Origin of the sequence: Streptomyces sp. ALB3 (assembly GCF_044385685.1) — a bacterium.
Lineage (GTDB): Bacteria > Actinomycetota > Actinomycetes > Streptomycetales > Streptomycetaceae > Streptomyces.
Genome location: NZ_JBISCE010000003.1, coordinates 512352 through 569456, shown reverse-complemented (window position 1 = coordinate 569456; position 57105 = coordinate 512352). Strand labels below are relative to the sequence as shown.

The window sequence follows — 57105 nt, the reverse complement described above, 5'->3', positions numbered from 1 at the left end:
GTCGCCGCGGGGCTGGCCGAGGACACCTCGGAGCGCGCCCTGGAGGAAGTGGCAGCGCTGTACGGCCTGATGAACCGGCTCGACTACCTGCCCTCCTCCCCCACCCTGTTCAACTCCGGCACCCGCCACCCGCAGATGTCGTCCTGTTACCTGCTGGACTCACCGCTGGACGAGCTCGACTCGATCTACGACCGGTACCACCAGGTGGCACGCCTCTCCAAGCACGCGGGCGGCATCGGGCTCTCCTACTCCCGTATTCGCGCCCGGGGGTCACTCATCCGTGGCACCAACGGCCATTCCAACGGCATCGTGCCGTTCCTGAAGACGCTCGACGCCTCCGTCGCCGCGGTCAACCAGGGGGGCCGCCGCAAGGGTGCCGCGGCCGTCTACCTGGAGACCTGGCACGCGGACATCGAGGAGTTCCTGGAGCTGCGCGACAACACCGGTGAGGACCAGCGGCGTACGCACAACCTCAACCTGGCGCACTGGATCCCGGACGAGTTCATGCGCCGCGTGGAGGCGGACACGCAGTGGTCGCTGTTCTCCCCGGCGGACGCTCCCGAGCTGGTGGACCTGTGGGGCGACGCGTTCGACACCGCGTACCGGGCCGCCGAGGCCAGGGGGCTCGCCCGCAGGACACTCCCGGCCCGTGAGCTGTACGGGCGGATGATGCGGACGCTCGCCCAGACCGGCCAGGGCTGGATGACGTTCAAGGACGCCTCCAACCGCACCGCGAACCAGACCGCCGAGCCGGGCCGCGTGGTGCACTCCTCGAACCTGTGCACCGAGATCCTGGAGGTCACCGACGACGGCGAGACGGCCGTCTGCAACCTCGGGTCGGTCAACCTCGGCGCGTTCGTCACCGACGGCACCATCGACTGGGAACGGCTCGACGCCACCGTCCGCACGGCGGTGACCTTCCTCGACCGCGTGGTGGACATCAACTTCTACCCGACCGAGCAGGCCGGCCGCTCCAACGCCCGCTGGCGCCCCGTCGGCCTGGGCGCGATGGGTCTGCAGGACGTCTTCTTCCAGCTGCGCCTGCCGTTCGACTCCCCCGAGGCCCGCGCCCTCTCCGCACGGATCTCCGAGCGGATCATGCTGGCCGCCTACGAGGCTTCCTGCGACCTCGCCGAGCGGTCGGGCCCGCTGCCCGCCTGGTCCGAGACCCGCGCCGCCCGGGGGGTGCTGCATCCGGACCACTACGACACCGAGCTGAACTGGCCGGAGCGCTGGGACGCGCTGCGCGCCCGTATCGCGACGACCGGCATGCGCAACTCGCTTCTGCTGGCCATCGCGCCGACGGCGACGATCGCCTCCATCGCCGGGGTGTACGAGTGCATCGAGCCGCAGGTCTCCAACCTCTTCAAACGCGAGACGCTCAGCGGGGAGTTCCTCCAGGTCAACGCCTACCTGGTCGAGGAGCTGAAGCGGCTCGGCGTCTGGGATGCCCGGACCCGTGAGGCGCTGCGCGAGGCGAGCGGCTCCGTCCAGGGCTTCGCCTGGATCCCCGAGGACGTGCGCGCGCTGTACCGCACGGCGTGGGAGATCCCGCAGCGCGGACTGATCGACATGGCGGCGGACCGTACGCCGTTCCTCGACCAGAGCCAGTCACTGAACCTGTTCCTGGAGACGCCGACGATCGGCAAGCTCTCCTCGATGTACGCGTACGCCTGGAAGAAGGGGCTGAAGACGACGTACTACCTGCGCTCGCGCCCGGCGACCCGGATCGCCCGCGCCGCGTCCGGGACGGCCGCCGCCGCTGCCCCGATCCCCGTACAGCAGGCTTCCGCTCCCGACGCGGACGCGATCGCCTGCTCCCTCGAAAACCCCGAGTCCTGCGAGGCCTGCCAGTGATGACCACGTCCGAGAACAAGAACCTGCTCGACCCGGGCTTCGAACTGACTCTGCGTCCCATGCGCTACCCGGACTTCTACGAGCGCTACCGGGACGCGATCAAGAACACCTGGACGGTGGAGGAGGTGGACCTGCACTCCGACGTCGCCGACCTCGCGAAACTGTCCCCCGGCGAGCAGCACATGATCGGCCGGCTGGTCGCGTTCTTCGCGACGGGTGACTCGATCGTCTCCAACAACCTGGTGCTGACGCTCTACAAGCACATCAACTCCCCCGAGGCGCGGCTTTACCTGTCGCGCCAGTTGTTCGAGGAGGCCGTGCACGTCCAGTTCTACCTGACGCTGCTGGACACCTATCTGCCCGACCCGGACGACCGCGCTGCGGCGTTCGACGCGGTGGAGGAGATCCCGTCGATCCGTGAGAAGGCGCAGTTCTGCTTCCGGTGGATGGACTCCGTCGAGAAGATCGAGCGGCTGGAGACGAAGGCGGACCGCCGGCGCTTCCTGCTCAACCTGATCTGTTTCGCCGCGTGCATCGAGGGCCTGTTCTTCTACGGCGCCTTCGCGTACGTCTACTGGTTCCGCTCGCGCGGTCTGCTGCACGGTCTCGCCACGGGCACCAACTGGGTTTTCCGCGACGAGACGATGCACATGAACTTCGCCTTCGAGGTCGTCGACACCGTCCGCAAGGAGGAGCCCGACCTCTTCGACGACGAGCTCCGGCAGCAGGTCACCGACATGCTGAAGGAGGCCGTGGAGGCGGAGCTGCAGTTCGGCCGCGACCTGTGCGGCGAGGGCCTGCCGGGGATGAACACCGAGTCGATGCGCCAGTACCTGGAGTGCGTCGCCGACCAGCGGCTCACCCGGCTCGGCTTCCCCGCGCTCTACGGTTCGCAGAACCCGTTCTCGTTCATGGAGCTCCAGGGGGTCCAGGAGCTGACCAACTTCTTCGAGCGCCGCCCCTCCGCGTACCAGGTGGCGGTGGAGGGGTCCGTCGGCTTCGACGACGACTTCTAGACCCTCGCCCAGGACCTGACGTACGGGCGCCGCGTGGCCGTGACCGGCGACGCGGCGCCCGTCGCACTCCGGGGCGCCGCCTCACGCCGCCGTCGCGCCTCCCGGAGCTCACGGTCGATCCGGCGCTCCCGTGCGAGGCCCAGGAGCGCGGGCAGCAGGACGAGGGCGAAAAGTACGGCTACGGCCAGGTAGTTCATGAATGTGTTCATGGCTCCACTGTCGTCCCCGCGGCCGGATTCCGGCAGTGGCAGGACTGTCACACACCCTCGATTTACTGCCACACTGGCGTCATGCTGAAGAATGTCGCCGCCTTGCTGCTCGACGATGTCCATCCCTTCGAACTCGGCGTGCTGTGCGAGGTGTTCGGGCTCGACCGCTCCGAGGACGGCTTGCCGGTCCACGACTTCGCGGTCGTCTCGGCGGAGGGCCCGGTGCTGCGGACGCACGCCGGCTTCTCCATCAGCACCCCGTACGGCCTCGACCGTCTGGAGGAGGCCGATCTCATCGCCGTACCCGCCGGGAGTCACTTCGTGGCGCGGACGTACCCCGAGGAGGCCCTCGACGCCCTGCGCCGGGCGGTCGAACGCGGCGCGCGGGTGCTGAGCGTCTGCTCCGGCGCCTTCGTCCTCGGTGAGGCGGGCCTGCTGGACGGCCGCCGCTGCACCACCCACTGGCGGCACTCCGAGGAGCTGGCGCGCCGCTTCCCGCGGGCCGTCGTGGAGCCGGACGTGCTCTACGTCGACGAGGGGCCGGTCATCACGTCGGCGGGCACGGCCGCGGGGATCGACGCCGCACTGCATCTGGTACGCCAGGCGCACGGGCCCGCCGTCGCGAACGCCATCGCGCGCCGCATGGTGGTCCCCCCGCACCGGGACGGAGGCCAGGCGCAGTACATCAAGCGTCCGCTGCCGCGCACCAGGTGCGACACCGTCGGAGACACCCTCGCCTGGATGGAGCGCCATCTCGACGAGGAGATGACCGTCGAGCAGCTGGCCGACCGGACCCACATGTCGCCCCGGACGTTCGCCCGTCGTTTCCAGCAGGAGACCGGCACCACCCCGTACCGCTGGCTGCTCCGGCAGCGGGTCCTGCTGGCGCAGCACCTGCTGGAGACCTCGGACGCGACCGTGGACACGATCGCGGGTCAGACCGGCTTCGGGAACGCGGCCGCGCTGCGCCATCAGTTCGTACGTTCACTGGGTACGACCCCGAACGCCTACCGCCGCACCTTCCGGGGACCGGCCGACATCACCGAGGCCGCCTGACGCAAGGGTCCCGCCGGGGTGATCGCGGATCACCCCGGCGGGACCGGTCACTGCGGGCGTGCGCTCAGATACCGCACTGCGAGGCGGACCAGAAGTGGCTCGGCCCCTGGTTCACATGGATGTGGTCACCGTGGCCGGCGTAGCCAGGACCGAGGATCCCGTTGAACCCGTGGTTGCGGGCCTGCTTCGCGATGGTGCACAGCGAGTGCGGTCCGGAGCCGAGGTCGACGGCGTCGCCGTACAGGTGGCGGCTGTTCGTGGCTCCGCCGACCGCCGAGTTGCAGGAGGTGGACCTGAAGCCGCTGGTGACACGGAGGGGCTGGTCGCCCAGCGCGTGCCGCAGCGCCTCCAGCTTCCACATGCTGCTCAGCGCGTTGGCCCTGGCCGTACCCGCGGCGACCGCTCCGCCCGCCCAGGTGCTGTTGCACGTGTTGAGCTCGGGATAGGTGAAGTGGATGGGGGTGCAGTCGTCGTCCTGGAGCGCGTAGAGCTTGGACTGCGTGGCCGGTCCGGCGATGCCGTCCGCGGCGAGACCGTACGCGGACTGGAAGCGCTTGACCGCGGCCGTGGTGGCGGGGCCGTAGGAGCCGTCGATGGCCAGCACGGAGTTGTACCCCGGATAGCCGGCCACCCGGATCTGGAGCTGGGTGACGTCGGCGCCGGTGGCACCGGGCGAGAGGGTGCGGCTCCATGTGTAGCAGCCGTCGGCCTGCGCGGTTCCGGCCGTGACGACGGCACCACCGATGGCGAAAGCCATGGTCATGACAAGGCCGAGCAGCAGATGTGCGGTACGTCTGAGCATGGGGATCTCCCTGCACGGTGAGGCGTAGAGGTGAGGCGTGAGGATGAGCCTGGCGGACGGGTCGACGCGCGTCAACTACGCACCGGAGAACTCTGCTTGACGAAACCCTCTGCTCGCCCGCCCCACCCGTCACGAAAGAGGGCCCCGCTCGCGGCGGGGCCCTTCCTCTCCGCGGGGCACTCAGTCGTTCGGGACGACCTCGTAGCGCGGGGTGCCCTCCGCCATCTGCTTCAGCGCGTCCTTGCGGTCGCGCTTGGAGAGCCGGTCGATGTATAGGTAGCCGTACAGGTGGTCCGTCTCGTGCTGCAGGCAGCGCGCGAAGTAGCCGCTGCCCCGCACCTTCACCGCGTTGCCCCGGGCGTCCTGGCCGCGCACCACCGCGTAGTCGGGGCGCGCGAGCGAGGCGTAGGCGGTGGGCACGGAGAGGCAGCCCTCGTTGGAGTCGTCGAGGATGCGCTGCTCCGGTGCGAGGTCCTCCAGCACCGGGTTGCAGATCGCGCCGACGTGCCGCACCCCGTCGTCGTCCATGCAGTCGTAGACGAAGACCTTGCGGTCCACGCCGATCTGGTTGGCGGCCAGGCCGACGCCCTCCGCCGTCCGCTGACTGGCGAACATGTCGTCGATCAGCTGCGCGAGCTCGTCGTCGAACTCCGTGACGTCCCTGCACTCCTTGTGCAGGACCGGGTTGCCGACCACCGTGATCGGGCGGGAGGTGCCGCGCTCCCGGTGCGCCGCCTCACGCGCCTCGCAGTCCTCGGTGTCCACGAGGAATCCCTCGTCGTCCACACCGGTCTGCTCGTCCGTCTCCTGCTGCGACATGTCCGCCGTACGCCTTCCTGCAACCTGAACCCGTGAGTACCCGCACCGATATCGGTGCCCGTACAGCCTACGGGCACCGGTCAGCAGACTTCTTCCAGATCCCGCCACTCACGGCTGTCCGGACTGTCCGCCACCCAGCCGTCCAGCAGCCCGCGCACCAGCCCGGCGGGGGCCGCTATGCCGCACTCACGCTCCGGCACCCAGAGGTCACCGGCGGTGCGGTGGCCGAGGGGTCCGGGGTGGCCCGGCTCACTGTGGTCGTGCGGATCCAGGTGCTCGCCGTCACCCTCGTCGCTCTCCATCCTGCTCTCCGAACAGGCTCGGCAGAGCAGTCGCACGGAGGACGACCAGTCCTCGGCGGCGAATCCGGCGTCGGAGGCGAGCTGCTCCAGCGCGTCCCGGTCCACCTCGGTCGCGGCCTCCAGGAGGACCACCCAGGTGGGTACGGGAGAGGGGGCCCACAGCTCGATCTCGTCGAAGACGGGGTAGGACGGTCCGGCCGCCGTGACCCGCTCACCGTTCGGCACCCCGTCGTGCAGGACGACCTCGCCCCAGCGCCGCCCCGAGGACGGCAGCGGGATCGACAGCACCTCCATCCGCGCGGGGTCGAGCCTGCGGCCCCAGACGACCTCGGCCTCACCCTCGGGCGAGAGCCGTACGGCCGCGCTGCCCAGCTCCATGCCCGTCGGCTCGCTGTTGGCCGCCGCGTTGTGCTGGCCGCTGCCCGGCACCCTCAGCCCGTAGGCCTGCCAGGCCCGGCGCGCCAGTGGCCAGTCCTGGAGCGCGGTGGCGGCGATGCCGACGTTCCACCAGTCCGGAGCGCCGGACTCCCGGTCGAGCAGGGCGACGGCGCGCAGGCCGGCGGCCCTCGCCTGTTCCCAGTCGTGCCGGAACTTGTGGAGCAGCGCCAGGTTGAACCAGGACTCGGAGAGCCAGGGTTCCAGGTCCGCCGCGCGCGTCAGCAGCGCCCCCGCGTCCTCGTACCGGCCGTCGCCGATCAGCGTGAACGCGCGGTCCGTGGCCTGCCGCCAAGAGGCGGACGGCCGATGCCGTACCTTCCCGAAGATCCTCACGATTCCCGCCTGTCCCGACTGGACACCCACGTTTTCCGCTCTCCTTCGCATCCAACCATGCCTGGCCGGACGCTCGCTCATTACCCATGGGTTACCCAGCCTCGGCCGGGGTCAGACCGCCCCGCGCCAGGACTCTGGCCAGCGCTTCCACCACCTGCGGCTGGTAGTCACGGCCGGTGCCGAGCCTGAGCTGCTCCAGGGCCCCCAGGGACCCTTTGACGCCTTCCCCGCACAGGTCGTCGTACGCGTTGGCCGCACGGATGATCCTGGCGGCGGTCTGCTGGTCCCGGTACGGGTCCGCCTGCTGTTCCACCACCGCGGCGACCGCCGGATCCACACCGGTCCGGCGCACCACGGCCCCTCCGAGCAGCGCGATCCGGCGCTGCTCCTCGGCCGGGAGGACGGCGGTCGCCCCGTCGGCCACCGGATCGACGAGGGAGAGCTGGCCGATGTCGTGCATCAGCGCCGCGTACTCCAGGACGGTCAGCTCGGGGCCGGCCAGTCCCAGCTCCCGCCCGACGGCCGTCGAGAGTTCGGCCACCCTGCGGGCGTGCCCGTGCGGTGTGTAGCCGGCGATCTCGGTGGCCCTGGCCAGTGACGCGATGGTCTGCCGGTATGTGGTGCGGACGGCGGCGTACCGGCGGAAGGACACCTGCGTCAGCAGCAGCGGCACGCACAGCACAGGCAGGGCCCACAGCCCGGCGACGGCCACGCCGAGCGCCATCACGGCGCCGGTCGCGCACACCGCCGGGCCGATGCCGCTCAGCGCGCGGAGTTCGTCACGCAGCTGCGGCCCGTACGGGCGGGCCGTTCCCGCGGTGAGGGCCGCGAGGACGGCGTCGCAGAGTGCGGTGAGCACCAGGAGCAGGAGCAGGAAACAAGCGAAGTACGGGCCCTCGCCGAACCAGTGTTCCGTCCGGCCCGAATGGTGGAACGGCTGGAAGCACACGGCGGCGAAGGCCACCGCCAGGACGCGGCGGGCCGCCTGGTCCGGGCCGGGGGCGCTGCCGCGCGCCATGTGGGGGACTGAGGCGAGCAGCTGCGCCGCGACGACGACGGTGACCACCTGGAGCACGCCGTGCGCCGTGTCCTGCCCGCCACTGCGCCCCAGGAGGGCGTACGCGAGTGCTCCGGCCGCTCCCAGCGGCGCGGGCTCGCGCTCACCGGGCGGAGCGCCCCAGCGGGCGAGCTCACCGACGGTGACCAGGGCCCCGAAGGCGAGGGCGTGGCCGGGCTCGACGACGCCGTTCCACACGGTGTGCCCGAAGGCGGCGACCGCGAGGAACAGGGCGGCGCCGCGGACCGCGAGGACGGCCGGCGGTGGGTGGGCCGGGGTCACCGGGCCCGCCCCGGCCTCTCCGGGGTGCCGTCGGCGGGCGGGCGTGCCTCCGCCCGCGGCCGGGGCAGCCCTGTCGCCTCCTCGCCCGAGGTGACCGTGCCGGCCGAGGCGGACCAGCCGTGACGGTCCAGGGCGTTCGCCAGCGCTCGCACCATGCGCGGGTCGAAGTGGCTCCCGGCACAGCGCTTCAGTTCCTCCACCGCCGCGGGGACGGGCCGTCCGCGCCGGTAGGACCGGGTCGAGGTCATCGCGTCGAAGGCGTCGGCGACGGCGACGACCCGGGCGAACTCGGGGATCCGGTCACCACTGAGGCCGTACGGATAGCCGCTGCCGTCGAGCCGCTCGTGGTGGTGCAGGATCGCGGCACGCGCCTCGTCCAGGAAGCCGATGCCCCGGACGATCTCGTGGCCGTACTCCGGATGCAGCTCGATGACACGGCGCTCGTCGGGGGTGAGCGGCCCGTCCTTGCGCAGGACCCGCGTCGGGACACCGAGTTTGCCGACGTCGTGCAGGATTCCGGCGAAACGGAGGGCTTCCATCCGGCTCTCCTCCATGCCCAGCTCGCGGGCGATGAGCTCGGAGGCGCGGCCCACCCGCTCGCTGTGGCCGCGGGTGTACCCGTCCTTGATGTCGACGGCCTGGACGAGTGCCCTGATCGTGGCGCGGTGGGCGGCGTGCCCCCGGTGGTACTGCGCGAAGACCCAGCAGGAGATGTACATCGGCAGGAGGACGACCAGCGCGGACAGCGGCCCGTAGGAGCTGCGCCACAGGACAGCCATCATCAGCCCGGCGAGCGCGTGCACCAGGTGCGGCCCCACGGAGCGGGCGGGCAGTCCGCGCCAGGCGTGCTCGACGGCCACGCGCTCGGCCGTGGCCAGGATGCCGCCGTCCAGGGCTGCCAGCACGAGGCTGAACACGAGCGCGGTGGCGCAGACCGGGAGGAGGGCGTAGGGGAGATCGGGTACGGCACCTACCGAGGCGCCGCCGAGCGTGGTGGGACCGCCGAGGAGCGTGTACGTCCAGGAGGCCGCCCCCACGGTCAGCGCGAGCTGGGCGGCCCTCCAGACACGGCGCGCCGCGGCCGGCGGCCGGTCCACACGGCCTGCGAGCGCGCCGGGCACGGCGACGAGCACGGCGGCGGACGGCGGCAGCAGGAACGCCGCGGCGAGCAGCAGGGGGAAGAACGATCCGGCGGTGACCGGCACGGAACCGCCGAACGCACGGCAGCGGCCGACGAGTTCACAGGCGGTGTAGAGCGCGGCCAGGAGGCCCAGCGTGCCCCAGGGGGTCCCTGCCCCCGGGGACAGCGCGGGCAGGGCGCAGAACGCGGCGCCCACCACCGCGCACAGGATGTAGGCGCGCGCCGCCCCCGGTGTGCCCCTCACCCTTACCACCCGCCCCCAGCCTGGTCGATGGAGGCGCCAGGCTAGCGAGACGGGGTGCGGCCAGGGACCGAACGGGCCGTATTACCTCGTTCGGGTGACACGAACGGAACGCGACAGGCGACGCCCGGGCCGGCGGGTGTCAGCCGGCGGCGGCGACCGTCATTCGGCGGCCGCGGCCGGACGGTCGGCGCCGCTCACGGCCACGTCCTGCTCGGGCACCGCCTGGCCCGAACGGATCAGGTCGATCCGTCCCATCACCTTCGAACGCAGGTCGGCGGGGACGTCGTCCTGCCCGCAGCAGCGCTTGACCAGCTTCTTCACCGCCTGCTCCAGGCCGTACTTCTCGAGGCACGGCGAGCACTCCTCGAAGTGCACCTCGAACTTGGTGCAGTCGCCCTCGGGCATCTCACGGTCGAGGAACTCGTAGAGATGATCGAGAACCTCTGAGCAGTCCGTCTCGTGCGGCTCTCCGCAGCTCATGAGGCCGAGCCTTTCCTGTCGTCCGACTCACCGGCTCCGGCCGGGACGAGCCCGCGCTCACGCGCGTAGTCCTCCAGCATGCCGCGCAGCTGGCGGCGCCCCCGGTGCAGGCGGGACATCACCGTACCGATGGGTGTCCCCATGATGTCTGCGATCTCCTTGTAGGCAAAGCCCTCCACATCGGCGAGATACACGGCGATGCGGAACTCCTCGGGGATCGACTGGAGCGCGGACTTCACATCGGAGTCCGGCAGGTGGTCGAGTGCCTGGGACTCCGCCGAGCGCAGCCCGGTCGACATGTGCGACTCGGCGCGCGCGAGCTGCCAGTCCTCGATCTCCTCGGCGGCGCTCCGCTGGGGTTCCCGCTGCTTCTTGCGGTACGAGTTGATGAAGGTGTTGGTGAGGATGCGGTACATCCACGCCTTGAGGTTCGTGCCCTCACGGAACTGGTGGAAGGAGCCGTACGCCTTGGCGTACGTCTCCTGGACCAGGTCCTCCGCGTCCGCGGGATTACGCGTCATGCGCAGCGCGGCCGAGTACATCTGGTCCAGATATCCGAGGGCGTCCCGCTCGAAGCGCGCGTTGCGCTCGGCGGTCGTCTCCTGCGCACGGCCGTCGTCGGTCCCTGTGTCGGTCCCAGTGACCGGACCCACCTCCTCCAACGATGTGGCGGACCCGATACCGGACCCGCTCGCCTCGGAGAATAGTCGACCTTGCTTCCGCGCGTGCTGTCGATCGGCTCCGCCCTGGGCGCGCGCCGGAGTGCTCTTGGCCGCGTGAAGCACCGTCCACTCCAGTCCGGCGGCGTTCGAGCGGCTCGGGCAGATGGTCGAACCCATGCGACGGACTCCCTCTCCACGTACGACGTTGTTGTACCGACATCCCCCACAACAGCCGCCCCGCACGGCGCATTCCCGGGGCCCGTGCGGGTGGGGGCGGTCACGTGTCAGGAGAGCCCGTCCAGCCAGTCGGCCACCGCTCCGGCGAGGAGGTCCACCGCCTGATCCCGGGTCAGGGGCGCCTTCGCGGGAACGGCGAAACCGTGGTCCGCGTACGGCACCTCGACGAGCCTGTGCTCCCCCGGGGGAAACTCCTCCGGCCGCCCGAACGGGTCGCGTGCGCCCTGCACCACGAGGGTGGGGACACCCGCGCCGAGCAGCTCGCCCGCGCGGGACTTCTCGGGCTTGCCCGGCGGATGCAGGGGGAAGCTCAGGGCGAGCACCGCGCGGGCTCCGAGTTCCGCCGCCGTACGGCAGGCCACCCGGGCCCCCGCGCTCCGTCCCCCGGCGACGACGGGCAGCCCCGGGGCGGTCAGCGCGGGCCACAGCCCCCGCCAGCCGGTGTCCAGGGTCCGGGGCGCCGGCGCCAGCTTCTTCCCGGCCACCCGCCACGGCTGCTCCACCAGGGCCACGGTCACCCGGCGGTCCGGCAGCGCCGCGGCCAGCGCCTGGAGGTCGCGGGCCTCGATGCCGCCGCCCGCGCCGTGGCTGACGGCGAGCACCAGACGCGCCCTCTCCGCGGGGAGCCAGGTGATCCTGGCCTCTCCGGCGTCCGTGCCGACGCCTTCTGTCCTACGCGCAGTCCCTGCAGTACGGCTCACAGGCCCATACTGCCGGGTCAGAAGAGCGTGCTCACCTCAGGCGCGGCCAGCTCCTCCAGGAGCTCCGGGCCGTTGTTGCGCACGTTGCTGACCGCGGTGGCCACCGGATAGGCCCGCATCAGTCCGCCCGGCGGCGGCTCCAGCAGCGCCCTGAGTTCCTCGACGCCGGTGCGCGACGGGTCGAGCCAGTCGTCCCAGCGGTCCGGGGTCAGCATGAGCGGCATCCGCGGGTGGATCTCGGAGAGGGAGGCCGGTCCCCCGGCGGGGGCCACGGCGAGCGGGGACGTCTCCGCCTCGGTCGTGATGACCGAGCAGGTCACCCACCAGGCCCCCGGGTGGTCGTCCGGGAGGGTCCGGTCACGCCAGAAGTCGTACAGGCCCGCCATGGCGAAGACGGAGCCGTCCGCCGGTGTCACGAAGTAGGGCTGCTTGCGGGGCCGCTTCCTCTTCCCCTTCTCCTCCAGCTGCCGCTCGTCGGCCCCGGTGACCCACTCGTAGTAGCCGTCGGCCGGCAGGATGCAGCGCCTCGACACGAAGGGGCGGCGGAAGGACGGCTTCTCGTGGACGGTCTCCGCGCGTGCGTTGATCATGCGCGCGCCGCCCTCCGGCGACTTCGACCAGGAGGGCACGAGTCCCCATTTCAGGGCCCGCAGCTGGCGAACCGGACGCTGATCGTGTGCGTCCTTCACAGGACGGTCCAGGACCGCGTAGACCTCCTTGGTCGGCGCGACGTTCCAGTCGGGCTCCAAGGTCTCCGTGGGTTCCCACTTCTCCACACCGAAGAGCCCGGTCAGGTCTTCCGGCCGCCGACTCGCTGCATACCGTCCGCACATGAGTGCCAGACTGCCACGACCCGCCGGTCGAGTGGACGCCGATCACTCAAGGATTTCGAGGAGCCGCCCCACCATGGACACCACCGACCTGGGCGATCTGTGGGATCGCGTCTTCGGGACCCAGCCCGCCCCCGAGCAGTGGCTGGTGGTCGTCACGGCCACGGTGGCGCTCGTCGCGGTGGTGCCGAACCTCCTGTGGCGGCTGTCGCGCAACGCGATCACCATCGCGCACGAGGGAGGGCACGGACTGGTGGCCCTGCTCACCGGGCGGCAGCTCTCCGGCATCCGTCTGCACTCGGACACCAGCGGCCTCACCGTCAGCCGCGGCAAGCCCACCGGCATCGGCATGATCCTCACCGCGGCGGCCGGCTACACGGCGCCGCCGCTGCTCGGGCTGGGTGGTGCCTGGCTGCTGACGAACGGCCGGATCACGCTGCTCCTGTGGCTGGCGACCGCCCTCCTCGCGGTGATGCTCGTGATGATCCGCAACCTGTACGGCGCCCTGACGGTCATCCTCACGGGTACGGCCTTCCTGCTGGTCTCCTGGCTGACCCCGGCCGACGTCCAGTCGGCGTTCGCGTACACCGTGGTCTGGTTCCTGCTGCTCGGCGGCGTGCGCCCGGCGTTCGAGCTGCAGTCCAAGCGCCGGTACGGCGGCGCACCCGACTCGGACGCCGACCAGCTCGCCCGGCTGACGCACGCGCCGGCCGCCATGTGGCTCTTCCTCTTCCACGCGGTGTCGCTCTGCTCGCTGACCGGCGGTGGACGCTGGCTGCTCGGCCTGTGACGGCGCGCGGGCGGGTACTCATGGGCACGCGCCCTGTACCACCGTTGTGTTACGTGTCGGTTTCAGCCCGTTTGAGCGGGATCTGGGATTGCGGTGAGCCACTAAAGTGAAGGGCATGACCGAAAGTTCCGTGCACCCCGCCCTCTGGCCCGCCCCTCGAGCGACCGGGGCCGTCGACGCCACCGTCACCGTGCCCGGATCCAAGTCGGTCACCAATCGCGCTCTCGTCCTCGCCTCCCTGTCGTCGGAGCCGGGGTGGCTGCGCCGCCCGCTGCGCTCCCGCGACACCCTGCTGATGGCCTCGGCGCTCCGCGCGATGGGCGTGGGCATCGAGGAGGGCGTGGGCCCGGACGGCTCGGGCGAGGCATGGCGGGTCATCCCCGCCGGGCTGCACGGTCCCGCCCGTGTGGACGTCGGCAACGCGGGGACCGTGATGCGCTTCCTGCCGCCCGTGGCCTGCCTCTCGGACGGCCCCGTCCACTTCGACGGGGACCCGCGCTCCTACGAGCGGCCCCTGCACGGCGTGATCGGCGCGCTGAAGTCCCTGGGGGCGCGGATCGACGACGACGGCCGGGGGACGCTGCCGCTCACCGTGCACGGCGCGGGCGCTCTGGACGGCGGCGCGGTGTCCATCGACGCCTCCGCCTCCTCCCAGTTCGTCTCGGCGCTGCTGTTGTCCGCGCCCCGGTTCAACCAGGGCGTCGAGGTGCGCCACACCGGCTCGGCCCTGCCCTCCATGCCGCACATCCGCATGACCGTCGACATGCTGCGCTCGGTCGGCGCCCAGGTCGACGAGCCCGAGACGGGCGGCGAGCCCGACGTCTGGCGGGTCTCCCCCTCCGCCCTCCTCGGCCGCGATCTGACCGTCGAGCCGGACCTCTCCAACGCCCAGCCCTTCCTGGCCGCCGCGCTGGTGACCGGTGGCCGGGTCACCGTCCCCGACTGGCCCCGGCGGACCACCCAGCCGGGTGACGCGCTGCGCGAGATCTTCACCGCGATGGGTGGCGCCTGCGAGCTGACCGAGCGCGGCCTCACCTTCACCGGCTCGGGCACGGTCCACGGCATCGACGTCGACCTGAGCGAGGTCGGTGAGCTGACGCCGGGCATCGCGGCCCTCGCCGCCCTCGCGGACTCCCCGTCCACCCTGAAGGGCGTCGCCCATCTGCGGCTGCACGAGACGGACCGGCTCGCGGCACTCACCAAGGAGATCAACGGTCTCGGCGGCGACGTCACGGAGACGGCCGACGGCCTGCGGATCACGCCCCGCCCGCTGCACGGTGGCATCTTCCGGACGTACGACGACCACCGGATGGCGACCGCCGGAGCGATCATCGGTCTCGCGGTGGCGGGGGTGGAGATCGAGAACGTCGGCACGACGGCCAAGACCCTGCCCGACTTCCCGGAGATGTGGACCGGAATGCTCGGCGAACCCTCCGGCGCCGTCGGCGTCTCACCCGGCGCACTCGGTGTCTCACCGGGGCGCGGGGTCTGAGGGCATGCGCCGCTACGGGAAGAACCCCGACGAGGACGACATCCGCGTCCGTCCCAACCCCAAGGGCAACCGGCCCCGCACCCACACGCGCCCCAAGCACGAGGACGCTCAGGACGGCATGGTGCTCACGGTCGACCGCGGCAGGCTCACCTGCCTCGTCGACGGCCGCGCCGTGACGGCCATGAAGGCCCGCGAGCTGGGCCGCAAGGCCGCCGTGGTCGGCGACCGCGTCTCCCTGGTGGGTGACCTCTCGGGCGACAAGGACACCCTGGCGCGCATCGTGCGGATCGGCGCCCGCACATCGGTGCTCCGCCGCACGGCCGACGACGACGATCCGTTCGAGCGGGTGGTCGTCGCCAACGCCGACCAGTTGGCCATCGTCACCGCCCTCGCAGATCCGGAACCCCGTCCGCGCATGATCGACCGCTGCCTGGTGGCGGCGTACGACGGCGGACTCACCCCGCTCCTGGTGCTGACCAAGTCCGACCTGGCCTCGGCGGACAAGCTCCTGGAGGCGTACACCCCGCTGGGCGTCCCCTACATCGTGACCAGCCGCGAGGAGCTGGAGAACGGCGACGCCGCCGACCGGGTGCGAGAGCTGTTGAACGACCGTGTGACCGCCTTCGTGGGGCACTCCGGGGTCGGAAAGACGACCCTGGTCAACGCCCTCGTGCCGAAGGACCGCCGGCGGACGACCGGGGTCGTCAACGCGGTCACCGGGCGCGGCAGGCACACCACCACCTCGGCTCTCGCGCTGCCGCTGCCGGACGGCCGCGGCTGGGTGGTCGACACCCCCGGCGTACGGTCGTTCGGGCTCCACCACGTCGACCCCTCACGAGTCATCAACGCCTTCCCCGACCTCCAGCCGGGCACGGAGAACTGTCCGCGCGGCTGCACCCACGACGGGCAGGAGCCGGAGTGCGCCCTGGACGCCTGGGTGACGGAGGGTCACGCCGATCCGGCTCGGCTGGACTCACTGCGGAGACTGCTCTCGACCCGGGAGCGCCGCGAGGGCGACTGAGGACGGCGGCGGACGCCGCCCGCCCGACTCGCGCACGTTTGCGGGCTCCCACGGCTGGTAAGGGCATAATCGCGCAAGCGGGACGAAGCGTCACCTACGTGGGAGGCACCTGACGATGGCGTGGTTGCTGGTCGTGGTCGCCGGACTGCTGGAGACCGGCTTCGCCGTGTGTCTGAAGCTCTCGCACGGGTTCACCCGTATCTGGCCGACGATCGCCTTCTGTGCGTTCGCCCTCGGGAGCTTCGGTCTCCTCACGATGGCTCTCAAGAAGCTCGACGTCGGCCCGGCCTACGCGGTGTGGACGGGCATCGGAGCGGCCGGTACCGCGATCTACGGCATGGTCTTCCTCGACGACGTGGTCTCCACGCTCAAGCTGGTGTCGATCTCGCTGGTGATCATCGGTGTGATCGGTCTCCAGCTGTCGGGCTCGACGCACTGAGTCCGCGGGCCGAGCGTGGGGGCGCCGGCACCAACGCGCAGGACAGTGCGAGCCGGAGCGACCTCGCAGAGCAGGGCCGGCTCCGCCAGGTCACGCGCCGGGGAGCCCTCGTCCAGCATGACCACGGCCCGGTCACGGACGAGCGTGAGCAGTTCGGTGGGCGTCGGCGGCGCCGTAACGTTCCGCCGCCGGGCCTCCAGGTCCCGGTAGGTGGCCCCCCCCGGACGCCGGTCAGAAGTGCTTTGACCAGGGCGTCCGCGCGGGCGGCCCGGACCGTGTAACGGGCGAGTTCCAGCGGCCCTCCTGCCGGGTGCGGTGGGTGTCGAGCGCCTGTGCCACGCCGGCCAGGCAGTCGTCGGCCGCGCGCCGGACGAGTGCGCGGCCGAGGCCGTCCTTGCCGCCGAACTGGTTGTAGAGGGTCTGCCGGGAGACCCCGGCCCCGGCCGCGACGTCGGCCCTGCGCACCGCCGCCCAGGGCAGCGCGGAGCGTGCCGAGTCCAGCAGGGCTTCTCGCGCTGAGGGCATCGCCGCCTCCCACGCCGGGGACCCGCCCACCAGGGTCGACGGGCTCCGGGGCACTGCCGAGGGGCCGCGCGCCGGGGCCGTGTAGCCCGGGCGGGTGGCTCTGGATACTGTGACGGCATGCCCGATTACCACGATGATCTGCGCCTGGCCCACGTCCTGGCGGACGCCGCCGACGCGGCGACGATGGACCGGTTCAAGGCCCTGGACCTCAAGGTCGAGACGAAGCCGGACATGACCCCGGTGAGCGAGGCCGACAAACACGCGGAGGAGCTGATCCGTGGGCATCTCCACCGGGCCCGCCCCCGCGACGCGATCCTGGGCGAGGAGTACGGCGTCGAGGGCTCCGGTCCACGGCGCTGGGTCGTCGACCCGATCGACGGCACCAAGAACTACGTACGCGGTGTCCCCGTCTGGGCGACGCTGATCTCGTTGATGGAGGCGGGCGAGGACGGCTTCCAGCCGGTGGTCGGCGTGGTGTCGGCCCCCGCGCTGAACCGCCGCTGGTGGGCGGCGAAGGGTGCCGGAGCCTTCTCCGGCCGCAGCCTGACCTCCGCGACACGGCTGCACGTGTCGAAGGTCGAGCGGATCGCGGACTCCTCGTTCGCGTACGCGTCGATGACCGGCTGGGAGGAACAGGGCCGGCTCGACGGCTTCATGGATCTGACCCGGGCCTGCTGGCGCACCCGTGGATACGGGGACTTCTGGCCGTACATGATGGTCGCCGAGGGGTCGGTGGACATCTGCGCCGAGCCCGAGCTCTCCCTGTGGGACATGGCGGCGAACGCGATCATCGTCCAGGAGGCCGGCGGGCGGTTCACCAGCCTGGACGGGGTCTCCGGCCCCGGCGGCGGCAACGCGGCGGCGTCCAACGGGCTGCTCCACCACGAGCTGCTCGGCTATCTCAACCAGCGCTCCTAGGCGGCCGGCCCGGCCGGGATCCGGCCTGGAGGAGGCGCCCGCCCCCTTGTAGCGGCTCCCTGTGGGTGCGACTCTGGGGTCCCCCCACTTGTGAACTTGTGAACCGGCTCACGAAGGGCCGCCCCACAAGGTCGCTCTCCGAAGGAGGTGGCTCCTCGCATGCTCGTCCGTGACGCCATGAGCACCCTGGTCCTCACCATCGGCCCGGCCCACACACTCCGTCAGGCGGCCCGGCTGATGTCGGCCCGGCGCATCGGAGCGGCTGTCGTCCACGATCCCGACACCTGCGGACTCGGCATCCTCACCGAGCGGGACATCCTCGACGCGCTCGGCGCGGGACTGGACCCCGACACGGAGACGGCGGCCGCGCACACGACCACCGACGTGGTCTTCGCCTCGCCCGCCTGGACTCTGGAGGAGGCCGCGGAGGCCATGACGCACGGCGGCTTCCGGCACCTGATCGTGCTGGACGGCGAGGGTCCCGTGGGGATCGTCTCGGTGCGCGACATCATCAGGTGCTGGGTCCCCGCCAGAAGGCGCCCGGCCGAACTGGCGCTCTGACCGGGGGCCGGACCGCCGGAGCCGGACACGACCGCGGGCCGGACCCCCTGAACCGTCCAGGGGATCCGGCCCGCCGCCGGCAAGCGTCCGTGCTATCCGCGCAGGGCCTGGACCGCGGCGTCCAGCCGCTTGCCGAAGTCACCGTCGGCCTGACGGAAGTTGTCGATCGCGCGCTCGGCGATGTCGTCGCGCGAGACCTTGGAGATGAAGCCGGCGAGGTTGTCGATCAGCCGGTCCTTCTCGTCCTCGGACATGAGCCGGTAGAGGTTGCCGGCCTGCACGAAGTCGTCGTCCTCGGAGTGGAGCGGCGTCTCGTGGTTGCCCGTGCCACCCGTGACGGGGACGGGCTGCCAGAGCGGACGGCCCGTCTCGGCGGGGCCGCCGAAGCTGTTCGGCTCGTAGTTCTTCGTCCCCTTGTGCCGGCCGTCGTACAGATAGCCGTCACGGCTGTTGGTGCGGGCCTCGGTGGCGTGCGGCCGGTTCACCGGCAGGTGGTCGGCGTTGATGCCGACGCGGTAGCGGTGGGCGTCGCCGTAGGCGAAGAGGCGCCCCTGGAGCATCTTGTCGGGTGACGGGCCGATGCCGGGAACGAAGTGCGCCGGGCTGAAGATCGACTGCTCGACCTCGGCGAACACGTTGTCCGGATTGCGGTTGAGCTCCAGCTTGCCGATCTCGATCGGCGGGTAGTCGGCGTGCGGCCACACCTTGGTCAGGTCGAACGGGTTGAAGCGGTACGTGGCCGCTTCCGCCGCCGGCATGATCTGGACCTGCACCGTCCAGGACGGGAACTCGCCGCGCTCGATGGACTCGCGGAGGTCGCGCTGGTGGCTGTCGGGGTCGACGCCGGAGAGGCGCACGGCCTCCTCGGTGGTGAGGTTCTTGATGCCCTGGTCCGTCTTGAAGTGGTACTTGACCCAGAAGACCTCGCCGGCCTCGTTGTTCCACTGGAACGTGTGCGAACCGAAGCCGTCCATGTGGCGGTACGAGGCGGGGATGCCCCGGTCACCGAAGAGCCAGGTCACCTGGTGCGTGGACTCGGGCGACAGGCCCCAGAAGTCCCAGACGTTGTCCGCCTCCTGCGAACCGGTGTACGGGTCGCGCTTCTGGGTGTGGATGAAGTCGGGGAACTTGATGGCGTCCCGGATGAAGAACACCGGGGTGTTGTTGCCGACGAGGTCGTAGTTGCCCTCCTCGGTGTAGAACTTGAGCGCCCAGCCGCGGGGGTCACGCACCGCGTCGGCGGAGCCGAGGTTGCCCGCCACGGTGGAGAACCGCAGGAAGGTCTCGGTCTGCTTGCCGACCTCCGACAGGAACTTCGCCCGGGTCCACCGCGAGACGTCCCGGGTCAGCGTGAAGGTGCCGTACGCACCGGCGCCCCGGGCGTGCACGACGCGCTCCGGGATGCGCTCGCGGTTGAAGTGGGCGAGCTTCTCGAGAAGCGCCTGGTCCTGGACGAGAACCGGTCCACCCGGACCAGCGGTCTCGCTGTTCTGATTGTCGGCCACCGGAGCGCCGGCCTCCGTGGTGAGCGGTCCCTGAGTCACGCGCGCCTCCTGCGTCATGTCCTGCACAGCGTCGTTCCCTGTGCAGCCTGTTCTCGGCCGCAGCCTGTCCTTGGCCAATACGTCACCGATCCTACAATGGACTTAGTCCAAGTCAAGCTGGCATCTAAAGTCACACCTATTCGGGACTCGGCCGCTCCACTGTTAGGCTGGGGCCATGAGTGACCTCCTGGAACGACTTCGTGGACGCGGCTGGCGCATGACGGCACAGCGGCGCGTGGTGGCCGAGGTTCTCGAGGGGGACCACGTGCACCTGACGGCGGACGAGGTCCACGCGAGGGCCGTCGAGCGGCTGCCCGAGATCTCCCGCGCCACCGTGTACAACACCCTGGGCGAGATGGTGTCCCTCGGAGAGGTCATCGAGGTCTCCACCGACCGCCGGGCGAAGCGGTACGACCCGAACGCCCACCGCCCCCACCACCACCTGGTCTGCGGACGCTGCGGAGCCATCCGCGACGTACACCCGTCCGGCAACCCGCTGGCCGACCTGCCGGACGACGAGCGCTTCGGGTTCACCGTCTCCGACGTCGAGGTGACCTACCGCGGCGTCTGCCCGAACTGCGCCGCCACGGCCTGACGCCCACCCCGCGCCGTCCGGCGCGGGGTGGCCCCCTCGGGCCGGGACGCCTCGCGCGCCGGGTGCGACGGCAGCACGCGGGCATACGTCAGAGGCCCGGATCCTTGGAAGGATCCGGGCCTCTGACTTTCAGTAGCGGGGACAGGATTTGAACCTGCGACCTCTGGGTTATGAGCCCAGCGAGCTACCGAGCTGCTCCACCCCGCGTCGTTGTGAGTGCAACACTACGGCACCCCCACCGACCTGAGCAAATTCATTCGAGGGACACCCGCCCGGCAGCGGCGGGGGCAGCTCCTGTCACGCGGTGAGCTCCTGGTGCAACGCCTCCAGCAGCCGCGCGGCCCGCTCGGCCACCTCCGCCGGCCCCAGCTCGACCGCGCGGGAACACCAGCGCTGCCCCTCGGTGAGCTCGCCCCGGCGGGCGGCGAGGAGCGCGAGACGCAGGGCGGCCCGGCCGTGCCCGTCGTTCGCGGCACGGCTCCACCACAGAGCCGCCTCACGCTCACTGCCCTCGCGGGCGAGCAGCAGGCCCAGGTTGAACGCTCCGTTACGACTGCCCGACTCGGCGGCCTCGCGGTACCAGCGCGCAGCACCGGCCATGTCACCGCGTGCGGCGGCGAGCATGCCGACCCTGACCTGGGCACGGCGGTGGCCCTGCTCGGCCGCTCTCTCGTACCACTCCTCGCACTCGGTCTTCTCCGGCATCGGCTCCCCCAGCGCGGGGGGACCCGGAGCAGGCTGGCGCAGATCGAGGACGCCGGCCAGCCGGAAGGCGGCTTCGGCGCTGCCCCCGCCCGCCGCGCAGCGCAGATGGCGCTCGGCCTCCCGTTCGTCGCCGTCCCGCAGCAGAGCCATGCCGACCTGGAGGGCCGCGTCGGTGTGGCCGGCCGCCGCCGCCCGCTGGTACCAGCCCAGCGCCGTGCGGTCCTCGTCGCGCCCGGCGTGCAGGATGCCGAGGTTGAAGGCGGCGTCCACGCTCCCCGCCTCCGCCGCCTTGGAGAACCAGGGCTCGGCCCCGGTCGCGTCCCCCGCCTGGAGCAGCAGCACGGCCAGCGCGTTCGCCGCCTCACGGTGCCCTGCGTAGGCGGCACGGCGGTACCACTGCTCGGCCTGAGGTATGCGGTCCTGGGCGGCACAGAGCAGGCCTAGGTTGTACGCCCCGTTGACGTCACCGGCGTCCATGGCGGCCCGGTACCAGCGCTCCGCGGTCTGCTGCTCGCCCCTGGCCGCGTGCAGGGCACCCAGCGCGTTGGCGGCGTTGCCGTCGCCGTCCTGGGCGGCCCGGAGCCACCACACGGCCGCGCTCTCCTCGTCACCCGCGTCACGCAGCAGGAATCCGAGGGCGCAGGCCGCCCGGGGCTCGCCGTCCTTGGCGGCCGTGAGGTACCAGCGGCCGGCCTCCTTCAGCTCGCCGCGCTGCTCGAGGATGGCGCCGAGATGCAGGGCGGCACGGCGGTGACCGCGCGCCGCCGCCTGGCGGTACCACTGCTCGGCCTCGCCGACCCGGCGGGGATCGGGGCCAGCGACGGGACCGTCCCGATGCACCGGCGTACCGGCGCCCAGCCCCCGGCGGTCCTCACCGACGACACGGCCCGGGCCGAAGGCGTCGTACGCGTCCCCCACGGCGGTGCGCTCGATCGTCCGGGCCAGGCGGTACGCCGCCTCCCTGTGCCCCTGCTCGGCGGCGGCGCGCAGCCAGCGCTCGGCTCCGGCGTCACCACGGTGCTCCAGCAGGTCGGCCAGCGCGTAGGCCCCCAGTGCGTGGCCCTGCTCGGCGGACTGGCGCAGCCAGTACTCGGCTCCCGGCTCGTCCCCGCGCTCCCGGAAGTGCCGCCCGAGCGCGTGTGCCGCGGCGGCGGAGCCGGCGACAGCGGCGATGCGCCACCACCCGGCCGCCTCGTCCGCGTATCCCCTCTGGTGGAGGAGCACGCCGAGATTGTTGGCCGCGGCCCGGTCGCCCTCGGCCGTGGCCGCCCGCAGGTAGGCCTCCGCGCCGTCCAGGTCTCCCCGGCGCAGCAGGAGTGCGCCCAGAACGCTCATGGACGCCGTGTCACCGGAGTCCGCCGCACGCCGGTGCCGCGCCTCCGTCTCGTCCGCGTGATCCGTGGTGTCGGAGGTGTCCGCACCCCCGGTGACGCCCGCGCGTCCGGTGGCGTCGGCCTCATCGGCGGCGCCGGTCGTGCCGGCGATGTCCGCGGCGGGTCCGGCGGCCCCGTGGACGCCGTCGACGGTGTCAGCGGTCCTGGCCAGGGCATCGGCGAATGCCGCATCTGCCTCGTTTTCCGTCGTCCGGCCGCGTCGCTGCACAAACCGCCCTGTCTCCAACAGAGTTGCCCTGTCCCCCATAAATACCATCGTCGCACCACCTGCAACCCGCGTACACCTGGTATATCGCGGCCAGTGAGGTCACTTCAGCGTTTTGTCGACATGCCCACAGAGAGACAAGTGAAACACGGTTGGGTCCAACTGGTGCCCCGCGAACCGCACTTCACTCCGACAACTTGAGAAAGGACTTCACGGCACGACGAAGGCCCGGATCCAAAGGATCCGGGCCTTCACCTTCCAGTAGCGGGGACAGGATTTGAACCTGCGACCTCTGGGTTATGAGCCCAGCGAGCTACCGAGCTGCTCCACCCCGCGTCGTTGTGTTCAAACAGTACCACGACGCGGGGTGGAGCTTTCTCAGCTGCCCTGGTCGGCGCCGCCCTCGGGCTTCTCGTCGCCCTCTCGCGGTTTCCCGGCGCCCTCGGCACCTGGGGCACCCTCGGCGCCGCCGGGCTTCGGCTGCGCCGCCGCGGCCCGCCTGAGCGCGTCCTCCAGGTCGGCCTGGGCCTTGCCGTAGGCCTCCCAGTCCTGCTCCTTGAGAGCCGTCTCACCCGCCGTGTAGGCGGTCTGGGCGTCCGCGATGGCCCTCTTCAGAGCCGCTTCCCCGGTGGCCGGCGGCTCAGTGGTGTCACCTGGATCGGTCGGCTCGGTCGGAGGCGTGGTCGTATCGGACCCCTCGACCCCGAAGACCGCGTTGAGCGCCTCCCCGAGACTGTTCTCGAACACGATCTTCGACCCGTACGAGGCGGCCACCTTGCGCAGCAACGGGTAGTTCTGCGTGCCACCGCGCGTGTAGACCGGTTCGATGTAGAGGAATCCGCCGTCGAGCGGCACGGTCAGCAGGTTTCCGTACTCGATGTCCGAGTCGGTGCCCTTGAGGTTTCTCACGAACTCGGCGACGTCGTCGTTGCCGTTGAGCTCGCTCTGCACCTGGCCGGGGCCCTTCACCGTGTTGGTGACTCTCAACAGCCTTATCGTGCCGTAGTCCTTGCCGGACGCGTCGGCGTCCACCGCCATGAACGCCCCGAGGTTCGGCCGTCCTCTCGGGGTGAACGTCGTGGTGAGCGAGAACTTCTGTGCGTCCTGGCCCGGCATCTTCATGCTCAGGTAGTACGGCGGAACGGCCCCGGGCTCCTTGTTCGTGGGGTCGTCCGGCACCTGCCAGGCGTCACTGCCGCTGTAGAACTGCGCGGGGTCCTCGACGTGGTAGCGCGTCAGCAGCTCCCGCTGGACCTTGAACAGGTCCTGGGGATACCGCAGGTGGTCCATCAGAGCCTGCGGGATGTCACCCCGGGACTTCACGGTTCCGGGGAAGGCCTTGCGCCACGTCTTGAGCACCGGGTCCTTGGTGTCCCACTCGTAGAGCGTGACCTTGCCCGTGTACGCGTCCACGGTGGCCTTCACCGAGTTGCGGATGTAGTTGACCTGGTTCTGCTGGGCGACGACCGCGCGCTGGTTGGTGGTGAGCGAGTCGGCCGTGGTGTCGCCGAGCGTCGTGCGCGAGGCGTACGGGTAGCCGTTGGTCGTGGTGTACGCGTCGACGACCCACTGGATGCGCTTGCCGACGACCGCCGGATAGGCGTCGCCGTCGATCGTCAGCCAGGGGGCGACCGCCTCGACGCGCTCCTTGGGAGTCCGGTTGTACAGGATGCGCGAGCCCTCGCCGATGGCTCCCGAATACAGTATCTGCGGCTCGCTGAAGGACACCGCGTAGGCCGCGCGGTTGAAGGCGTTGGAGAGACTGACCCCGCTCTTGCCCTTGTAGCTGGTGGTCTTCTCGCCGTCCTCCTCGTAGTCGAGCTCCTTCTGGGGCCCGCCGACGATGGAGTACTGCTCGGTCTTCTCGCCGTAGTAGATCCGCTGCTGGTACTCCCCCAGCTCGCCCGTGGTCGGAAGACCCGACTCGGTGAAGTCCGGGGAGCCCGCCGGGTTGGTGCCCGTCGTGGTGCCGCGGGCCGCGATGGCGCCGTAGCCGTGGGTGTACGTGAAGTGGTCGTTGATCCAGTTCCGCTTGGGGAGCCCGTCGAGGTTCAGCTCGCGCAGGCCGATGACGGTGTCCTGCTCCTTGCCGTCCTCACCCTTGTAGCGGTCGACGTCCAGCGTCTTGGGGAACTGGTAGTAGTTCCTCCTCTGCTGGAGCTGCTGGAAGGCCGGCGAGACGACGTTCGGGTCCATCACCCGGTAACTGGCGGCCTCGCCCGCGGAGGTGCGGAGCTTGGCTTCGTCCGTCGTGGTGCCCTTGCCGGAGTAGTCGTCCACCTTCGCGTCGTCGATGTCGTAGGCATCACGCGTCGCGTCGATGTTCTTCCGGATGAACGGGGCTTCCTTGGCCTGCTCGTTGGGCTGGACCTGGAACTTCTGCACGATCGCCGGATAGAGGCCGCCGATCAGGATCGCCGACAGCACCATCAGGCCGAAGCCGATGACGGGCAACTGCCAGGTACGCCGCCAGAGGGTCGCGAAGAAGAGCAGCGCGCAGATCACGGCGATGCAGAACAGGATCGTCTTCGCCGGCAGATAGGCGTTGGCGTCGACGTACCGCAGGCCCGTCCAGTTGTCCGTGGCCTTGAAGTCGCTGGACTTCACGGCCAGGCCGTACCGGTCGAGCCAGTACGCCACGGCCTTCAGCGCCACGAAGATGCCGAGCAGCACGGAGAGGTGGCCGGTGGCCGCGCCCGTGGCGCGCGCGCCGGGGCTCGTGACCCGCAGTCCGCCGTAGAGGTAGTGGGTCAGCGCCGCCGCGATCAGCGACAGCACCACCGCGGCGAAGCCGAATCCCAGCAGGAAGCGGTACCACGGCAGGTCGAAGGCGAAGAAGGCGACGTCCAGCTTGAACTGGGGGTCCTTCTGCCCGAACGGCACGCCGTTGACGTACATCAGCCAGGTACGCCACTGGCCCGACGCGGAGGCGCCCGCGATCAGCCCGACGAGCGCGGTGACGGCGAGCAGCACCCACTTCTTGTACGGGGCGACGCTCATCCGGTAGCGGTCCAGGCTCTGCTGTTCCAGCGACATCGCGCTCAACGGCGGCCGGAGCCGGTGCGCGAGCCAGATGTTCACGCCGATGGCGACGGCCATCAGCAGTCCGAAGACGAGGAACAGCCCGATCTTGGTCCACAGAGTGGTGGTGAAGACGGACGAATACGCGACCGACCTGTACCAGAGCCAGTCCGTCCAGAACCCGGCGAACATGACAAAAGCCATGGCGAGAACCGCCAGGACACCCAATGTCATGAGCAGGGTACGGACGCGCCGGGACGGGCGGCCGACTCTGATCCGTGGCCCGGTCGGGCCTCCGCCGCGGTCCGGCATCTGGAAAGCCAACGTGCGCACCTCGAAGTTCGCGGTCGTGTGAAGCAGGCCCAGCGATCGTAGAGCCCACCTATGCAACTTACTGAGGCTTTACCTAGTTCCCGTTACCGGGGCAGAAGGAGGCAGGATGTTCAGCATGCCCAACGTTTCCCCCTCAGGCCCTCCGATGGCCGCGAGCCCACTCACCGTCGCCGTCCTCGAAATCGACGCCTACGCCGCAGGTCTGGGCTGGGACCAGCCCGCCAGACTGTTCGCCCTGGTGGACACCGCCCGGCTGCGCGCCCACGAGCCGGGCCTCGCCGCCCAGCTCGGCCTCGACGACACCGCTTCCACGACCGCCGCTCTCACCCCTGTCGAGCAGGAGGAGCTCCCCGCAGGCACCGCTCTGGACGAGTTCCTCGCCACGATCGCCTGGCCCGACGCCGTCGTCGGCTGCGCCATGACCGTGGAGCGCATGATGCTGCCGCCTTCCGCGGAGGCGTCCGTGCCGGACGGGCTGACCGACGCCCAGCTGACGGAGTGGGTCGCCGGGCACCCTGACCGGCAGGAGGTGCGGATGACCGTGGCGGTGCTGCGCGACGGGGCCCGGGACTCCGCCGTGCGACTGCGGGAGAAGGACTCCCCGACCGAGGTCCTGACCGGCGCCGGACTGGTTCCCGGGCTTGCCGAGGCACTCGCGGCGACCTTCGAGTCCTGACGTCTCCGACGGGGGCCGGCCTCAGCTCGCCGAGCAGCTCGGCAGCCCGGCCGTGTCCCCCGTTCGGATCTTCTCCAGGGACTTCTTCGCGTCGTCCAGGGTCTTCACCCGGACCAGGGTGAGGCCGTCCGGGGTGTCGGACGCCGCGGCGGCGCAGTTGTCGTCCGGGGTCAGGAAGTACTGGGCGCCCGCGTCGCGCGCGCCGACCAGCTTCATGTTGATCCCGCCGATGGGGCCGACCTTCCCGTCGTCGTCGATGGTGCCGGTGCCCGCGATGAACTCGCCGCCCGTCAGCTTCCCGGGCGTCAGCTTGTCGATGATGCCCAGCGAGAACATCAGTCCGGCGCTCGGGCCGCCCACGTCGGCCAGCTTGATGTCGATGTCGAACGGGAACGTGTGGTCGGTCCCCGCCTGGATCCCCACGATCGCCCGGTCCTCGGACGGGTTCGAGGGGTCCTCGGGGGCCTTGCGCGTCGTGAGCGTGACGTCGCGCGCGCCCTTGGGCTCCTTGCCCGCCTTCTCGGCGGCGGCCGCCGCCTTGGCGGGGATGACCGTGAAGACGACCTCCTCGCCCGGCTCGTGCTTCGTGACGAGCTTCGCGACGTCCTGCGGCTGCTCGACCGCCGTGCCGTCGACGGCCTTGATCACATCGCCCGCGTGCAGCACGCCCTGAGCGGCGCTGTCCTTGACCACCGTCGAGACGACCACTCGGGACGTGACGGGGATCTTCAGCTCCTCCAGGGCCGCGACCTTGGCGCTCTCCTGGGACTGGCTGAACTCCTCCGCGTTCTCCTGCGTCGACTGCTCCTCCGTCTTGCCGTCCGGATAGAGGGTGTCGTGGGGCACGATCACGCTGTCGTGGGCCAGCCAGCCGTAGACGGCCTCGACGATGTTCATGTCGTAGTCCGCGCCCGTGACGCGGACCGTCGTCATGTTGAGGTTCCCCGACGTCGGATACGTCTTGCGCCCACTGATGTGCAGGACCGGTTCGCCACGTGCGTCGCCGAGCGTGTTCACGGTCGGCCCGGGGGACATCTCCGCATACGGCACGCGAATCAGCACGCCTGCGCAGAGCAGCGCGATGAGGATGAGGGTGGAGGCGAGCATCGTCGCGGTGCGGCGTGGCATGGAACGACAGTACGGGAACGGCCTGTCAGTGCACCGTCGGGGCCGGGCCGTACGGGGCGGCCGGCGAGGGGGTCACGGAGGGACCCGGGGGGCCGGTGCGCTCGCCGCGCGGAACGCGTCTGTGGCGAGCGGGAGCATTGCGGCGTTGGCGACCGCGTACGACTCCGGGGTCTCAGACGGCCTCGGAACCGGAGCGGGACTTCTCCATCACTTCACGGAATCTGGCGTGACCGGCGAGTTCCCTGACATCGCCGGTCGTACGGTTGCGGGCTGCCCACCCGCCCCATATCGCCGCGCCAAGAGCAGCTATGAACGGAATCAGAAGCCAAGCGAGTGCTGCCATCACGACCTCCCTACCCCATGAGCGACCGCAACTGACGATCAGCAGATTAACCACCTGCAGGACCAACGCTCACGGCAGGGGTGCGGTTACGCAAATCGGGGCTGATGCCCCCCGGGGCGGTTTGCGCTCAGCAGGCTCCGACCCACTCCTCCGTACCGTCGGAGAAACGCTGGTGCTTCCAGATCGGGACCTCGTGCTTGAGGTCGTCGATCAGCTTGCGGCAGGCGTCGAAGGCCTCACCCCGATGGGCGCAGGACACGGCGACCACCACCGCCAGATCGCCGACGCCCAGTTCACCCACCCGGTGGACGGCGGCCAGCGCGCGTACGGGGAACTCCGCCACCACCTTCTCGGCCACTCTGCGGAGCTCGTCACCGGCCGTCGGATGGCAGGAGTATCCGAGGGAGCCGACGTCCTGGCCGTCGTCGTGATTGCGCACCGTGCCGACGAAGAGCGCCATGCCCCCGGCGGCGTCGTCCCCGACCGCGCGGAAGATCTCGTCGACGGACAGCGGCGTGTCGCGGATGTCCAGGAGCCGGATGGGATCCTGGGCAGCCTGCTCGCCGGGGTGGTCGTGGGTGCGTGCCATGAGGCCATCGTGCCGCACGGCACCGACATCCCGTAAGGGCGGGTTCGACCGATGGCAGGCCCGCCCGCTTGGAGCCTCCTACCAGGCGGGGTGAGCAGGCGCCCTCGGCCTAGAAGCGGCGGCGTGCCTTCCGGGCCCGTCGGACCAGCGCCGCGGTGCCGAGCAGCGCCACGGTCGCCCCCGCGGCGCCGGCCGCGGTGGCGTCCTTGCGGCCGAGTCGCCGGCCGGCGACCGTGTGGCGCCCCTCCACCTCTGCCAGGAGCGCCGCGAGGACCTCCTCGTTGGTCCAGCGGGGACGCCATCCCGCGTCGTGGAGCCGGCTCACGCTGACCACCCAGGGGTGCATGGTGTACGCGAGGTCGCCCGCCGGGGACGGCGTGAGGCCGATCCGGTGCAGCCTGGCCGCGGCACCGAGAGCGACGGCGGACGGGAGCTCCATACGGCGCACCCCGGAGAGCTCCTCCACCTCCTCCTGCTCGAGCCAGCCGTCGCAGCCGACCGCGAACTCCCCCTCGATCTTCTCGAGGGCCGCGTACTCCAGGGCGCTCACCAGGTCGTCGACGTGGCAGAACTGCCAGGCCGGGCGCGAGCCTGCGACGACGAGGAGCCTGGGGGACTCGAAGTAGCGGGTGAGCGCCGTGTCCGTGCCACCGACGAGGACCGTGGGACGCACCACCGTGACGTTGAGTCCGGGGTGGGCGCGGGGCGCACGGCGGCCGAGCCTCTCGATCTCCAGCAGGTCGCCGACGCCGGTGGCCTCCGCCGTCGCCCGCAGCTCGGCGTCCTCGGCGAGCGGGATGTCGTTGTCGGGAAGAGCGCCGTAGACCATCGCCGAGGTGCACAGCACGACCCGGTGGACGCCCACGGCCGCCGCCGCCGTCAGCACGGTCTGCGTACCGCGCACGTTGTACGCGGTACGGGCGGCGGGATCGGTCTCCAGGTCGAGGTCGAGCGCCATGTGGACGACGACGTCGGCTCCGCGCAGCTTCTCGGCGATGGCCGGGTCGCGGACGTCCAGGATGTGCCATGTCGCCTCGGAGACGTCCCCGCGGCGCTCGTCGATGGCGATGACCTGCTTGATCTCGTCGGATGCGGCGAGGTGGGCGGTGAGGAGTTCACCTACACCGGTCGCGGCGCCGGTGACCGCGACGACGGGGCCGCGGTCACGGGAAGAATTTTTCGCGGGCTTGCTTTCGGGCGAGGGGTCGGCCAGGTTTCGCGCTACGCGAACCTGCGGATCTGGGGAACTCACCGGGCGTCTCCAGCGGTTGTCTTCAGTACGTACCCGAATGACGCGTACGTACCAGGTGGCGTCCATCCTGCCGCAGGCCGGGAGCCGGCGGAGCACTGAGGGCCCGAGCGGTCTTCGGTGTCTACGCTGGATGGTGATGTCGGGCAGTCGCCGTCGGTTCGAGCCGGCGGCCCTACGAGCCGAGGAAACCCGTGAGTGACACCCCATTCGGATTCGGCCTTCCGCCGGAGGAGCCGGAAGACGGCGACGAAGGCAAGAAGAAGGACCCCACCGGTGGTGGGCAGGGCCCGGGCGGGCCGGCGAACCCGTTCGGCTTCGGGCCCGGCGCGGGAGGGGACAACCCGTTCGCCGCGATGTTCGGCTCGATGAACCCGAACGACCTGGGCGCGGCCTTCCAGCAGCTCGGCCAGATGCTGAGCTACGAGGGCGGCCCGGTCAACTGGGACATGGCCAAGCAGATCGCCCGCCAGACGGTGTCGCAGGGCACCACGGACGGCAGCAAGGACGCGAGCGTCGGCCCCGCGGAGCGGTCCTCCGTCGACGAGGCGCTGCGTCTTGCCGACCTGTGGCTGGACGGAGTGACGTCGCTGCCCTCGGGTTCCGTCTCCACGGTGGCGTGGAGCCGCGCCGAGTGGGTCGAGGCCTCGCTGCCCGCCTGGCAGCAGCTGGTGGACCCGGTGGCGGAGCGCGTCGGCCTGGCGATGGGCGATGTCCTGCCCGAGGAGATGCAGGCCATGGCCGGCCCCCTGATCGGCATGATGCGGTCCATGGGCGGTGCCATGTTCGGCCAGCAGATCGGCCAGGCCGTGGGCGTGCTCGCCGGCGAGGTCGTGGGCTCGACCGACATCGGTCTGCCCCTGGCCCCCGCCGGGAAGGCCGCGCTGCTCCCGCTGAACGTCGAGCGGTTCGGCAAGGACCTGAGCGTCCCGCAGGACGAGGTCCGGCTGTATCTGGCGCTGCGCGAGGCGGCCCATCAGCGGCTCTTCGCCCACGTGCCGTGGCTGCGCTCGCACCTGTTCGGGGCGGTCGAGGCCTATGCGCGTGGCATCAAGGTCGACACCAGCAAGCTCGAGGACGTCGTCGGGCAGTTCGACCCCTCGCAGCCCGAGCAGCTGCAGGACGCACTCCAGCAGGGCATGTTCCAGCCGGAGGACACCCCGGAACAGAAGGCGTCGCTGGCCCGCCTGGAGACCGCTCTCGCCCTCGTGGAGGGCTGGGTGGACGCGGTGGTGCACGAGGCCGCGAAGTCCCGGCTGACCTCGGCGGACGCGCTGCGCGAGACGATGCGCAGGCGCCGGGCCTCGGGCGGTCCCGCCGAGCAGACCTTCGCGACGCTGATCGGACTCCAGCTGCGGCCGCGCAGGCTGCGGGACGCGTCGCGCCTGTGGGCCTCTCTCACGGACGCACGGGGCGTCGACGGCCGGGACGGCCTGTGGGAGCACCCGGACATGCTGCCGACGGCCCAGGACCTGGACGACCCGGACGGCTTCGTCCACCACGAGCAGCTGGACTTCTCCGAGCTCGACAAGATGCTCGGCGAAGCGGCGAAGGGGCCGCGGAAGCCCGCCGCGGAGGACGAGGGCGAGGACGGGCCCGGAGACGAGCCGAAGAGCGACGGCAAGGACGACACCGGCCGGTGAGCCTGCGTGAGGACACCGTTTCGGTGCTCGGAAGCTATGACGGGGGCGACGCTCAGCAGGCGGAGCTGCGCAGCACGTACCTGGACCACTTGGCCGAGCATCCCGACGGTATGTGGAAGGCGTGCCGAGCGGGCCACGTGACGGCCAGCGCGCTGGTGGTCGACCCGGAGCGCGGCAGGGTCCTGCTGACCCTGCACCGGAAGCTGCGGATGTGGCTGCAGATGGGCGGGCACTGCGAACCCCAGGACACCACCCTGACGGCGGCGGCTCTGCGTGAGGCCACCGAGGAGTCCGGGATGGCGGGACTCACCCTGCTGCCCGGCGGGCCGGTCCGTCTGGACCGGCATGCCATCCCGGCGCCCTGCCACTGGCATCTCGACGTGCAGTACGCGGCGACGGCGTCCGCCGGGGCGGTGGAAAAGATCAGCGACGAGTCCCTCGATCTGCGCTGGTTCCCGTACGACGAGGTGGCGACGGTGGCGGACGCCTCGGTCGTGAGGCTGATGGAGGGCACCCTCGCACGGCTGGGTGAACGGCGCTAGACACCGGTGAGGGGCGGTTCCACGCGGGAACCGCCCCTTGCCGCCAAAGCTCCACGGGAGCGGGCGGCTCAGTTCCAGGCGTTGTTCTGGTTCTGGCTGTGAGCACCGTGCTGGCCCACACCGAACTGCGCCGCCGCCCCCTGGCCGATCTGGGCGTTCTGCGGCGGCAGGACCTCGCTCGGCTGGACGAGTGCGAAGCCCTGGCCCAGGAAGCTCAGCTCCCAGCCCTCCCCGGTGTTCCCCCGGCGCCGGAAGACGCCGGTGGAGTGCGTCTGGGCCTGCATCTGCACCCTCAGCCCGCTCGACCAGGCGACGATCGCGTCGGCGTCCACATTGACGTACTTGTCAGGCGTGACCTGCATCATCAGCGGCTGGCCGGAGGTCATCAGAGCGACCTTGCCACTGCCGGAGATGTTGAGCTGGTACTTGCCGGTGCCGGAGATCCCGTACTGGCTGTCCACCGCGATGACCTCGGTGTGCAGTGAGGAGTCCAGCGCGAGCACGTAGGCGCTGTCGACCGTCATACCCTCGTGGTCGACGTCGACCACATGGATGTACTGGGCGAGGTTGGCCAGGTAGACCGTGCCCTGCCCCGAGCAGCGCATGAGGTCGAGTCCCTCGCCCGTGTTCCTGCGGGCGCGGCGCTGGCCCTGCGACTGGTACTCCCCGTCGAACTCCATGAGCCCCTGGTAGGCGACCATGGCGCCCTTGCGGGCGAGGACGTCGTCATGGCCGGCCAGCGAGACCCGCAGGAGCTGCGGATTCTGGATGGCGTAGCGGTCCTGCGACTGCTGTTCGGTGTGGCTGAAAAGCGGACTCTGCATGATGTGTTCTCCCCCGCTCAGTTCCGGATCCGGAGGCGGTCCGTGCTGTCCTCGCTCGGCTGGACGACGACGATGCCCTGGCCCGAGAAGGCCATCTGGTACGCCTCACCGCTGCCCCGCCCGATGAGCGAACCGGCCTTGAAACTGCGCTTGCCCTTCACCTTGAGGTTCGGGGACCACGCGACGAGAGCGTCGGGGTCGACGTACGTCTCGTCCTCACCACGGCCGCAGTCGACGACGATCGGGGTGCCGCGCGAGGTGATGGCGACCCATCCCGTGCCCTTGATGCCGACGTTCCACAGGCCCTGGCCCGCGAACTTGGCCAGTCCCTTGACCCGCTCCACACCCCAGGTGAGGTGGCCGTCGAAGGCCAGGAGGTTGGTGCCGTTGACCGACAGCGAGTCGTTGTCGAGATTGATCACGATCACGTCGGCGCCGTAGTCGGCGAGGTAGAGCAGCCCGTCGCCGGCGCATTTCATCAAGGGGGCGCCCTCGCCGGTGATCCACTGGGACGCGATCTGGCGGACGGCGGGCGGGTTGGGTTCGTACTGGATGAAGCCCTCGTAGGCCACCATCGAGCCGGTGCGCGCGTAGAGGTCCTGGCCGGTGGCCATGGCGACCTTGAGCATCGTGCGGCCGTGGTTCTCCATGCGGGCCGTGACGGGGGTCGGGGCGAAGCCCGCGAGCTGCTGGTTCATGACGGGCTCCCTCAGACCTCGTAGGGCTGGACGACGATGAAGTTCCCGGGTGCTCCCCGGAACTGGAGGTTCACTGTCTCCCCGCTGTGCCCCGGGTACGCGTTGCGGCGCAGCCGGACCTGGCTGGAGATGATCACCTGGGACGCGGACGACCAGGCCACCACGGCGTTGCAGTCGGCGAACGTGGTCGGTGTCACCGGCAGGACGACAGGCACGCCGTGGGTCTTGACGACGACGGTGCCGGTGCCCTGGAACTGCATGGTGAACAGGGCGCCACCGGGAATCCCGTGCCCTTCGATCCTGCGGACCTCGTACTGCAGGGACTCGTCGAAGGCGAGCACGCTCTCGGCGGAGACGCAGATGCCGTCGCCCTGCAGCTCGATGGGGTGGAGATGAGCCCCTGCCTCGGCGAGGAAGACCTGGCCGCGGCCTGTACAGCGCATCAGCTGCATTTCCTGGCCTGTCGCGTTACCGACCATGCGGCCCGCGAAGCCGGCGCCCTTGTAACCGAAGTCGACCTTGCCCTGGTACATCACCATGCTGCCCTGGCGGGCCAGCACCGGTGTGCCGCCCATCGTGAGGTCGACGCGCATGAGCTGCTGGTTCTGGGAGGTCCAGCGCTGCCCGGTGGCCGTCTCCTTGTAGGGCTGCAGAGCCGCCGTGAGGCCCGCGCCGCCCGCGGGGACGCCTTGGGGCACGCCCTGCGGCACACCCGGGTGCATGCCCGGGGGCTGCTGGCCGAACGGCGGTGGTGTCTGGTGGCCGTAAGGCGGGGCGGCCGGTGCCTGCTGACCGAAGGGCGGAGCGGCCTGCCCCGGGACCTGTCCGAACTGCGGCTGCTGGGACGGCTGGCCGTACGGCGCGGGCGCCTGGGGCGCGGGCGCCATGGGTGCCGCGACGGTCGGCGCGGCGTGCATCGGCTGCTGGTGCGGCGCGGGAGCCGGAGCTCCGAACGTCGGTGCCGGCTGCGGCGGGGCGGCCGGAGCACCGAACGCGGGAGGCGCGGAGGCCTGGGCGGGCGGCGCGAACGAGAGGGCGGCGCCCTGAGGCTCGGCGGGCGCCTCCTCGGCGACCTCACCACCGAAGTTCTTGAGCAACGCGTCGAGCCCGCCGTCGAAGCCCTGGCCGACCGCGGCGAACCGCCAGACGTCCTTCAGGTAGAAGTCGCCGAGCATGACGGCGCGCTCGGTGGTGAACTCCGAACCGGTGAACGCGTACTTCACCACTTCCTCGCCGCCCGCGACGATCCGGATGTATCCGGGACCGACCTGTGACATCTGCCCCGCACCGTCGAGAGTCGCGGTGAAGGAGAGCTTGTGGATGTTCGCCGGGATACGGTCGAGGGTGACGCGGAACGATTCGGTGTCACCGGCCTGGGCGCCGAGAAGCTGAATGGACTCCTCAGGCGATTTCGGCTGGTTGAAGAAGATGAAATACCGGTCGTCGGAGAGCTGCTCGTTGGCGTCGAGACCGAAGCAGCTGATGTCGAACGTCAGGCCCGGGCCTGCGATCTGCACCCCTACGTACAGATCCGTCCCTGACGTGAGATCACTGATCTTGGCCTTGTGGCCGCGCTGAAATTCCCTGGCCATGCGTAACGACCGTCCCCCATCCCGAAGGTGAATGCGTCGCGTCAGGCTAACCGCAAACCACGACAATGAGCCAAGCCGGTACAGAGCCGGTACAGAATCGGCGGCGTCACTCCTCGCGGGCGGCGGGCAGATGCGGGAGCCGGGCGGCCGCCACGACTCCTTCGAGGTAGCCGCGCGCGCGCTCGGTGCGGGGGTAGGCCTCCAGGAGCCGCCAGAAGCGCGGGCCGTGGCCGGGAACCAGCAGATGGGCCAGCTCGTGGAGGAGGACGTAGTCGCGGACGTACTCAGGCATGCCCTGCAGACGGTGCGAGAGGCGGATGCTGCCCTCTGCCGGGGTGCAGGAGCCCCAGCGGGTGTTCTGGTTGGTCACCCATCGCACCGAGGACGGCCGCGCCCGGCCCCCGAGGTACTGGCCGGAAAGCCGCTCAGCTCGTCCGGTGAGCTCGCTGTCGCCGATGACCCGCCTGCTCTCCTGCGCGGCGAGCTTGTCGAGCATCACGCCGATCCAGCGCTGCTCCTCGGCCTCCGACATCCGGGCCGGGATGAGCACGATGGTGCGATCACCCTCCCGGTACGCGGAGACGGTCCTGCTGCGCCGGGCGCTCCTGCGGACCTCCACCGCGCTCATCACGGATGCGCGGGGCTGCCGGGTGGCTGCGCTGCGCTGCTGGCGTCCGGCGCTGCGCGCGGGGGTTCCCCCGGCGAGACCGGGAGGGGAGTCGGCGGGCACGACACGACGTTACCCGCTGGCGGTGCGGGAAGTCCCGCCTCCGCAACGGCCCGGGAATGATCCACTTCTCGCCTTGCACCATTTGAACGACTAATACCCCGGCCTGTGGATAACTTTCGACCCGTTTCGCTGTCATGTTGCATTCTGGCAACGGATCGACACCGAGCTGGGGAGAAGCCATGCATCCGATGTTGAAGCCCGCACTCCGCAGGGCTTGGCGTGGGCGGAACACCGTGCAATTCGGTGTGACACCCGCGCACGCGGTAACGCTGGGGCCGATGGATATCGCCACCGGCAGCTTTCTGGAACTGCTCGACGGAACACGCGGACTTCCCCTGCTGCGCGAAGAGGCACGTGCGCTGGATCTGTCGGACCGTCACGTGGACATTCTCGTGTCGCGCCTCACGGAGGCCGGACTGCTGGACGATCTCGACGCAGGGGGCCCGGAGGCCGATGCCTTACGGCGGCGGGCCGAAACCCTGGAGCGGCAGCGACCCGACGCGGCGGCCCTCTCCGTCGTCCATCCGGCTCCGGGCAGCGGGCTGCGCAGACTCGCGGCCCGACGCGCGATGCGGGTGCAGGTGCGTGGCGCGGGCAGGGTGGGCGCGGCGATCGCAGCGGTCCTCTCCGGATCAGGGGTGGGGCATGTCGAGGTGCTCGACGGGGGACGCGCCGAACCGTGGGACGTCGCGCCGGGCGGGCTCCCGTCCTCCTCGGTCGGAGAACGCCGGGACACGGCGGCCCGGCAGTTGGTGCGCAGGTCGGCCGTCGGCGGACCGTCACGGCCGGGAGGGGCCGGCGGGGGTTCCGGCGAACCCGCGCTGTCCCTGATCGTGGTGTCCCCGAGGGACGGCCTCTCCGTCTACGCCCCCGACCCGGACACCGCCGCACCGTGGATCGCTTCGGGTACGCCGCACCTCTTCGCCGGTGTGATCGAGGCCACAGGAGTGGTCGGACCGTTGGTACTGCCCGGAGGCACCGGGTGCGCGGGCTGCCTGGCGCTACGCCGTGCGGAGGCGGACCCTCAATGGCCTCGGATGCTCGCGCAATGGCGTTCCGGGCGACGCGCTCACGTGCAGGCCTGCGACCTGGGTCTGGCGACGGCGGTGGCCGGTCTCGCCGCGGCCCACGCGCTGTCCTTTCTCGACGGGGAGCTCCCCGCCAGCACGGGGGCACGGTGGGAGGCAGCCATGCCGCTGCTCGACTGGCGGTCGGAAAGGCTGCGACCACACCTCGACTGCCCGTGCGGCGCCGCCGGGCACACTGAGGTGGAGCTCACCTCCGCGGCCGGCGCCACGCGGGACACAATGGCCGGGTGACCGCCGCCGACGGAGCGGAGCCGGATACTCACGCGGCACGGCAGTCTGGGAACTGGAGGGGCACATGTCTGATCTTCCCCGGAAGGCGGTCACCCGTACCGCGAAGCTGGCATCCCTGCCGCTCGGCTTCGCCGGGCGTGCAACATGGGGCCTGGGCAAGCGGATCGGCGGGAAGTCCGCCGAGATCGTGGCACGCGAGGTCCAGCAGCGCACCGCCGACCAGCTCTTCAAAGTGCTCGGTGAGCTGAAGGGCGGAGCGATGAAGCTCGGACAGGCGCTGTCCGTCTTCGAATCCGCGCTACCGGAGGAGGTCGCGGGTCCTTACCGGGCGGCTCTGACCAAACTTCAGGAGGCGGCCCCGCCCATGCCGACCCGCACCGTGCACGCGGTGCTCGCGGAGCGGCTCGGCGACGACTGGCGGGAACTCTTCTCCGAGTTCGAGGACAAGCCCTCTGCCGCGGCCTCGATCGGACAGGTCCATCGAGCGGTGTGGCACGACGGGCGCGATGTCGCCGTGAAGGTGCAGTATCCGGGCGCAGGCGAGGCATTGCTCTCGGACCTCACCCAACTCAGCCGCTTCGCGCGGCTGTTCGGCCCTCTGGTGCCCGGGATGGACATCAAGCCGCTCATCACGGAGTTGCGCGACCGGGTGTCCGAGGAGCTGGACTACGAGCTCGAGGCGCGGGCCCAGCAGGAGCACGCGGCGGAGTTCGCGGACGATCCTGACGTGGTGATCCCGGGAGTGGTGCATCAGTCCGAGCAGGTGCTGGTGACGGAGTGGATCGAGGGGACACCCCTGTCGGAGGTGATATCCGACGGCACGGCGGAACAGCGGGACAGGGCGGGTCAGCTGCTGGCGCGCTTCCTGTTCTCGGGGCCCGCTCGCACCGGTCTGCTGCACGCGGACCCGCATCCGGGGAACTTCCGGCTGCTCCCCCCAGCGGATGCGTTCGCCGTCGGCACCGACGCCGACGACCCGGAGCAGGACGCCGGCCGGTGGCGCCTGGGGGTCCTCGACTTCGGCACGGTGGACCGCCTCCCCGGGGGTCTGCCGCAGACCATCGGCGAAGCCCTGCGGATGACGCTGGAAGGGGATGCCGATGCCGTCTACGCCATGCTGCGTGAGGCCGGCTTCGTCAAGGAGTCGATCGATCTCGAACCGGACGCCGTACTCGACTACCTGCTTCCCATCATCGAGCCGGCGCAGGCGGACGAGTTCACCTTCACCCGTTCCTGGCTGCGCAGCCAGGCCGCCCGGATCGCCGATCCCCGTTCGCCGGCGCACCAGTTGGGCAAGCAGTTGAATCTGCCCCCGTCCTACCTGCTGATACACCGTGTGACGCTGAGCACGATCGGTGTGCTGTGCCAGCTGGGTGCGACCGTCCGCCTGCGGGACGAACTCGAGTCCTGGCTGCCCGGCTTCCTTCCCGTGCACGAGCCGGACGAGGACGGCGCCGAGGAGGGAACGGCGGTCGAGGTGTAGGAGACGGGAGACGGTCCCGCACCCTCGGCGGTCCGGTCACGTCGCGCCCGCCCGCTCCCACGACGCCCGGTCACCCCGCGTCCTGGCGTGTCAGGACCGCCTCGGCATCACCGACGGCGCTCGCGCCGCTGCCCACCGCACTCACGACCGCCCCGTCACCACCAGGCGGAGTCGAGTCGGCTCTCGATCGCCCTTATGTGGGCACGGGCGCACGCGTCGCAGATGTACCGGCGGCTGCCGTTCTCCAGGGAGCAGAGCCACGTAGGAGGTGGCGCGTCCGACTCCGCGGGGGTGCCGCAGCGGGCACACGACACGCGGCCGGTCTCCGGCTCCGCGGGGTGATGAGCCTCCTCGTCCACCTCGCGACGATAACGCCGTGAGCCGGGTGGCGCGCGCCGCAACGCACTGCGGGGCCGGCCGTCCCGGCCGGCCCCGCAGGTGGGGAGGTGGCTGCCTGGTGGCCGAGCGGTGGCCCGGCAGCCGTGGTGCTGGTGGATCTGTCAGTGCATGACGGCCATGGCGAGCGCACGGCGGGCACGCATCGAGGCACGCTCCGCGCGGCGCTGCATCCGCCGCGCGGCCACCAGGCGGACTGCCTGACGTCCCTCTTCTGCCTCCCTCATGCGGTCGTGCATATGGGCACGAGCCAGGGCTTCTGGGATGAGTTGCATTTCGCGGGTCCTGTTCTGACGCGAGTCGTTCGCGCCGATGATGGTGACGTCCGGGGTCGCGGAGCCGACAGGCTCCCTCGTGGTGGTGGTCATTGGTGCCTGATTCCGGGGGTCATGGGTCTGGGGACGGTCGATGGTGCCGATGCGCTTGCTTCGTGTGGGGGCCATGACCCCCAGGCCGGCGGTCACGCCGCGACCGGGTTCTTGCGCGGGCGTCCACGCGGACGCTTGCGGGCGACGACGACACCCTGGACGAACAGCTCGCCGCCCCAGACGCCCCACGGCTCGCGCCGCTCCTTGGCGCCGGCGAGGCAGGCCTCGACCAGCGGGCAGGTCCGGCACAGGGACTTGGCGTACTCGACGTCGGCCGGCGACTCGGCGAAGAAGACCTCCGGGTCGTAGGAACGGCAGGGGACGGGTACGCCGAGGTTCTCGATGGCGTCATCGAGCGCGGTGAGCGCGGTGAGGGGGATCAAGGTGGAGTCCTCCGTGAGGCCGGGCGGGGAGATCGTGTCGGAAGGCGGTACGGACGGGGCGTGCGTCTCGAGTTGCACGGTGGCGTTGTCCTCGTCTGGTCGTGCCGGCCTGTTGGCCGGTTGGCGGCTGGTACCAGGTCCTGCTGTCCCGAGGCTCCTTCGTCTCGTCTCATCCGTTCGGACAAAACAAAAGGGCCGCGGATCCCGAGTGGGGTTCCGCGGCCCTGAAGGCGCCGGCCTGATGGGTATCAGGCTGGATCACTCCAGGGTTCAGGCCCACGGAAGGCCCACATCGTGTGGTGGTGCTGCGTCGTCTGCTTCTTGGCTCCGGCACCGGCTGCGGCTGCCGCAAAGGCATAGGCCTGGGCCTGTCCCTTCACTACTGCTGCTTCCGGTGCCTCGGTCGGTCGCTCATTGCGTTCCCGCACGGGCAGGCTCGCCAGGGACAGCGGGCTGACGGCGGAGACGCCGGACACACGGATGCCACGAAGCGAGAGCGCGGAAGAGCGGGTGAGGCCGAGCGAGCAGGCGGAGACGACCGACGGATCGGTCATTTTGATGGTGTTGATGATGCTGATCACGACAATCGCCTCCTCTCGGCGTCTCAAGGGACCGGCCGGGGCCGATCCTGCGGTATTCGGATAAGTACAGCACGGAGTCAGGGCTTCAGAGAAGTCGCTGTTCCCGTGGTTAAGAACCTATGGTGCTTGCTGCTGCGCGCGCAAACTATTTTCTCGACGAGTTTTTCTCACACCTCGCCGTCGTCCTCCCCCGGTTCCTGACCCACCGTCCGGCCTGCGCAGATGGCCAGCACGTCGGCCCCGAACCTGGTCAGCTTGCGGTTGCCGACCCCGGCGATGACGACGAGCTCACCCTCGCTCCCCGGCGCCGCCTCGGCGATCGCCATCAGCGTCTTGTCGGTGAAGACGCAGTAGGCGGGCTGGCTGATCTCCTTCGCCCGGTCCGCGCGCCACTCACGCAGCCGTTCGTACAGCCCCTCGTCCATGTCCGAGGGGCAGTCCTCGCAGCGCATCAGCTTCATCTCGCCGGCCTCGGTGAGCGTCCTGCCGCAGACACGGCACCGCACGGGGCCCTTCCGGCCGGGCCGGGCCGGCTTCTGCGTGCCGGCGCCGACCGCGCCCGCGCGGGAGCCCCGGTCGATGCCGCCGCCTCCCCCGGCACCACCGCGTGTGCCGAACGCGGCCGAGCCTGGCCGCAGGCCGTTGAGGAAACGGGTCGCCCTGCGGTTCCCGCGGCCACCCGGCGACCGGGACAGGGCCCAGGACAACGAGAGGTGGAAGCGGGCCCGGGTGACCCCGACGTACAGCAGCCGGCGTTCCTCCTCGACCTGCTCGTCCGTCTTGGCGTACGCGATCGGCATCATCCCCTCGGTCAGCCCGACGAGGAACGCGGCATCCCACTCCAGTCCCTTGGCCGAGTGCAGCGAGGCCAGCGTGACGCCCTGGACCGTGGGTGCGTGCTGGGCGGCGGCCCGCTCGTCCAGCTCCGCCACCAGGTCGGAGAGCGTCGCGCCCGGCCTGGCCTGCTCGAAGTCCTCGGCCAGCCGCACCAGAGCGGCGAGAGACTCCCAGCGGTCCCGAGCCGCTCCCGAGCCCGCGGGCGGCTTGGAGGTCCACCCCTTGGTGGAGAGCACCGCCCGCACCTCGGAGGGCAGGTCGTCGGCACCGTCGAGCAGCGAGTCGTTACCTCCGGCCCGCGCGGCGCCCCGCAGTGCCACACCCGCCTCCCGCACCTCCGGCCGGTCGAAGAAGCGCTCGGCACCGCGCAGCTGGTAGGGCACACCCGCGTCCGCGAGTGCCTGTTCGTAGACCTCGGACTGCGAATTGACCCGGTACAGCACGGCGATCTCGCCGGCCGGGACGCCGGCGGCGATCAGATCACGGATCCGGCGCGCCGTGCCCTCAGCCTCCGCGGGCTCGTCCGCGTACTCCGTATACACGGGCTCGGGGCCCTTCTCCCGCTGGGAGACCAGCTCCAGGCGGTGTTCGGCTGCCTTGCCACGGGCCTGACTCAGCAGGCCGTTGGCCAGATGGACGACCTGGGGTGTGGAGCGGTAGTCCCGCACCAGCTTGACCACTGTCGCGTCGGGGTGACGGGTCCGGAAGTTCAGCAGGTGGTCGGGGGTCGCACCGGTGAAGGAGTAGATCGTCTGGCCGGCGTCGCCGACGACGCAGAGGTCGTCCCGGTCACCCAGCCACAGATCGAGGAGCCGCTGCTGGAGGGGGCTGACGTCCTGGTACTCGTCGACGACGAAGTGCTGGTACTGACGGCGCACGTGATCGGCGATGTCGTGGCGGTCCTGGAGGATGCCGACGGTGAGCAGCAGTACGTCCTCGAAGTCGATCACCGACCGGTCGCGCTTCAGCTGTTCGTACATCGCGTAGATCTGTGAGAGCTCGGCCGGGTCCCGCGGGGCGTCACGCTGGGTCTTCACGACCGCGGCCGGGTAGTCGGCGGGCACGGTCTGGGTGACCTTCGCCCACTCGATCTCGCTCGTGGCGTCCCGCAGCTCGTTGCGGTCGAGCCGGATCCCGCAGCGGGCGGCGGCCTCGGCGACCAGCTGGACCTTGCGCTCCACCAGACGCGGGAGCTCACCACCGACTGCTTTCGGCCAGAAGTACTGGAGCTGGCGCAGAGCTGCGGAGTGGAAGGTCCGGGCCTGTACGCCGGTGGCGCCGAGCTGGCGGAGCCGTCCCCGCATCTCGCCGGCCGCCCGGTTGGTGAAGGTGACGGCGAGCACGGTCGTCGGCTGGAGGATGCCCGCGCGCACCCCGTAGGCGATGCGGTGGGTGATCGCCCGCGTCTTGCCCGTACCGGCTCCGGCCAGCACGCACACCGGTCCGCCGAGGGCCAGCGCGACCTCGCGCTGCTCCGGGTCGAGCCCGTCCAGCACGGCGTCCGCGGACTCGGGGACCTGAGGGAAGAGGGTGGAATGCGTTGCTGCTGTCACCCTGCCATGCTGCCAGGTCGGGGCAGGCCGCCGCGGTGGTTGTCCACAGGGGCTGCACATTGTCACACCGGCCTGGCCCGGGTGCCGTCCCACCCGGTCGCGGGTGCCGTCCCCGCCGCCGCGGGTGCCGTGCCCGTGGCGCGCGGGGCCGGGAATTGCGGTCAGGTCAGAAACGTTCCCCTCATGCGGGACGGCGTGTGGACGCACGTGTCCCGCGACCCAGCGAGGCCTTCCCCAGCGGGACACACGAGACAAGGGAGCACCGACGACATGCCGGGCACTGTGACGATGTACAGCACCACGTGGTGCGGCTACTGCCGCCGGCTCAAGGGACAGATGGATCGCGAAGGCATCGCGTACACCGAGGTCAACATCGAGCACGACCCGGATTCCGCGGCGTTCGTCGAAAAGGCGAATGGCGGGAACCAGACGGTTCCCACCGTTCTCTTCCCCGACGGTTCGACGCTGACGAACCCCTCGCTGGCCCAGGTCAAGCAGAAGATCGGCGCCTGACGCACGCGCATGCCCCATGACGAAGGCCCCCGCCGCGGCGGGGGCCTTCGTCATGGGCGTGGCCCGGCGTTCAGGCGGTGTTGCCCGGCCTGGGGAGCGGCTTGCCGTACCAGAGCTCGATCAGACGCGCCGCGATCGAGACGCCGAACGGCGGCAGCACCTCGCCCGAGTCGAAGGCCGCCGTCAGGTCCTCCCGGGAGAACCAGCGGGCCTCCTCGATCTCCTCGCCGTCCACGTTGATCTCGGAGGACGTGGCGCGGGCCATGAAGCCGAGCATCAGGCTGGAGGGGAACGGCCAGGGCTGGCTGGCGATGTACTCGACCTCGCCGACGGTCACCCCCGCCTCCTCGAACACCTCGCGGGCCACGGACTGCTCGATCGACTCCCCCGGTTCGACGAAGCCGGCGAGCGTCGAGAACCGGCCCTCGGGCCAGTGGACCTGCCGTCCGAGCAGGGCACGGTCCTGATCGTCCGTGACCAGCATGATCACCGCGGGGTCGGTCCGCGGGTAGTGCTCCGCCCCGCAGGCCTGGCAGCGACGGATGTGCCCGGCCGCCGCGATGACGGTGCGCTCACCGCAGCGTGAGCAGAAGCGGTGCAGCCGCTGCCAGTTCTCCAGTGCCACCGCGTGCACCATCAGACCGGCGTCGCGCGGGCCCAGCAGCATCCCGGCCTCCCGCAGACCGGCGGGCCGGGCCGACTGGTCCATGCGCCCCGGGAGGGAGTCCTTCTGCAGCGCGAAGTAACGCACTCCGTCGGCGTCGGTCCCCAGGAAGTAGCGGTGGGTCTCCGTGACCGGCGCCTCGAAGGCGGGTGTCATGACGAGCTCGGTGCCGCCCTCGGGGGTGTCGTCGATGAGCGCCTGGCCGCCGGAGACGACGAAGACCCTGGTCGTCGGATGGCTCCAGGCCGCGGCGAGCCAGGCCTCGTCGAGCCGGTGGTGCGCGGCACGGTCGATGCCGCTGGGCGCGGTGAGACCGATCGGACGGTCTGCGGTGGCGTTGTCGAAGGTGCTCACAGGTGCTTCCTACTCCCCCGGGGGTGGATCGGGCGTTCAGAGATTCAGCGGAGTGCGTCGGCCAGCTCGCCCCACAGATGGGCGGCGGTCTCCACGCCCTTGAGGAGGAGGCCGAGCTCGACCTTCTCGTCGGGGCCGTGCCAGCCGTCGGACGGCACGGAGATGCCCAGGAAGAGGACGGGTGCGCCGAGCACGTCCTGAAGGTCGGCGGCAGGGCCCGAGCCTCCCTCGCGGGTGAAGAGGATCTTCGTCCCGAAGGCCCGTCCCATGGCGCGGGCGACCGCCTGGAGGGCGGGATGGTCCAGAGGGGTCAGGCAGGGGCGGGTGGCGGGGGCGAAGGTGATCAGGTGGCGGACACCGGCCGGAATGCGCGCCTCGGCCCAGGTGCGGACCGCTTCCTGGATCCGCTCCGGATCCTGTCCGGCGACCAGCCGGAAGCTCAGCTTCACCAGGGCTGACGCGGGGATGACGGTCTTGCTGCCGGCTCCCTGGTAGCCGCCGCCGATGCCGTTGACCTCGGCGGTGGGGCGTGCCCAGACCCGTTCGAGGGTGGAGTAGCCGGCCTCGCCGGCGGTGGCGTGCGAGGCGGCCGTGCGCAGCCAGACGTCCTCGTCGAAGGGCAGCTCCGCGAAGAGGGCGCGCTCGGTGTCGGTGAGTTCGGCGACCCCGTCGTAGAAGCCGGGGACGGCGACCCTGCCCTCCGTGTCGTGGAGGGCGGCGACCAGCCGGGCGAGTTCGGTCGCGGGGTTGGGGACGGCGCCGCCGAACGACCCGGAGTGGATGTCCTGGCCGGGTCCGAACAGCTCGATCTCGCATTCGGCGAGGCCGCGCATGCCGGTGCAGACGGTGGGGGTGTTCTCGTCCCACATGCCCGTGTCGGAGACGATCACGACGTCGGCGGCGAGGCGGTTGGCCCGCTCCTCGGCCAGTGCGCGGAAGTGCGGCGAGCCGGACTCCTCCTCGCCCTCGACCAGGAGCTTGAGGTGTACGGCGGGGGTCGTGCGGCCGGTCGCGGCGAGATGGGCCCGGACGCCGAGTGTGTGGAAGAGCACCTGGCCCTTGTCGTCGGCCGCGCCGCGTCCGTACATCCTGCCGTCGCGGATCACGGGGTCGAACGGGTCGCTGTTCCAGCCGTCCTCCCGCGCCGCGGGCTGTACGTCGTGGTGGCCGTAGACGAGGACGACGGGTGCGTCCGGATCGTCCGACGGCCACTCCGCGAAGACGGCCGGGGCCCCGGCCGTCTCCCAGATCTCGGTGACCGGGAACCCGGTCTCCGCGAGCTTGCCCGACAGCCATTCGGCGCTGCGCCGTACGTCTCCGTCGTGCTCCGGCTGCGCGGATACGGACGGGATGCGCAGCCACTCGGCGAGGTCGTCGAGGAAGGCCGCGCGGTGCTGCTCGGTGTACGTACGGACAGCGCTGTCCGGGGTGTCGCTCATGCTCATGAGCCTATCGGCCCCGCGGAGGTGGCTCGTCCAGCAGGAGCTTCTCCAGCTCTTCCCGGCCGGGCAGCCCTTCGGGGCGGGACGTCTCCCCGGTGCGGACGTACAGGAAGGTCGCGGTTACCGCCTCCAGCGGCAGACCGTGCAGTTCGGCCCAGGCCAGGCGGTACACGGCGAGCTGCAGCGGGTCGGCCGTGCGGTGCCGGCCGGTCTTCCAGTCCACGATCTCGTAGGTGTCCCCCGTGCGGTAGACGGCGTCGATCCGGCCGCGGATCACCCGGCCGCCCAGCGTGATCTGGAACGGTGTCTCGACCCTGTAGGGGGTGCGCCGGGCATACGCGGTGCGTTCGAACGCTTCCTTGAGCTCGGCGAGGTCGCGCTCGTCGGCGATCTCCGCGTCGCTCCCGTCTCCTCCGGGGAGTTCGTCCGGGCCCAGCATGGGCAGCGGCAGTTCCTCGAACCGGGACTCCACCCAGGCGTGGAACCGGGTCCCCCGGCGGGCGGCCGGCTGCGGGGGGCGGGGCATGGGGCGGGCGAGTTCCCGCGCGAAGCCGTCGGGGTCGTCGGCCAGGTGCAGCAGCTGGGTGGCGGAGAGCGTGGCGGGTACGACGACGTCGCGCACCGTGGCGCGGGCACGGCGCAGCTCCCCCGCGAGGGCGTCGAGATCGCGGTCCCAGGAGGCGAGGGTGCGCGACTCCTCCGGGGTCAGAAGGGCGTCCGCCGGGGTACGGGCGGCCGGGACGTGCGGCGCGGGAGCCTTCGGGCGCGGGGCGGGCCCGGGACCGTGGGCGCCCTGCTCGCCGTCGGGGAACGGGGCGCCGTGCGGTGACGTCCGCCCCGGGGCGGACGTGGCGGGCCCGCCGTCCGGATGCGGGTCACCGTCCGGGTACGGGTCGTCGTCCGGGTACGGGTCACCGTCCGGATGCGGGTCGTCGTACGGGGCGTCCGCGTCGTCGTGGGGCGGCGGCTCGTCGTCGTGGGCCGGCTCGTCGGTGTACGACCACTCGTGCCGCGGAGCCAGGCCCTCGTGCGGCGGCTGGTGTCCGTCCCGGGGTGCCCCGGCCGGCGCGGGTTCCTCGTACACGTCCGGCACGGGGGTGGCCGCCAGGGCCTCCAGGTGGGCCAGGACCGTGTCCCGGGCGGCACGGCGGCGGGCCATCGCCGTGGCGTCGAGCGGGAGCGGCCAGGCCTGGTCGGCGTCCGTCTCCTGGAGCGCCGGGTTCTCCTCGTCCTCCCCCGGCTCGTCCGCCCAGACCTCGATCTCGCCGTACCCGGCCGCGCAGTGCTCGTGGAGGGCGTCCAGGAAGGCGGACGGGCCGCGGGGCTTCTTCTGGGACGGGCCCCACCAGTGGCCGGAGCCGAGGAGCAGACTGCGGGGCCGGGTGAAGGTGACGTAGCCCAGACGGAGCTCCTCGGTGTGCTGGTGCCTCTTCATCTCCTCCTTGAACGCCTTCAGTCCCTTGGCGTCGAAGGAGTGCAGGCCGGGAAGCGTGGCCGCGTCCCCGCGCAGGGCGTGCGGGAGGACATGGGACTGGGAGGTCCACGCGTCGCGGGACTGTGTGCTCGGGAACTGGCCGCCGACGAGTCCGGGGACTGCCACGACGTCCCACTCCAGGCCCTTGGACTTGTGCGCGGTAAGGACCTTCACGGTGTTCTCGCCCCCGGGGAGGGCGTTGTCCAGGCCCTTCTCGTACTGAGCGGCGGTGCGCAGGAAGCCGAGGAAGGCGAGCAGGGTCGCCTCCCCGTCCACCGCGGCGAATCCTGCCGCGACGTCCAGGAAGTTGGCGAGGGTCTCGCGGCGGCGTGCGGCCAGGGCGTGCGGGGACGCGGAGAGTTCCACTTCGAGGCCGGTGGTCGCGAGGACGCGGTGCAGTACGTCCATGAGGGGGTCGGCCAGCGAGCGGCGGAGGTCGCGGAGCTCGGTGGCGAGCCGGGCGAAGCGGACGCGTGCCTCCGCGGAGAACGGCAGCCGGTCGTCCTCGGACCCGCCGGACTCGAGGAAGGTGTCCAGGGCGTCGGCGAGCGAGATGACCTCGGCGGGGTCGGTGCCCTCGACGGCCTCGGCCAGCCGCTGGGCGGTGTCGGCGTCGTCGCCCCCCGGGGCGGAACGGTGGACGAGGAGGCGGGCCCGTCGTCCCAGGAGGGCGAGGTCCCGGGGCCCGATGCGCCAGCGCGGTCCGGTGAGCAGCCGGACCAGGGAGGCGTTGGCCCCGGGGTCCTGCAGCACCTCGCAGACGGCGACGAGGTCGGCGACCTCGGGGAGGTGCAGCAGTCCGGACAGACCGACGACCTCGACGGGGACGTCCCGTGCGACGAGGGCGGCCTGGATACGGGGGAAGTCTCCCGCGGTACGGCACAGGACGGCGATCTCCCCGGGCGCCTTGCCGGTCCGTACGAGGTGGGCGATCGAGTCGCCCAGCCAGTCGATCTCCTCGGCGTGGGTGCGCAGCAGGGCGCACCGGACGGTGCCGTCCCTCTCGGCTCCCGGCGCGGGGCGCAGTGCCTCGACGCCCTCGTGCATGGCCCGCAGGGGTTCGGCGAGTCCGTTGGCGAGGTGGAGGAGGCGGCCGCCGCTGCGGCGGTTCTCGCTGAGGGAGTAGCGGGTGGCGGGGGTGCCGTCGGCGTGCGGGAAGTGGTGCGGGAAGTCGTCGAGGTTGGCCACCGAGGCGCCGCGCCACCCGTAGATGGCCTGGCAGGGGTCGCCGACGGCGGTGACGGCGTGGCCGGCTGTACCGCCGGCGCCTCCGCCGCCGAACAGCGCGGCCAGGAGCAGGCGCTGGGCGACGGAGGTGTCCTGGTACTCATCGAGCAGGACCACCCGGAACTCGTCGCGCAGGATCGCGCCGACCGCGGGCCGGGTGAGTGCCAGCTCGGCGGAGAGGGCTATCTGGTCGCCGAAGTCGAGGAGGTCGCGGCTGCGCTTCGCGGCCCGGTAGCGCCGGGTCAGTTCGAGGAGCTCGCGGCGCGCCGCGGCCGTGTCGGGGATCCTGCGCAGCTCGGCGTTGGTGAGTTTCGCCGTCTCCAGGGCCTGGAGGAGGCCGGTGTCGTGTTCGTCCAGCTGATCGGGGTCGACCAGGTGTTCGGCGAGCTCGGCGTCCAGGGCCAGCAGGTCGCTGACGAGGGTGGGGAAGGACCGGGTCAGCGCCGGGTAAGGGCCGGGTGCCTCGCGCAGGACCCGGGCGGCGAGCTGGTAGCGGGTGGCGTCGGCGAGGAGGCGGGTGGTGGGTTCGAGGCCGATCCGCAGTCCGTGGTCGGTGAGGAGCCGGCCGGCGAAGGCGTGGTACGTGGAGATGCTGGGCTCGCCCGGGGGGTTGTCCGGGTCGATGACGTCCGGGTCGGTGACCCCGGCCGCGACGAGGGCCTTGCGGACGCGCTCGGCGAGCTCGCCGGCGGCCTTGTTGGTGAACGTCAGGCCGAGGACCTGCTCCGGGGCGACCTGTCCGGTCCCGACCAGCCACACCACCCGGGCGGCCATCACCGTGGTCTTCCCCGAGCCGGCCCCGGCCACGATCACCTGCGGGGCGGGCGGCGCGGTGATGCAGGCCGTCTGCTCCGGGGTGAAGGGGATCCCGAGGAGCTCCTTGAGCTGCTCGGGGTCGGTGATACGGGAGGACACTCCAGAGAGGCTAACCGGACGCACCGACAAACCGGTCCCTCGTGGACCCGGGCCCGGCCGTCATTCGATGATCTGCCGGCCTTCGGGCTGCGCGCTGCACGACGCCTTGAAGGCGCAGTGCGTGCAGTGCTGGCCCGTCGTGGGGGTGAAGCGCTCGTCCAGGACCCGGCCGGCCGCCGAGGCCAGCAGGTCGGAGACCCATTCCCCGGAGAGGGGCTCCTGCGCCTGCACCCTGGGCAGCGCGTCGCCGCCCTCCTTCTTCGGGGCGGGCTGCCGGAGCTGGACGAGTTCGGCTCCTCCGGGCTCCGGGCGGCGGCCGTCGAAGAGCTCGTCGACGGCGCCTTCCCTGACCGCCAGCTGGTACACGGCGAGCTGGGGGTGGGAGGCGACCTCGTCCCTGGTCGGCGCTCCCTTGCCCGTCTTGAAGTCGACGACGTAGGCCCGGCCCTCGGTGTCCTGCTCCACCCGGTCCATGGAACCCCGGATGCGCACCGCGTACTCGCCCGCGTCCAGGGTGACGTCGAAGTCGTGCTCGCTGGCCGTGGGGGTGCGGCCCGCACGGTCCATGACGTGCCAGCGCAGGAAGCGTTCGAGGGCGGCGCGTGCCTGGTCCTTCTCCTGCCGCGACTTCCACGGGGCGTCGAAGACCAGACCGTCCCACACGGAGTCCAGGCGTTCCATCAGCACGTCCAGGTCGGCGGCCGTACGGCCGGAGGCGACCTCGTCGGCGAGGACGTGGACGACGTTGCCGAAGCCCTGCGCCGCGGTCGCCGGGGCGTCCGCCTTGACCTCGCGGCCCAGGAACCACTGGAGCGCGCAGGTGTTGGCGAGCTGGTCGAGCGCGCTGCCGGAGAGCGCGACGGGGTGGTCCCGGTCGCGCAGCGGGATCTCGGAGCGGGTCGGTTCGTTCAGGCCCCACCAGCGGTAGGGGTGGGCCGCGGGCACGAGGGGCTGCCCCTCGTCGTCGGTGAGCGCCGCGAGCCGGGCGAGCCGGTGGGCGGCGGCGTCGCGCAGGGCGTCCGAGGCGGCGGGGTCGACGGTCGTGGCCCGCAGCTCGGCGACGAGGGAGGCCACCGCGAGCGGCCGCCGGGGCCGTCCGGTGACGTCCCGGGGCTCGACGCCGAGCTCGGTGAGGAAGCGCGAGGGCTGGTCGCCGTCGTCGGCGGGCGCCTTGACGGCGGTGACCACGAGACGTTCACGGGCCCGGGTGGCGGCCACGTAGAACAGACGGCGTTCCTCGGCCAGGAGTGCCCCCGGGGTGAGGGGTTCGGCCAGGCCGTCGCGGCCGATCCGGTCCGCCTCCAGGAGCGATCCCCGGCGGCGCAGGTCGGGCCAGAGGCCCTCCTGCACGCCGGCGACGACCACCAGCCGCCACTCCAGGCCCTTGGAGCGGTGCGCGGTCATCAGGCGTACGGCGTCGGGGCGTACGGCGCGGCGGGACAGTGTGTCGGCGGCGATGTCCTGGGCGTCGATCTCCTCCAGGAAGTTGAGCGCGCCACGCCCACCGGTGCGTTCCTCGGCGCGTGCGGCGGTCTCGAAGAGGGCGCACACGGCGTCGAGGTCCCGGTCGGCGTTCCGGCCGCCCGCACCGCCGCGCAGAGACGCCCGTTCCAGGCGCCCGGGCCAGGGGGTGCCGTTCCACAGGGTCCACAGGGCCTCTTCGGCGGTGCCGCCGCCCTCCAGGAGTTCACGCGCCTCGCGCAGGAGCGCGCCGAGCCGCTGGGCTCCGCGGGCGTACGCGGGGTCGTGCGTGGCCAGGCGTTCGGGCTCGGCGAGCGCCTGGGCGAGCAGTTCGCCGGACGGCGGCGGTACGCGGTTCCCGGCGGCCCTCTCCTCGTCGCGCAGGGCACGGCCGAGGCGGCGCAGGTCGGCGGCGTCCATCGAGCCGAGGGGCGAGGTGAGGAGGGCCAGGGCGGTCTCGGTGTCGAGCCGGCCGGGTGCCGACCGGTCGTCGCCGGTTCCGGCACCGTCCTGCGGTTCCCCGGTCGCGGCGGGATGCAGCGCCGCGTCGGCGACGGTGCGCAGGGCGGTCAGGAGCGGGGCGACCGCGGGCTCGTGGCGCAGCGGAAGGTCGTCGCCGTCGACCTCCAGCGGGACCCCCGCGGAGGTGAGCGCCCGGCGCACGGCCGGGATCGACCGGCCGCCGGCGCGTACGAGGACCGCCATGTCCCTCCACGGCACCCCCTCTTCCAGGTGCGCGCGCCGGAGCAGGTCGGCGATGTTCTCCAGCTCGGTGGAGGGCGTGGGGTAGGTGTAGGTCTCGACGCGCCCGCCTCCGCGCACGGCGGACAGCTCGCGGTGGGCGCGGACCTTGTCCGAGGGGAGGCGGGTGAGCGGCATCCGGCGGGTGAGCAGCCGGGTGGCCGCCAGCAGGAGTGCGCCGGAGCGACGCGAGGTCGTGAGGACCCCGACGGGGGCGGGCGCGCCGTCGGCGCGGCGGAAGGTGTCGGGGAAGTCGAGGATGCCGTTCACGTCGGCCCCCCGGAAGGCGTAGATCGACTGGTCGGGGTCGCCGAAGGCGATGAGTGTCCGGCCGCCGCCGGTGCCCGGCGCGGCGCTGCCCCGGTTCCCGGCCAGTGCGTGCAGGAGCCGGACCTGGGCGGGGTCGGTGTCCTGGTACTCGTCGACGAAGACCGCGTCGTAGTTCCGCGCGAGGGCCGCCGCCACCTCCGGCCGTTCGGCGAGCAGGACCGCCCGGTGGACCAGCTCCGCGTAGTCGAGGACGCCCTGGGCGTCGAGGACGTCGAGGTACTCGGCGAGGAACTGGGCGGCGGCGCTCCAGTCCGGGCGGCCGGTGCGGCGGGCGAAGGCGGCCAGCGCGTCGGGGCCGAGGCCCAGCTCGCGGCTGCGGGCCAGGACCGCGCGCACCTCGTCGGCGAAGCCCCGGGTGGTCAGGCAGGCGCGCAGTTCGTCGGGCCAGCGGACGTGGGCCAGCCCGGACCGCTCCAGCCCGAGCTGCCCGGCGAGGAGTTCACGGACGGTGACGTCCTGCTCGGGTCCGGAGAGCAGGCGCAGCGGATCGGCGAAGAGGTCGGCGTCCTGGTGGGCACGGACCAGGGCGTAGCAGTACGAGTGGAAGGTGGTGGCCTGTGGGCCCCTGGTGCCGCCGAGCCGTGCCGCCATCCTGTCGCGCAGTTCGACCGCGGCCTTGCGGCTGAAGGTGAGGACGAGGATGCGGGCGGGGTCGGTCCCCCCGGTCACCCGCCGGGCGACCGCCTCGACCAGGGTCGTGGTCTTGCCCGTGCCCGGCCCGGCGAGGACGAGCAGCGGGCCGTCCCGGTGGTCAACCACGGCACGCTGGGGTGCGTCCAGGAGAGGGGGGTCCACGGAGCCCGGCGGCGTACGCACCAGCCGGTACGCGCCCGGAGCCCGCCGCCGTGCCTGACGGTGCGGGCTGTGCCGGGTGGTGGAGGAGGAGCTCACGTGGATCGCCGGTCCTGGTGGGTGTGCTGGGTCTGCGGGGGTGGCCTGCCGTGGGGTGACGGCCCGGGTGTGACGGCTGGTGGTGGAGGACGGTGCGGGGGCCGGTGGAACGGTCCCTGTCGTGACGGGAACGGACGGGGGAGCGGAGCGTGCCGCGTGTGGACGACGCTACGCCAGCGGTGGGCCGGACATCAGGCCGTGGGCAGCGTCCCCGGTCACAGCGGGGGCCCGCTGACACGCCGGTGGCCGCCGTCCACCGGCCCGGCGCCTGTCCCGGCGGGGCACGATGGCGGAAGCTGTCAGATGTGAGTTTCCTCGCCCGGACGGCCGGTCGTGCCGTCCCATCTGGCGCGCTTCATGTCGAGGCGCGGGACGTGCCCCTCCGTGTCGCGCGGTGCGGCACGCAGCGGCGTGCCCTCGTCGCGGTAGTGGCCGAGGGCCCGCAGTTCATGACCCGGGAGCAGCGCCCCGTCGGCCCGCACCACACGCCACCAGGGCACCGCGGAGCCGTACAGGGCCATCACCCGGCCGACCTGCCTCGGCCCGCCGTCACCGAGCCACTCCGCGACGTCTCCGTACGTCATGACGCGGCCGGGCGGGATGAGGTCGGCCACGTCCAGGACCCGCTCGGCGTAGACGGGCAGCTCGGCGGTGACGGGGTCGGCGGGCGCGGCCCCGGTCCGGCTGCCGCTCGTCCGGTCTTCGCTCATCCGTCCCATCCTGCCGTACGCCACCGACAACCGGCACCGCCCGGTGTCGTGCTGGTCACACACCGTGCGCGGGAGGGCGGAGCAGCGTATGTTGCGCTTCGCGCCCGCGCAATGCACCCTGATGCCCCCCTCTGTCTGCAGGCCGTGCCACCATCATGCGGGCGGTGACCGGTGATACGAGAACACGAAGATCCATCAGAGGCTAAGGAGCAGGGCGTGCAGCCACCGAAGGCGGCGGACGCCTCTGACGCGGAGCCGCGCCCGGGCGCCCGGGGTGCCGGCGCCCCGGACACCGAGGAGGCTGCCGGGAGCTTCCCCGAGCACCTCTCGGGCTCGACGCTCGCCTCGGCCGACGCCGGCCTCACGGACCGTGTGTCGGGCGACGAGCCGTTGCTGCCCGCCCGGGTCCACCGGCCCTCCGATCTGCTGCGGCTCCTCGTCGGTGTCCTCGCGATCGCCCTGTTGTTCGCCGTCGCCGCGTTCGCCCAGGGGACCACCACCGGCCTCGAGGACGACATCTCCAAGGGCACCGACCAGGCACCGGATCTGCTGATCAAGATCGCCGGCCTGGTGTCCAGCATCGCCGTGCTGCTCGTCCCGGTCGCCTTCGCGATCGAGCGTCTGGTGAAGCGCGACGGGCTGCGGATCGCGGACGGCGTACTGGCCGCCGTGCTGGCACACGGGGTCACCCTGGCCACCGATCTCTGGGTCGCCCGGTCCGCGCCCGGGACGATCAGGGAGGCTCTGACCCAGCCCCAGCCCGGGGACGCGCTCACCGATCCCGTGCACGGCTATCTCGCGCCCGTCATCGCCTACATGACGGCGGTCGGGATGGCACGCAGACCGCGCTGGCGGGTCGTGCTGTGGGTGGTGCTGCTCCTGGACGCCTTCGCGATGCTGGTCGGCGGCTACACCACCCCGTTCTCGATCGTGCTCACCGTGCTGATCGGCTGGACCGTGGCGTACGGCACGCTGTACGCGGTCGGATCGCCGAACGTCCGCCCGACCGGCCAGCACCTGATGGCCGGTCTGCGCCATGTCGGCTTCCGCCCGGTCGCCGCGATGCGCACGGAGGACGGCCCCGACAACGTCGACCAGAGCGACCGGGGCCGCCGCTATCTGGTCACCCTGGAGGACGGACCACCGCTGGACGTGACGGTGGTCGACCGCGAACAGCAGGCCCAGGGCTTCTTCTACCGGGTGTGGCGCAGACTCACCCTGCGCAGCATCACCCAGCGCCGCTCCATCCAGTCGCTGCGGCAGGCGCTGGAGCAGGAGGCGCTCCTCGCGTACGCGGCGATCGCCGCCGGCGCCAACGCGCCCAAGCTGATCGCCACGTCGGAGCTCGGACCCGACGCCGTGATGCTCGTGTACGAGCACATCGGCGGGCGCTCGCTGGACGCGATGGAGGACGAGGAGATCACCGACGACCTGGTGCGAGGCGCCTGGCGGCAGGTGAAGGCGCTCCAGTCGCGGCGGATCGCGCACCGGAGGCTCACCGGGGACGCCATCCTGGTGGATCGTTCCGGCAAGGTGTTCGTGACGGACCTGCGGGGCGGTGAGATCGCGGCCGGCGACCTGATCCTGCGCATGGACGTCGCCCAGCTGCTCACCACCACCGGACTGCGGGTCGGCGCGGAACGGGCCGTCGCCGGGGCGCTCGCCGTGCTCGGGCCCGACGCCGTCGCCGACTGCCTGCCGCTGCTCCAGCCCATCGCGCTGAGCCGCTCCACCCGGGCGACGCTGCGCAGACTCGCCCGGGAGCGTTCGCAGCGCGAGCGCGAGGCGGTGCTGGAGGCCTCGCAGGCGGCGAAGCAGAGCAAGGCGGAGGAAGAGGGCTCGGAGGCCGACCGCAAGGCCGTCCGCAAGTCGCTGCGCACCGAGAAGCAGGCCGAGAAGCGGGCGATGGACGACGCCCTGGAAGAGGCCCGCGAGGAGGACATGCTCGCCCAGATCCGCCGCCAGGTGCTGCTGATCAGGCCGCAGGCGCCGGTCGAGCCGGTCCGGCTGGAGCGCATCAAGCCGCGGACCCTCTTCAGCTTCATCGCCGGTGCGATCGCCGCCTACTTCCTGATCTCACAGGTCACCGAGGCCGACTTCGGCACGGTCGTGGAGCAGGCGGAGTGGGGCTGGGTGGCGGCCGCGCTGGGGTTCTCCGCCCTGAGCTACGTCGCCGCGGCCATGAGCCTTCTCGGCTTCGTGCCCGAGCGGGTGCCCTTCGGGAAGACCGTGCTGGCGCAGGTGGCCGGATCGTTCGTGAAGATCGTGGCACCGGCGGCGGTCGGCGGTGTGGCGCTGAACACGCGGTTCCTGCAGCGCGCGGGGGTACGCCCGGGGCTCGCCGTCGCGAGTGTGGGCGCCTCGCAGCTGTTCGGTCTGGGCTGCCACATCCTGCTGCTCGCCCTGTTCGGGTACCTGACGGGCACGGAGAGGACTCCCGACTCCCTCACCCCGTCGAGGACGGTCATCGCGGGTCTGCTCACGGTCGCCGTTCTCGTGCTGGTGGTGACCGCGATCCCGTTCATGCGGAAGTTCGTCGTCACCCGGGTGCGGTCACTGTTCGCCGGCGTCGTGCCACGCATGCTCGACGTGGTGCAGCGCCCGCAGAAGCTGGTCACCGGTATCGGCGGCATGCTGCTGCTGACCGGGCTGTTCGTGCTGTGCCTCGACGCCTCGATCCGGGCGTTCAGCGGTCCCGACGTCCCCCAGCTGAGCTACGCCAGCATCGCGGTGGTCTTCCTCGCGGGCAACGCCCTGGGATCGGCGGCGCCCACGCCGGGCGGTATGGGCGCGGTGGAGGGGGCGCTGACCCTGGGTCTGATCGCGGTGGGCCTTCCGAAGGAGGTCGCGGCTCCGGCCGTGCTGCTGTACCGCGTGATGACGCTCTGGCTGCCGGTGCTCCCCGGCTGGATCTGCTTCAACCAGCTGACCCGCAAGGGCGAGCTCTAGCCGGCTCGTGGGGGCCGGCCGATCCGCGCCGACGAGCCCCAGCCGGATCTCAGCGGCGAGCCGTGGAACACACGTGCGGATGCGCGCCACTCGCATGGCCCGCGCCCCGCGCGTTCCCCCGCGACCCGCAGCACGATGGGCCCATGAGGACCTCTCCCGCTCTGCGTGCCGCTGCCCTCGCCGCCACCGCCGCCGTGCTGCTGCCGTTGGCCGCCTGTTCGGACGACGCCGGCGACGGGGACGCGGAGCGGTCGACGCCGTCGGCGGCCTCCACGGCGTCCCCCACCGCGACGGCGGAGGAACTGGCCTCCCAGAAGCTCGACTGGAAGCCCTGTCCGGCCCCCAACGAGGCGCAGGGCAGCGGAACGTCGCCCTCGCCCCTGCCGGGCGGCACGGCCTGGGAGTGCTCCTTCATGGACGTCCCCCTCGACTACGCGGATCCGGGGGGCCGGACCATCGAGCTTGCCCTCATCCGCGCCGCCGCCAGGAAC

The 57105-nt window shown here is 71.5% G+C and carries 50 protein-coding genes and 2 tRNA genes (2 of these 52 running past the window's edge); 18 read left to right on the top strand and 34 right to left on the bottom strand.

Annotation, left to right across the window (positions count from 1 at the left end):
• Together ACHFIV_RS04495 and ACHFIV_RS04490 are read left to right on the top strand one after the other, a co-directional pair.
• Positions 1 to 1857, top strand: partial view of a ribonucleoside-diphosphate reductase subunit alpha gene (locus tag ACHFIV_RS04495; protein ID WP_398963718.1) — the 3' portion only. Its footprint begins 540 nt before the window's first position; 1857 of the gene's 2397 nt are visible here — the last part of the coding sequence; the start codon falls outside the window, past its left edge; it ends in the stop codon at positions 1855 to 1857.
• Entirely contained in the window at positions 1857 to 2873 is a 1017-nt protein-coding gene (locus tag ACHFIV_RS04490) for a ribonucleotide-diphosphate reductase subunit beta (protein ID WP_398963716.1), read from the top strand. The genes ACHFIV_RS04495 and ACHFIV_RS04490 overlap by 1 nt, the downstream gene beginning before the upstream one ends.
• Here the strand turns inward: ACHFIV_RS04490 and ACHFIV_RS04485 are convergent.
• Positions 2870 to 3082: a hypothetical protein gene (locus tag ACHFIV_RS04485; RefSeq protein WP_398963713.1), complete on the bottom strand. Its 213-nt coding sequence runs from the start codon at positions 3080 to 3082 to the stop codon at positions 2870 to 2872. The genes ACHFIV_RS04490 and ACHFIV_RS04485 overlap by 4 nt on opposite strands.
• Before the next feature lie 81 nt (positions 3083 to 3163).
• On the opposite strand from ACHFIV_RS04485, the gene ACHFIV_RS04480 reads away from it, so the two are divergent.
• Complete coding sequence (locus tag ACHFIV_RS04480; RefSeq protein ID WP_398963711.1) at positions 3164 to 4138, top strand: GlxA family transcriptional regulator; 975 nt, start codon at positions 3164 to 3166, stop codon at positions 4136 to 4138.
• Between the two features lie 64 nt (positions 4139 to 4202).
• On the opposite strand, the gene ACHFIV_RS04475 is transcribed toward ACHFIV_RS04480, so the two are convergent.
• From ACHFIV_RS04475 to ACHFIV_RS04435, 9 genes are all read right to left on the bottom strand, one after another.
• The gene (locus ACHFIV_RS04475) at positions 4203 to 4940 is read right to left on the bottom strand and encodes a D-Ala-D-Ala carboxypeptidase family metallohydrolase (RefSeq protein WP_398963708.1); all 738 of its coding nucleotides are present in this window, start codon (positions 4938 to 4940) and stop codon (positions 4203 to 4205) included.
• 180 nt (positions 4941 to 5120) lie between these two features.
• Entirely contained in the window at positions 5121 to 5759 is a 639-nt protein-coding gene (gene def / locus ACHFIV_RS04470; protein WP_398963705.1) for a peptide deformylase, read from the bottom strand.
• A gap of 80 nt (positions 5760 to 5839) precedes the next feature.
• Positions 5840 to 6832, bottom strand: a complete 993-nt coding sequence (locus tag ACHFIV_RS04465) for a tetratricopeptide repeat protein (RefSeq protein ID WP_398964217.1) — start codon at positions 6830 to 6832, stop codon at positions 5840 to 5842.
• Between the two features lie 91 nt (positions 6833 to 6923).
• Positions 6924 to 8171 (bottom strand): HD-GYP domain-containing protein, encoded by a 1248-nt coding sequence (locus tag ACHFIV_RS04460; RefSeq protein ID WP_398963702.1) that lies wholly within the window; start codon positions 8169 to 8171, stop codon positions 6924 to 6926.
• Entirely contained in the window at positions 8168 to 9556 is a 1389-nt protein-coding gene (locus tag ACHFIV_RS04455; RefSeq protein ID WP_398963699.1) for an HD-GYP domain-containing protein, read from the bottom strand. Before ACHFIV_RS04455 ends, ACHFIV_RS04460 begins: the two co-directional genes overlap by 4 nt.
• Positions 9557 to 9715: 159 nt before the next feature.
• Positions 9716 to 10036 carry a mycothiol system anti-sigma-R factor gene (rsrA, locus tag ACHFIV_RS04450; protein ID WP_398963696.1) on the bottom strand — a complete coding sequence of 107 codons (321 nt, stop codon included), beginning with the start codon at positions 10034 to 10036 and terminating at the stop codon, positions 9716 to 9718.
• Positions 10033 to 10689: a sigma-70 family RNA polymerase sigma factor gene (locus tag ACHFIV_RS04445; protein ID WP_033298180.1), complete on the bottom strand. Its 657-nt coding sequence runs from the start codon at positions 10687 to 10689 to the stop codon at positions 10033 to 10035. Before ACHFIV_RS04445 ends, rsrA begins: the two co-directional genes overlap by 4 nt.
• Before the next feature lie 293 nt (positions 10690 to 10982).
• Positions 10983 to 11636, bottom strand: coding sequence for an alpha/beta hydrolase family protein (locus ACHFIV_RS04440; protein ID WP_398963693.1), 654 nt, complete (start codon positions 11634 to 11636; stop codon positions 10983 to 10985).
• A 17-nt stretch (positions 11637 to 11653) separates the two neighbouring features.
• Entirely contained in the window at positions 11654 to 12469 is an 816-nt protein-coding gene (locus ACHFIV_RS04435; protein WP_398963690.1) for an SOS response-associated peptidase, read from the bottom strand.
• Positions 12470 to 12542: 73 nt separating this feature from the next.
• Here ACHFIV_RS04435 and ACHFIV_RS04430 point away from each other — a divergent pair, with 73 nt between their 5' ends.
• The 4 genes from ACHFIV_RS04430 (at position 12543) to ACHFIV_RS04415 (ending at position 16208) form a co-directional block, all read left to right on the top strand.
• Entirely contained in the window at positions 12543 to 13256 is a 714-nt protein-coding gene (locus ACHFIV_RS04430) for a M50 family metallopeptidase (RefSeq protein ID WP_398963687.1), read from the top strand.
• A 115-nt stretch (positions 13257 to 13371) separates the two neighbouring features.
• The gene (aroA, locus tag ACHFIV_RS04425) at positions 13372 to 14748 is read left to right on the top strand and encodes a 3-phosphoshikimate 1-carboxyvinyltransferase (protein WP_398963685.1); all 1377 of its coding nucleotides are present in this window, start codon (positions 13372 to 13374) and stop codon (positions 14746 to 14748) included.
• A 4-nt stretch (positions 14749 to 14752) separates the two neighbouring features.
• Positions 14753 to 15769: a ribosome small subunit-dependent GTPase A gene (rsgA, locus tag ACHFIV_RS04420; RefSeq protein ID WP_398963682.1), complete on the top strand. Its 1017-nt coding sequence runs from the start codon at positions 14753 to 14755 to the stop codon at positions 15767 to 15769.
• Between the two features lie 115 nt (positions 15770 to 15884).
• Complete coding sequence (locus ACHFIV_RS04415; protein WP_398963679.1) at positions 15885 to 16208, top strand: DMT family transporter; 324 nt, start codon at positions 15885 to 15887, stop codon at positions 16206 to 16208.
• A gap of 231 nt (positions 16209 to 16439) precedes the next feature.
• Here the strand turns inward: ACHFIV_RS04415 and ACHFIV_RS04410 are convergent, their stop codons facing one another.
• Complete coding sequence (locus ACHFIV_RS04410) at positions 16440 to 16733, bottom strand: TetR/AcrR family transcriptional regulator (protein ID WP_398963676.1); 294 nt, start codon at positions 16731 to 16733, stop codon at positions 16440 to 16442.
• Between the two features lie 117 nt (positions 16734 to 16850).
• Here ACHFIV_RS04410 and hisN point away from each other — a divergent pair, with 117 nt between their 5' ends.
• Positions 16851 to 17651, top strand: coding sequence for a histidinol-phosphatase (hisN, locus tag ACHFIV_RS04405; protein ID WP_398963673.1), 801 nt, complete (start codon positions 16851 to 16853; stop codon positions 17649 to 17651).
• Between the two features lie 159 nt (positions 17652 to 17810).
• Positions 17811 to 18212 (top strand): cyclic nucleotide-binding/CBS domain-containing protein, encoded by a 402-nt coding sequence (locus ACHFIV_RS04400; RefSeq protein WP_398963670.1) that lies wholly within the window; start codon positions 17811 to 17813, stop codon positions 18210 to 18212.
• A gap of 92 nt (positions 18213 to 18304) precedes the next feature.
• Here the strand turns inward: ACHFIV_RS04400 and ACHFIV_RS04395 are convergent, their stop codons facing one another.
• Positions 18305 to 19756, bottom strand: a complete 1452-nt coding sequence (locus tag ACHFIV_RS04395; protein ID WP_398963667.1) for a catalase — start codon at positions 19754 to 19756, stop codon at positions 18305 to 18307.
• A gap of 175 nt (positions 19757 to 19931) precedes the next feature.
• Between ACHFIV_RS04395 and ACHFIV_RS04390 the strand changes: the two genes are divergently transcribed.
• Positions 19932 to 20351 (top strand): Fur family transcriptional regulator, encoded by a 420-nt coding sequence (locus ACHFIV_RS04390; RefSeq protein ID WP_398963664.1) that lies wholly within the window; start codon positions 19932 to 19934, stop codon positions 20349 to 20351.
• A 133-nt stretch (positions 20352 to 20484) separates the two neighbouring features.
• On the opposite strand, the gene ACHFIV_RS04385 is transcribed toward ACHFIV_RS04390, so the two are convergent.
• The 4 genes from ACHFIV_RS04385 to ACHFIV_RS04370 form a co-directional block, all read right to left on the bottom strand.
• Positions 20485 to 20558 (bottom strand) — tRNA-Met (locus tag ACHFIV_RS04385).
• 90 nt (positions 20559 to 20648) lie between these two features.
• A complete protein-coding gene (locus ACHFIV_RS04380) occupies positions 20649 to 22706 on the bottom strand; it encodes a sel1 repeat family protein (RefSeq protein ID WP_398963661.1) in 2058 nt (685 codons plus the stop codon).
• A gap of 211 nt (positions 22707 to 22917) precedes the next feature.
• A tRNA-Met gene (locus tag ACHFIV_RS04375) sits at positions 22918 to 22991 on the bottom strand.
• 42 nt (positions 22992 to 23033) lie between these two features.
• Entirely contained in the window at positions 23034 to 25988 is a 2955-nt protein-coding gene (locus ACHFIV_RS04370) for a UPF0182 family protein (RefSeq protein ID WP_398964214.1), read from the bottom strand.
• 127 nt (positions 25989 to 26115) lie between these two features.
• On the opposite strand from ACHFIV_RS04370, the gene ACHFIV_RS04365 reads away from it, so the two are divergent.
• Entirely contained in the window at positions 26116 to 26685 is a 570-nt protein-coding gene (locus ACHFIV_RS04365) for a PPA1309 family protein (RefSeq protein WP_398963658.1), read from the top strand.
• A gap of 21 nt (positions 26686 to 26706) precedes the next feature.
• Here the strand turns inward: ACHFIV_RS04365 and ACHFIV_RS04360 are convergent, their stop codons facing one another.
• The 4 genes from ACHFIV_RS04360 to ACHFIV_RS04345 all read right to left on the bottom strand — a co-directional run bounded on the left by ACHFIV_RS04360 (position 26707) and on the right by ACHFIV_RS04345 (position 29997).
• Complete coding sequence (locus ACHFIV_RS04360; protein ID WP_398963655.1) at positions 26707 to 27813, bottom strand: PDZ domain-containing protein; 1107 nt, start codon at positions 27811 to 27813, stop codon at positions 26707 to 26709.
• A 172-nt stretch (positions 27814 to 27985) separates the two neighbouring features.
• Positions 27986 to 28156, bottom strand: a complete 171-nt coding sequence (locus ACHFIV_RS04355) for a hypothetical protein (protein WP_398963652.1) — start codon at positions 28154 to 28156, stop codon at positions 27986 to 27988.
• 127 nt (positions 28157 to 28283) lie between these two features.
• Positions 28284 to 28745, bottom strand: a complete 462-nt coding sequence (locus ACHFIV_RS04350; RefSeq protein ID WP_398963650.1) for a molybdenum cofactor biosynthesis protein MoaE — start codon at positions 28743 to 28745, stop codon at positions 28284 to 28286.
• Between the two features lie 109 nt (positions 28746 to 28854).
• Positions 28855 to 29997 carry an SDR family oxidoreductase gene (locus tag ACHFIV_RS04345; RefSeq protein WP_398963647.1) on the bottom strand — a complete coding sequence of 381 codons (1143 nt, stop codon included), beginning with the start codon at positions 29995 to 29997 and terminating at the stop codon, positions 28855 to 28857.
• 191 nt (positions 29998 to 30188) lie between these two features.
• Here ACHFIV_RS04345 and ACHFIV_RS04340 point away from each other — a divergent pair, with 191 nt between their 5' ends.
• Both ACHFIV_RS04340 and ACHFIV_RS04335 read left to right on the top strand, forming a co-directional pair.
• Positions 30189 to 31637, top strand: a complete 1449-nt coding sequence (locus ACHFIV_RS04340) for a zinc-dependent metalloprotease (protein WP_398963644.1) — start codon at positions 30189 to 30191, stop codon at positions 31635 to 31637.
• A complete protein-coding gene (locus ACHFIV_RS04335) occupies positions 31634 to 32179 on the top strand; it encodes an NUDIX hydrolase (protein WP_398963641.1) in 546 nt (181 codons plus the stop codon). The genes ACHFIV_RS04340 and ACHFIV_RS04335 overlap by 4 nt, the downstream gene beginning before the upstream one ends.
• Positions 32180 to 32247: 68 nt before the next feature.
• Here the strand turns inward: ACHFIV_RS04335 and ACHFIV_RS04330 are convergent, their stop codons facing one another.
• The 4 genes from ACHFIV_RS04330 to ACHFIV_RS04315 all read right to left on the bottom strand — a co-directional run bounded on the left by ACHFIV_RS04330 (position 32248) and on the right by ACHFIV_RS04315 (position 36023).
• Positions 32248 to 33003 (bottom strand): AIM24 family protein, encoded by a 756-nt coding sequence (locus ACHFIV_RS04330; RefSeq protein ID WP_398963638.1) that lies wholly within the window; start codon positions 33001 to 33003, stop codon positions 32248 to 32250.
• A gap of 17 nt (positions 33004 to 33020) precedes the next feature.
• A complete protein-coding gene (locus tag ACHFIV_RS04325) occupies positions 33021 to 33701 on the bottom strand; it encodes an AIM24 family protein (RefSeq protein ID WP_398963635.1) in 681 nt (226 codons plus the stop codon).
• Between the two features lie 11 nt (positions 33702 to 33712).
• Positions 33713 to 35293, bottom strand: a complete 1581-nt coding sequence (locus ACHFIV_RS04320) for a TerD family protein (protein ID WP_398963632.1) — start codon at positions 35291 to 35293, stop codon at positions 33713 to 33715.
• Between the two features lie 106 nt (positions 35294 to 35399).
• Positions 35400 to 36023, bottom strand: coding sequence for a M48 family metallopeptidase (locus tag ACHFIV_RS04315; protein ID WP_398963629.1), 624 nt, complete (start codon positions 36021 to 36023; stop codon positions 35400 to 35402).
• Between the two features lie 179 nt (positions 36024 to 36202).
• Here ACHFIV_RS04315 and ACHFIV_RS04310 point away from each other — a divergent pair, with 179 nt between their 5' ends.
• Together ACHFIV_RS04310 and ACHFIV_RS04305 are read left to right on the top strand one after the other, a co-directional pair.
• Positions 36203 to 37342, top strand: coding sequence for a TOMM precursor leader peptide-binding protein (locus ACHFIV_RS04310; protein WP_398963626.1), 1140 nt, complete (start codon positions 36203 to 36205; stop codon positions 37340 to 37342).
• Between the two features lie 64 nt (positions 37343 to 37406).
• On the top strand, positions 37407 to 38825 hold the full coding sequence (locus ACHFIV_RS04305; RefSeq protein ID WP_398963623.1) for an ABC1 kinase family protein: 1419 nt from the start codon (positions 37407 to 37409) through the stop codon (positions 38823 to 38825).
• 155 nt (positions 38826 to 38980) lie between these two features.
• Here ACHFIV_RS04305 and ACHFIV_RS04300 read toward each other — a convergent pair whose 3' ends face one another.
• The 5 genes from ACHFIV_RS04300 to ACHFIV_RS04280 all read right to left on the bottom strand — a co-directional run bounded on the left by ACHFIV_RS04300 (position 38981) and on the right by ACHFIV_RS04280 (position 42943).
• On the bottom strand, positions 38981 to 39184 hold the full coding sequence (locus ACHFIV_RS04300) for a hypothetical protein (protein WP_398963621.1): 204 nt from the start codon (positions 39182 to 39184) through the stop codon (positions 38981 to 38983).
• Between the two features lie 141 nt (positions 39185 to 39325).
• Positions 39326 to 39685, bottom strand: coding sequence for a hypothetical protein (locus ACHFIV_RS04295; RefSeq protein WP_398963619.1), 360 nt, complete (start codon positions 39683 to 39685; stop codon positions 39326 to 39328).
• Positions 39682 to 40050, bottom strand: coding sequence for a WhiB family transcriptional regulator (locus tag ACHFIV_RS04290; protein WP_033298139.1), 369 nt, complete (start codon positions 40048 to 40050; stop codon positions 39682 to 39684). Before ACHFIV_RS04290 ends, ACHFIV_RS04295 begins: the two co-directional genes overlap by 4 nt.
• Before the next feature lie 170 nt (positions 40051 to 40220).
• A complete protein-coding gene (locus tag ACHFIV_RS04285) occupies positions 40221 to 40553 on the bottom strand; it encodes a hypothetical protein (protein ID WP_398963616.1) in 333 nt (110 codons plus the stop codon).
• Positions 40554 to 40720: 167 nt separating this feature from the next.
• A complete protein-coding gene (locus ACHFIV_RS04280) occupies positions 40721 to 42943 on the bottom strand; it encodes an ATP-dependent DNA helicase UvrD2 (protein ID WP_398963614.1) in 2223 nt (740 codons plus the stop codon).
• A 270-nt stretch (positions 42944 to 43213) separates the two neighbouring features.
• On the opposite strand from ACHFIV_RS04280, the gene ACHFIV_RS04275 reads away from it, so the two are divergent.
• Positions 43214 to 43456 carry a mycoredoxin gene (locus ACHFIV_RS04275; protein WP_014154194.1) on the top strand — a complete coding sequence of 81 codons (243 nt, stop codon included), beginning with the start codon at positions 43214 to 43216 and terminating at the stop codon, positions 43454 to 43456.
• 70 nt (positions 43457 to 43526) lie between these two features.
• Here the strand turns inward: ACHFIV_RS04275 and nudC are convergent, their stop codons facing one another.
• The 5 genes from nudC to ACHFIV_RS04250 form a co-directional block, all read right to left on the bottom strand.
• Positions 43527 to 44474 (bottom strand): NAD(+) diphosphatase, encoded by a 948-nt coding sequence (nudC, locus tag ACHFIV_RS04270; RefSeq protein ID WP_398963610.1) that lies wholly within the window; start codon positions 44472 to 44474, stop codon positions 43527 to 43529.
• 44 nt (positions 44475 to 44518) lie between these two features.
• Positions 44519 to 45913 (bottom strand): dipeptidase, encoded by a 1395-nt coding sequence (locus ACHFIV_RS04265; RefSeq protein WP_398963608.1) that lies wholly within the window; start codon positions 45911 to 45913, stop codon positions 44519 to 44521.
• Between the two features lie 10 nt (positions 45914 to 45923).
• Positions 45924 to 49532 (bottom strand): UvrD-helicase domain-containing protein, encoded by a 3609-nt coding sequence (locus ACHFIV_RS04260; RefSeq protein ID WP_398963605.1) that lies wholly within the window; start codon positions 49530 to 49532, stop codon positions 45924 to 45926.
• A gap of 60 nt (positions 49533 to 49592) precedes the next feature.
• The gene (locus ACHFIV_RS04255; RefSeq protein ID WP_398963603.1) at positions 49593 to 52955 is read right to left on the bottom strand and encodes an ATP-dependent helicase; all 3363 of its coding nucleotides are present in this window, start codon (positions 52953 to 52955) and stop codon (positions 49593 to 49595) included.
• A 299-nt stretch (positions 52956 to 53254) separates the two neighbouring features.
• On the bottom strand, positions 53255 to 53665 hold the full coding sequence (locus ACHFIV_RS04250; RefSeq protein ID WP_398963600.1) for an MGMT family protein: 411 nt from the start codon (positions 53663 to 53665) through the stop codon (positions 53255 to 53257).
• 216 nt (positions 53666 to 53881) lie between these two features.
• Here ACHFIV_RS04250 and ACHFIV_RS04245 point away from each other — a divergent pair, with 216 nt between their 5' ends.
• Entirely contained in the window at positions 53882 to 56614 is a 2733-nt protein-coding gene (locus tag ACHFIV_RS04245) for a lysylphosphatidylglycerol synthase domain-containing protein (RefSeq protein ID WP_398963597.1), read from the top strand.
• Between the two features lie 143 nt (positions 56615 to 56757).
• Positions 56758 to 57105, top strand: the start of a protein-coding gene (locus tag ACHFIV_RS04240; protein ID WP_398963594.1) for an alpha/beta hydrolase. 1251 nt of this gene lie beyond the right edge of the window; the window shows 348 of its 1599 coding nt (coding positions 1-348); the start codon lies at positions 56758 to 56760; its stop codon lies beyond the right edge, outside the window.

Coding starts and splice junctions, on each gene's coding strand:
- ACHFIV_RS04490 (WP_398963716.1), top strand. CDS start 1,857: ATGACCACGTCCGAGAACAAGAACCTGCTCGACCCGGGCTTCGAACTG.
- ACHFIV_RS04485 (WP_398963713.1), bottom strand. CDS start 3,082: ATGAACACATTCATGAACTACCTGGCCGTAGCCGTACTTTTCGCCCTC.
- ACHFIV_RS04480 (WP_398963711.1), top strand. CDS start 3,164: ATGCTGAAGAATGTCGCCGCCTTGCTGCTCGACGATGTCCATCCCTTC.
- ACHFIV_RS04475 (WP_398963708.1), bottom strand. CDS start 4,940: ATGCTCAGACGTACCGCACATCTGCTGCTCGGCCTTGTCATGACCATG.
- def (WP_398963705.1), bottom strand. CDS start 5,759: ATGTCGCAGCAGGAGACGGACGAGCAGACCGGTGTGGACGACGAGGGA.
- rsrA (WP_398963696.1), bottom strand. CDS start 10,036: ATGAGCTGCGGAGAGCCGCACGAGACGGACTGCTCAGAGGTTCTCGAT.
- ACHFIV_RS04435 (WP_398963690.1), bottom strand. CDS start 12,469: ATGTGCGGACGGTATGCAGCGAGTCGGCGGCCGGAAGACCTGACCGGG.
- ACHFIV_RS04430 (WP_398963687.1), top strand. CDS start 12,543: ATGGACACCACCGACCTGGGCGATCTGTGGGATCGCGTCTTCGGGACC.
- aroA (WP_398963685.1), top strand. CDS start 13,372: ATGACCGAAAGTTCCGTGCACCCCGCCCTCTGGCCCGCCCCTCGAGCG.
- rsgA (WP_398963682.1), top strand. CDS start 14,753: ATGCGCCGCTACGGGAAGAACCCCGACGAGGACGACATCCGCGTCCGT.
- ACHFIV_RS04415 (WP_398963679.1), top strand. CDS start 15,885: ATGGCGTGGTTGCTGGTCGTGGTCGCCGGACTGCTGGAGACCGGCTTC.
- ACHFIV_RS04410 (WP_398963676.1), bottom strand. CDS start 16,733: ATGCCCTCAGCGCGAGAAGCCCTGCTGGACTCGGCACGCTCCGCGCTG.
- hisN (WP_398963673.1), top strand. CDS start 16,851: ATGCCCGATTACCACGATGATCTGCGCCTGGCCCACGTCCTGGCGGAC.
- ACHFIV_RS04400 (WP_398963670.1), top strand. CDS start 17,811: ATGCTCGTCCGTGACGCCATGAGCACCCTGGTCCTCACCATCGGCCCG.
- ACHFIV_RS04390 (WP_398963664.1), top strand. CDS start 19,932: ATGAGTGACCTCCTGGAACGACTTCGTGGACGCGGCTGGCGCATGACG.
- ACHFIV_RS04380 (WP_398963661.1), bottom strand. CDS start 22,706: ATGGTATTTATGGGGGACAGGGCAACTCTGTTGGAGACAGGGCGGTTT.
- ACHFIV_RS04370 (WP_398964214.1), bottom strand. CDS start 25,988: ATGCCGGACCGCGGCGGAGGCCCGACCGGGCCACGGATCAGAGTCGGC.
- ACHFIV_RS04365 (WP_398963658.1), top strand. CDS start 26,116: ATGTTCAGCATGCCCAACGTTTCCCCCTCAGGCCCTCCGATGGCCGCG.
- ACHFIV_RS04360 (WP_398963655.1), bottom strand. CDS start 27,813: ATGCCACGCCGCACCGCGACGATGCTCGCCTCCACCCTCATCCTCATC.
- ACHFIV_RS04355 (WP_398963652.1), bottom strand. CDS start 28,156: ATGGCAGCACTCGCTTGGCTTCTGATTCCGTTCATAGCTGCTCTTGGC.
- ACHFIV_RS04350 (WP_398963650.1), bottom strand. CDS start 28,745: ATGGCACGCACCCACGACCACCCCGGCGAGCAGGCTGCCCAGGATCCC.
- ACHFIV_RS04330 (WP_398963638.1), bottom strand. CDS start 33,003: ATGCAGAGTCCGCTTTTCAGCCACACCGAACAGCAGTCGCAGGACCGC.
- ACHFIV_RS04325 (WP_398963635.1), bottom strand. CDS start 33,701: ATGAACCAGCAGCTCGCGGGCTTCGCCCCGACCCCCGTCACGGCCCGC.
- ACHFIV_RS04320 (WP_398963632.1), bottom strand. CDS start 35,293: ATGGCCAGGGAATTTCAGCGCGGCCACAAGGCCAAGATCAGTGATCTC.
- ACHFIV_RS04310 (WP_398963626.1), top strand. CDS start 36,203: ATGCATCCGATGTTGAAGCCCGCACTCCGCAGGGCTTGGCGTGGGCGG.
- ACHFIV_RS04305 (WP_398963623.1), top strand. CDS start 37,407: ATGTCTGATCTTCCCCGGAAGGCGGTCACCCGTACCGCGAAGCTGGCA.
- ACHFIV_RS04275 (WP_014154194.1), top strand. CDS start 43,214: ATGCCGGGCACTGTGACGATGTACAGCACCACGTGGTGCGGCTACTGC.
- ACHFIV_RS04265 (WP_398963608.1), bottom strand. CDS start 45,913: ATGAGCGACACCCCGGACAGCGCTGTCCGTACGTACACCGAGCAGCAC.
- ACHFIV_RS04250 (WP_398963600.1), bottom strand. CDS start 53,665: ATGAGCGAAGACCGGACGAGCGGCAGCCGGACCGGGGCCGCGCCCGCC.